Here is a 57,671-nt window from a genome sequence, read left to right on the forward strand (position 1 = left end):
CCTGAACAAATTCTACATGGAAGACAGAAAAGGTGATACCTTATTATATGCACAAAAACTGGCAGTAGATATCAATCTGTTCAAAATAATGAACAATAAAGTAGAGATTAATAACATTGCTTTAGAAAAAATCCGTGCCAATGTCACCAGGATCAACCCAGACACTACTTTCAACTTTTCTTTTGTAGTGGATGCCTTTATGTCTGATCAAAAGAAACCGGAGGATCAGGTAAAAAAAGATACCACTTCTACCCTTAAATTTTCTGTGAGCAAAATCAGTTTAGAGGACATTGGGATTGTGTATCGTGATGATGTGGCAGGAAACGAAGTGAAATTACATCTTGGTGAATTTAAGACCGATATTAAAGACTTTGATATGGATCAGCAAAAATACCTGATCAAATCGCTTTCCTTAAAAAATACCGACTTAAAATATGCGCAGCGTAAACCACTTACTCAATTAAAAGCACAGCTCGAACAAAGTATTGACACCTCAAAAACCGCATCTGGTAAATTGCCTTTGGTGGAGATACAGGACTTTGCTTTTAACCATGTAAAAATCAATTTTGAAGACCAGATTTCACAAATGAATGCGGATCTGAATCTGAATGAAGTGGTTCTGACACAATTGATGGCCGACCTGACCAATAACAAATACAAGGTTGCGGAAGGAAAAATCAATAATTCTACGCTGAATTACCTGGCCGCTGCATCACAGATGAAGGCAAATCTGAACCTCAAGGAATTCTCGATGAGTAAATTGATGGCTGACCTTAGTAAAAGCAGTTACCAGTTAGAACAGGCCAGCTTAAATAATTCTGATGTGCTTTTTGCCTTTAAACCGGCAAATGAAAAAACAGCTACACCAGGTTCATCGGGAAAAACAACAAGCAGTGTAAAATCAGGAGCGGCTAAAGATGGCAGCAACAGCACTGATCCTGCTGCTTCTCCGGCAATTTCTTTACTGCTCAACAAATTAAACCTTTCAAAAAACAACATACAGTTTGATAACCTGAGCGAAAAGCCAGTCAAGGGCATGGATTTTAATCACCTGAAAATCTCTGATCTGGATTTGATTGCAGAAGGTATTGGTTATGGCCCTGATGGCATCAAAGTAGTGGTAAAAAAAGGCTTCATGAAAGAAAAAAGCGGCTTCCAATTGTCGAGATTACAGGGAGATGTTTTGTATAGCGACAAAGCCATTTATGTTAAAAACTTCATTTTAAAAACACCTCATACGTCGATTGAGAACGCGACTGCCCTGACCTATACTTCCATGGATGACCTGACGAAACATCCGGAAAGGGTAAAAATCAATATGGTGGTCAGAAATTCAACGATAGGTTTGAAGGATGCCGGTTATTTTTCTGATGCTGTTCCTGCCGCTTATAGAAATGAAAAACTGAAGATCAACGGAAATGTAAATGGCTACCTCAATAACCTGAATATCCCTCGTTTTCAGGCTACTGGCTTAAAAAGTACGGTAATAGACATCAATGGTAAAATCAAAGGATTGCCAGACATGAACAAGCTCTATGCTGACCTGAACATCAGGCAATTTTCCATGACCAAACAGGATTTATTGGTAGTGATTCCTAAAAACACCTTACCTACAAACATAGAATTGCCAAACAGGATACAGGCCAATGGTAAGTTTACCGGCTCCCTAACTAATTTCAACACCGGCTTCAACATCAATACCGACATGGGATCGGCCAAATTACTGGCCAATATGAAAGGTCCGAAAGGAAAAGAGCAATATACCGCCAATATCAGCCTGAATAATTTCAATGTTGGCAAACTCTTGAAACAACAGGCACAGCTAGGTAGGGTTACTGCCAAAGCCACTGTAAATGGAACAGGTCTGGATCCAAAAACTGCCAACCTAAAGATCAACGGACAAATCCTGGCAGCGGCTTATAATAAGTATACTTACAAAAACCTGAATATCAATGGAACATATGCACAGCAAAAGCTGAATTTGAAAAGCAATATGGCGGACAGCAATTTGAATTTCAATCTCAGTGCCGCAGTAAACATTGCAGGTAAATATCCAGCAGTAAAAGCAAAAATGGACCTGACACAGGTTGACCTTAAAGCCTTGAATTTTAGTCCGACAGAATTTAAAGTTGCCGGTACCATTGATGCTGATTTAAGTACCGCAGATCTGGATTATCTGAATGGTGATGTCTTTGTAAAAGGTTTGCAAGTAGTTAAAGAAGGCAAGAGAATTAACGTAGACACAATTCAGGTCCATGCGGAAACTTCTGCAGAGAAAAGCTTGCTGACCTTAAAATCGGAACTCATGTCTGCCCGCATCGATGGAAAATATCAATTGTCGAATTTGGCTGCTGCAGTAACCAATCAGCTCAACAAATACTATCAGTTTGGGGAGGTTAAACAGATTCCTGATCAGCGGATTCGTTTCTTTGCCAAAGTTTACAATCCTAAATTCCTACAGGACTTTGTACCTTCATTAACTACTTTCTCTCCTTCTTATATCTACGGATTATTAGACACGAAGAAAGACAGTCTAACGATGAAAGCCTGGATTCCTAAAGTGGTTTATGGGGATTATAATGTAGACAGCACCAAATTAAGCATCGACAATACAGATCAGAAAATCAATTATAAGCTGACAGTAAAAAGTCTGCAAAGTCCTTCGATTAATCTCTACAATACGGAAGTTAGTGGTGATGCTGTGGGCAATAACTTAGGTGTAAATATATTCCTGAGAGATCGTAAACTCAAAGACAAATACCTGCTTGGAGGAACCTTCCAATCGATCAACAAAGATTTCCGATTTAGTTTGGATCCTCAAAAACTTTTGTTGAATTACCAAAAATGGCTAGTGGCTCCTGATAATTACATCCAGTTTGGTCAATCGGGAATTATGGCGCGGAATTTCGACATCAGCAGGGATAACCAATTATTAAGTATAAACAGTGTGAGCAATGAGTCTAATGCACCATTAAAAGTAGCGTTTAAAGATTTCAAAATCGAGACCTTAACCAAGTTTGCCGAACAGGACAGCTCGCTTCTTGGTGGTGTGATCAACGGAACTGTGGATGCAAAAGACCTGATGGGAAGCCCGAAATTTGAAGCCAACCTGACTATTGATCAATTGCGTTACCAGAAAGACCAGTTGGGTACCTTGCGTGTAGCAGTAAACAACAATACAGCAAATGCCTTTGAAACGAACATTTCCTTGTCTGGCGTACACGAGCTTAGGGCCAATGGATTCTATTACACTTCACCAGAAAGCGCATTAGACTTAACCCTGAATATTGATAAGATAGACTTAAAACAACTGGAAAGCCTTTCTATGGGGCAAATAAAAAATGGCTCGGGAACTATCGGCGGACAGTTCTCCGTAAAAGGTGCTTTAACCGCACCAAAAATACTTGGAGAGTTGAAATTTAACCAGGCGGCATTTACGGCAACTTATGTCAACTCTTATTTCAGAATACCGGACGAGACCATCAGTTTCAATGAAGAAGGGATCAAATTCGACAGTTTCACGGTACTGGATTCTCTGAATCAGCCATTAACTGTAAATGGAAATATTTACACCACCAATTATACAGATTTCCGTTTTGGCCTGGACATTTCTGCCAGGAATTTCAGGTTGATGAACTCTACGGAGGCTGATAATGACATGATTTATGGTAAAGTGTTTGTCAGCACCAATTTCTTTAGAATCCGTGGAGATATGTATCAACCGCAGATCAATATGAACATTACCGTGAATAAAGGCACCAAATTTTTCTTTGCCATGCCAAGTTCTGATCCTTCCATTATAGATCAGGAAGGTGTGGTCCAGTTTATAGATGCGGATGCTCCGCCATTTAATGGTAAGGTAGCCTTGTCAACGGATAGTGTGACCAAGGCTCCGATCATGGGTATCAATCTCAGCGCAGACCTCAATATGGATAAAGACGCAGAATTTACGGTGGTGGTAGACCCTTCAAATGGAGATCAGCTGAAAGTAAAGGGAGAAGGTACATTAAATGCCACAATGGACCCGAGTGGTAAGATGAGTCTTACCGGCAGATATGAACTTAGCGATGGTTCTTACAAACTTTCCGTTGGGGGTATCGTATCCAGAGAATTTAAAATACAGCAAGGTAGCAGTATTGTATGGACTGGTGAGCCGACCTCTGCAAATGTAGACATCACGGCATTGTATGAAGCCAATGCTCCTGCCATCGATTTGATTGCCAACCAGGTAAGCGACGAACTGAGCAGAGCCCAATCGAAACAAAAGTTTCCATTCCAGGTATACCTGATGATTACAGGGGAGATTATGAAACCAATTATTAATTTCAAACTGGATCTACCGGAAAATGAACGTGGAATTATTGGTGGATTGGTGTATGCGCAATTACAGACCATAAATGCAAATGAGAGTGAATTGAACAAACAGGTCTTTGCATTATTGGCATTAGAACGATTTATAGCAGAAAATCCTTTCCAAAGTCTGGCAGGAAGCGGAAATGGTCTGGTGGCCAATTATGCCCGTCAGAGTGTAAGTAAATTATTAACCGAACAGCTGAACAATATGGCTTCAGACCTGGTTAAGGGAGTCGACATTAATTTTGGATTGAATACTTCAGAAGATTATTCTACTGGAAAACTGGAAAACCGCACGGAACTGGAGATTGGTTTGTCTAAGAAATTGCTGGACGACAGGCTCACAGTAACTGTAGGTAGTTCTTTCGGATTAGAAGGAAATTCAGGTCAGAACAACAACAATTCCAGCAATATTGCAGGAAACGTAAATATCGAATACCTGTTATCTAAAGATGGCCGCTACCGTCTGCGTGCTTATAGAAGAAATCAGACGGAAGGAATTATTGAAGGTCAGATTATAGAAACCGGTATTGGTTTCGCCCTGGTAGTGGATTACAATAAATTCCGTGAGATTTTCAAACAATTTAGAGATAGACGTACGATTAAAAAAGAACAGAAGCCCAAAAATGAGAAAACGAATTAGACCTTTATTTTTTATGAGTCTTTGCCTGGTATTTTCTGCCTGCAGCAATATTAAATATTTGCCGGCAGGACAGAATTTATATACTGGTGCAAGCGTAAAAATTAATCCGGATTCAACAGGGAAGATTGAAGAGGAGAGCGATATAAAGGGAATTTTAGAAGATAAAACCAGGCCACGCCCCAATGCTTCATTCTTAGGGCTAAGGATCAAATTATACATTTATAACCTTGCCGGAGAGCCTAAGAAAGCAAAAGGCATCCGCCATTGGTTGCGCAATAAAGTTGGGGAACCACCGGTATTGCAAAGCCAGGTGAAAATTCCTTATAACAATGCAGTATTGGCCAGTTATTTAATCTCTCAGGGTTATTTGCAGGCAAAGGTAACCGGGGATACAGTGGTTAAAAATAGAAAAGCCAAAGCAATTTATACCGCTGAAACCGGAGATCGCTATACCATCAATCAGGTCAACTTTCCAAAAGACAGCGCAGGCATCACTGCTGTAATCAGTCGTAATTCTGGGAATTCTCTCCTTAAAGTTGGTGATTTTTATGATTTTGACACCTTCAAAGCGGAACGGGAAAGAATTGATAACGACCTGAAGCAAACTGGTTACTTCTATTTCAATCCGGATTACCTGATTCTGCAGGTAGACAGCACTATCGGGCACAATAAGGTCAACATTTTTGTAAAAATAAAGGAGATCACCCCAAATGCAGCACTGAAACCCTACACCATAAATGACATTACCATTTATCCGAATTTCTCGCTAAGGAACGACTCCTCTATTCGCGCGAGTAAACCGATACTTTACAAAGATTTCATCATTAAAGACCCTAAAAACACCTTTAAACTGGGTGTGTTTGACAGGTTGGTATTCTTTAATAAAGGAGAGCTTTACAACAGAAAAGACCACAACCAATCTTTAAACAGAATGGTGAACATTGGAACATTTAAAGTGGTAAAAGCAGATTTTTTACCGGTAGACAGCTTTAAAAACAACCAACTGAATGTCAACTTCTACCTCACACCATTAAAGAAAAACTCTTTATCCTTCCAGATTTTAGGCACCAGTAAATCAAATAATTTTGTGGGTTCTGAAGTGAAATTAACCCAGACCACAAGAAATGTGTTCCGCGGTGCGGAAAAACTGGAAATCAGTGCCAGTGGTGGTTTTGAGAAACAGATCAGGGGATCGAATCAGGCTCAGGGGAATTCATATTCCTTAACGGGACAGGCAAAATTAATATTCCCTCGTTTTCTACTCCCCTGGTTTAAATTTAATAGTACCAATGCCTTTATTCCTAAAACAAACATACTTGCCTCCTATCAGATTCTGGATCGTGTAGATTATACCTTAAAAGCCGTTAAAGCGGAATTTGGTTACGACTGGAAGGAGAACATTTACAAGGAACATATTTTTAATCCAATTTCCATCAATTATGTGAAATCGAATGTTGTAGATTCTGCAACGCTTTTTAGGGAGAACCCCTCTTTAAGAACCAGTTTGGAAAATCAGTTTATCGTAGGCTTAAACTATAATTTCACCTATAATGACCAGGTGAATCAGAATAAAAGAAATAATATCTATTTCTCTGGTGACCTGGAGACTTCAGGTACAGTGCTGGGTTTATTGGCACCAAAAGATGCTGCAGGAAAGAGATCCATATTTGGCACTGCGCTTTCACAGTTTATAAGACTGGAAGGCGATATCAGAAACTATTATAAGGTCAATAAGAAAGTTACCTGGGCAAACCGTTTTAACGTTGGTCTTGGATATGCTTATGGCAATAGTAAGGCCCTTCCTTTTGTGCGCCAGTTTTTTGCAGGAGGAAGCAGTGACATCAGGGCTTTTGGCTCCAGGATATTGGGACCGGGCACATATGTGATTCCTGACTCTTTAACTTTCAAAGATCAGGGTGGTGATGTTAAAATCATGCTGAATACGGAATTGCGCTTCAAAATTGTAAGCATGCTTTACGGTGCGGCCTTTATTGATGCAGGAAACATTTGGCTGAGAAAAAATGATCCCTTAAAACCGGGAGGACAATTTAAATTTAACCGGTTCCTAAGTGAAATGGCTATTGGTACCGGTGCAGGATTAAGGGTTGACGCCTCTTTCTTTGTGATTCGTCTGGACGCTGCCTTTCCGATCAGGCGCCCTGATTTGCCAGGCGGACCAGCCTGGGTGATGAAAGACATCGATTTTGGCAGCAGTGCCTGGAGAAAACAAAATTTAACATTCAATCTGGGTATTGGTTATCCTTTCTAAACAAAATATGAAGTTTATCAAAAAGATCATCCACTTTCTTAAAGCAACCGGCCATTTGTTTATTGCTGCCGGAAAAGGTTTTATGGAAGACCGTGTGATGAAACTAAGTGCAGCATTAGCCTATTATACGATATTTTCCCTGACACCACTCATCATCATTGTGCTCTCCGCAGCCAGCTTATTTTTAGGAGATAGCACAGATTTGAGCAACATCAATCCAAGGGAAAAATTCTTTGCAGAAATCGGGGACATGGTAGGTAAAGAGGCCGCAAATCAATTGAGAAGTTTTGTGAACAATGCCAATTACAGCGGGAAAAGCACCTTAGGTTTAATCATTGGGATCAGTACTTTAATTATCGGTGCTACTGCGGTATTTATCGAAATACAAGATAGCATCAACTTGATCTGGAAAGTGAAAGCCGTTCCTAAGAAGGGATGGAAAAAACTCATCGTAAACCGGCTGCTTTCTTTTTCATTGATTGCTTCTTTAGGATTTTTAATGCTGGTCTCCCTGGTGGTCAATAGTGTGGTTGTAGGCCTCGGACATAAGATTGCCGCCTACATCAGTATAGAAGAGGTTTCGGAATTGATGATGTTAGTCATTACCAATGCGGTAACATTGGCTGTAGTGACCAGCATTTTTACCATTATATTTAAGGTATTACCTGATGTAGAGCTTAAATGGAAGCCTGCTATTATTGGCGCCTTGTTTACCGCATTGCTATTTGGTATTGGTAAATATGCAATTGGCATTTATATCGAAATAGGTAATCCAGCCTCAGCATTTGGTGCTGCAGGATCCATCATTGTGATTCTGTTATGGATTTACTATACGGCAATTATCCTTTATTTTGGCGCGGAATTTACACAGGCTTATGCGGAAAAATATAGTGAAGGGATTAAACCCAGTAAATACGCCGTTCATACTAAAGTGGTAGTCGTAGAAAAAGAGGTGAAAGCCTTACCTCCACAACATCCTGAGGATACGGTTCATTTAAAACAGCCCTAATCAGGAATATAAAAAACGGGAATAGATGGTTATCTACTCCCGTTTTTTGATCATAACTCTTGCGTTTTATGACTCAGCTTTAAGCTGTAATTATTTAAGCGGATTCGGCGATCATTTCTTCATCTGATACGATATCATGGCTTACCGCTGCTGTCGCTGCATCCTGATTTGGAGAAACCAATTCATCTAGCGTATCTTTTTCAATTCGCAGATTTTTAATGATATGTTTTTGTCTGTCCGGCGTATTTTTTCCCATATAGTACTCCAACAAGCTTTTGATCGTCTGGTCTTTCAGAATCACAGGATCTAACCTGATGTCTTTTCCAATAAACAAACCAAACTCATCTGGAGAGATTTCTCCTAAACCTTTAAACCTTGTAATTTCTGGTTTATTGCCCAGTTTTGCAATAGCTGCTTTACGCTCCTCATCGCTATAGCAATAAATGGTTTCTTTTTTATTACGAACACGGAATAATGGTGTTTGCAGGATATAGACGTGTCCGGAGCGAACCAGATCAGGGAAAAACTGCAGGAAGAAAGTCATCATCAGTAGTCTGATGTGCATTCCATCTACGTCTGCATCTGTGGCGATGACAATATTATTGTAATGTAAGCCATCAAGACCATCTTCAATGTTCAGAGCATGTTGCAGCAGGTTAAACTCTTCGTTTTCATACACTACTTTCTTGGTCAGCTCATAGCAGTTTAAAGGTTTTCCTTTTAAACTGAATACCGCCTGGCAATCCACATCTCTGGATTTGGTGATGGATCCTGAAGCCGAATCCCCCTCTGTAATGAAAAGAGTGGTTTCGTATCTTTTTTCATGGCTGCTATTAAAATGCACCTTACAATCTCTTAACTTCTTATTGTGCAGGGATGCTTTTTTTGCCCTATCGTTGGCCAGCTTTTTAATTCCGGCAATGTCTTTACGTTCTCTTTCCGACTGTAAAATTCTTTTCAATAAAGCATCTGCCACATCGGTATGTTTGTGCAGATAATCGTCCAATTCTTTCTTTACGAAATCATTGATAAAAGTCCTCACCGAAGGTCCGTCTGGCCCCATATTTTGGGAACCCAGCTTTGTTTTGGTCTGCGATTCAAATACAGGTTCCTGTACCCTGACCGAGATGGCTGCAATAATGGAAGCCCGGATATCTGCAGCATCGTATTCTTTTTTATAAAACTCTCTTACGGTTTTCACTACTGCCTCACGGAAAGCGGCCTGGTGCGTTCCACCCTGAGTAGTATGCTGACCGTTTACAAAAGAATGGTAATCTTCTCCATATTGTTGTCCGTGAGTCATGGCGATCTCAATATCATTTCCTTTCAGGTGAATGATCGGATAACGGATGGTCTCTGCTCCGGCGTGTTTATGTAATAGGTCGTAAAGACCGCGTTCAGATAAATATTTTTGTCCGTTGAAATTGATGGTTAATCCGGCATTCAGGAACACGTAATTCCAGATCATACTTTCCACAAAATCCGGGATGTAATGATAGTTTCTGAAAATCGTTTCATCAGGATAGAAGGTGATGGCTGTACCATTGCGTTGTGTCGTATCAATGATTGGATTATCAATCAGAACCTCTCCTTTTGAAAACTCTACTTTTTTAGTCTTACCATCACGATACGATTGTACAGAAAAAGCATTAGACAACGCATTTACAGCCTTGGTACCTACTCCATTCAATCCTACGGATTTTTGGAAGGCATTGCTGTCGTATTTACCCCCGGTATTAATTTTAGATACACAGTCGATTACTTTACCTAATGGAATTCCACGACCATAATCACGGACGTTTACTTTCTGATCAGAAACGGTAATTTCTATGGTGCGTCCGGCTCCCATCACAAACTCATCAATTGAGTTATCGACAATCTCCTTCAGCAATACATAAATCCCATCGTCCTGCGCAGAACCATCTCCAAGTTTACCGATATACATACCGGGACGCAATCTGATGTGCTCCTTCCAATCGAGGGAGCGTATACTATCTTCGTTATAATTCGGTTCAGCCATGATGTAATTGAGTAGAATTACAAATTTAAGCTAATATGCCGGGGAATCAACCACAAAGTTTCAACAAATACACATTTTCCTGTATATTCAAATTATAAAACAGAGACCTTATGCCTGAGAAGAAACAGCTCTCCCTCTTCGACTTATCTATGATTGTGGTCAGTTTGGTGATCGGAATGGGCATCTTTCGGACGCCGGTAAATGTGGCAGCAGGAGCGCAGATTCCAGAGTTGTTTTTCTCTGCATGGATTATTGGCGGACTGGTTGCACTGTGTGGCGCGCTGACTTATGCAGAGATCGGCTCCAGGTTTCCGGTTACTGGTGGTTATTATAAGATTTTTTCTGCTTTTTACCACCCTTCCATTGCTTTTGCCATCAACTGTATCATTGTGGTTTCCAATGCGGCATCCGTTGCAGGAGTCTCTTTAATTGGTGCAGAATACCTGAGTAAAATCCTCCTTCCTATCGAACTTCAGACTGAATTCTACAGAATTGTGATCGCGGGAATTACGATTTTCCTTTTTTACCTGCTCAATTTATTTGGCTTAAAAGTAAGTGCGAAAACGCAAAATGTATTGTCAATGGTAAAGATAGGCATGGTATTGATTTTAATCTGCGCTATTTTTACCGGACCTGGGGCATCAAACATCAGCTCCAGCTTACCGGAGTTTAGCACAACTACCGGTGTTGCACCAGATTGGATGGATTATGGAAAGGCACTCGGCATTTGCCTGATTGCCATCTCCTTTACTTTCGGCGGTTACCAGCAAGCCATCAACTTTGGCGGTGAGACGAAGGAACCCAATAAAGTAATTCCGAGGGCAATCATGACTGGTCTTACCATCATCATCATTTTATACCTATCCATCAATTATGCCTATGTAAAAGTGATTGGATTTGAGCAATTGAAAACTGCAGAAAGCATCGCGGCTATTCTCGCCGGTAAGTTATTTGGTCCGATGGGTTTTACCATTCTATCCTGTCTGGTGTATTTCTCCGTGCTCGGTTATGTGAATGTGAATTTATTGAGTAATCCAAGGGTGATGTATGCCATGGGAGAAGAGGGCGCATTACCTGCCCTGTTTAGCAAAAAAAGCAAGAAAAACGAAGTGATGTTCGTGAGCCTTACTGTTTTCTCTATCATTTCTATTTTTACCTTGCTTTATGCACAAACTTTCGATAAGATCTTAAACTACACCATTTTTCTGGACTGCATCGGCATGGCCACTTCTGCTGCAACGATATTCTTTCTGAGAAAAAAAACGGCTCATCTGGATAAGCGCAAAATTTACAGCATGAAACTTTATCCACTTTTGCCTTTGATTTTCATTGCGGCCTATTCTTTTGTGGGCATCAGCATTTATGTAAACGACTCAGAAGCGGGAAGAAATGGACTGCTGATTTTCGCAGGATTTATTCTGATTTATTTCCTGAATGTATTTTTACGGAAAGGGAAACCTAAGACATAGACAGCATTAGAATCCACAAGATCACCTCAAACAAAACCACCAGTCGCCAGCGATAAAAATGAGCCCAAGCGAAAACATACCTCCAGAATCCGAATTATAATCATGCCGATAAAACCATTGCCTTTAAAAAAAGAAATCGCTTACGCTGCCGGAATGATGGGTTGGAGCATTATGACCAATTTGATTATTGTCATGCTGCCCTACTTTTACCTTCCACCAAACCACTCCGGGCTGTATCCATTGGTTCCACAACTTTTAGTATTTGGTGCTTTCAATATTTTATCACTTATCGCAGCTTCCGGTAGGTTATTTGATGCAATCTATGACCCTTTCATCGCCTCTATTAGTGACGCCAGCAGTAATCCTAAAGGCAGACGAATCCCCATCATGAAATATGCGATTATTCCTGCAGTGGTCTTTTGTTCCCTGGTATTCTACCCATTGGTGAACGGAGAAAGTATCAGCAATGCCTGGTGGCTAACCATTGTTCTGGCCGGTTTTTTCATTTCTGTGACTACTTATATCATTCCATACAATGCGCTACTGGCAGAATTAACTCATAGTGCAGATCAGAAAGTACGCCTTTCCACTTACCAACAAGTCGGTTTTGTATTGGGGATGATCCTAGCCGCTTTGTGCAATAATTATGCGGATCTGATCCAGGACGTATTTCCGGCAATGAAGCGTTCGGAAGCTTTACAGCATACCATATGTGGTCTCAGTATCTTATCCGGACTGGTCATGACATTGCCCATTATTTTTATCAATGAGAAGGAATTTACAAATGCCAAACCAACGCATATCCCCTTAGTTCATGCCATAAAAAACACCTTCAGGAATTCCAATTTTAAGTATTACCTGATCTCAGATTTCAGTTATTACATTGCCTTAAGCATCATCTCCAGCGGTTTATTGTTCTTTGTGACCGTGCTATTGGGCTTACCCGATTCGGACGGCGGAAAATTTATGGGCATCATGGTATTACTGTCACTGGTATTTTATCCCTTTATCAATTATGGCGCTAAAAGGTTTGGAAAAAAACCATTGGTGCTCATTGCCTTTACCGTACTCAGCCTGATATTTGTTACCATATTTTTCCTTGGAAAACTGCCCTTTTCTCCAACGTTGCAGATGTATATTATGGTTTGTTGTGCTTCCTTCCCCCTCGCAGCATTGGGTATCCTTCCAAATGCAATTCTGGCCGATATTGCACAGAAAGACACCGAAGAGACCGGTGAGAATCATGAAGGCATGTTTTTCGCGGTAAAATATCTTTTTGTGAAACTTGGACAGACTATGGGCATAGCTATTTTTGCCATGCTTACTGTCTATGGAAAAGACCCTGGACAAGATTATGGCCTTCGTTTAAATGGTGTAGTTGGCTTTGTGCTTTGCGTATTGGCCTTATTATTTTTTAGCCGCTTCAAAGAAAACAAACCAACTAATTAACAGTCAGTTAAACCGCAAAATCCGAATTACCCAAAAGCCAAAAGTTATGCGTATATTTGCAATGAACGATATTCTTTCGTTTCATTATTATACATTAAAAGACAAATACATTGTTATTCGAAGAATTAAACCTGATTGAGCCTATTTTAAAAGCGCTCCAAACAGAAGGTTATACACAACCTACCCCAATACAAGAACAATCCATCCCAACTATACTTCAAGGCAGAGATCTATTAGGCTGCGCGCAAACCGGTACAGGTAAAACTGCTGCTTTTGCCATTCCTATGCTTCAATTGCTAAGCAAGCCTCATGCAAATACTAAAGTTCATAAGAACATCAAAGCATTGGTTCTGACACCTACACGCGAATTAGCCATCCAAATTGAGGAAAGCTTTAAGGCCTACGGTAAAAACCTTCCGCTTCGTCATTTAGTGATTTTCGGTGGTGTTGGCCAGAAAGCACAAACAGATGCCCTACACCGTGGTGTTGATATTCTTATTGCTACTCCAGGTAGATTATTAGATTTAATGAACCAGGGTTTTATTAACCTGAAAGACATTGAAATCTTTGTACTGGATGAGGCAGACAGAATGTTGGACATGGGATTCATTCATGATGTTAAAAAAGTAATTGCTAAGCTGCCCGTAAAAAGACAGACTTTATTTTTCTCGGCAACCATGCCTAAGGAGATCCAGAAACTTGCAGATACGATTCTGACAAATCCTTTAAAAGTAGAGGTTACTCCGGTTTCTTCTACCGCTGAAAAGATTCAACAGCAAATGTTTTTTGTAAGTAAAAACGATAAGAAAAACTTATTGATCCACATCTTACAAGACAAAACAATTGAAACCGCTTTAGTTTTTACCAGAACTAAACATGGTGCAGACCGTATTGTTAAAGACCTGATCAAAGTAGGCATTAAGGCGGAAGCAATTCACGGGAATAAATCGCAGAATGCAAGACAGAGGGCATTAACCAATTTCAAAGCAAAAACAACAAGAATTCTTGTTGCCACAGATATCGCAGCGCGTGGTATTGACGTGGATGAACTAGCACATGTGATCAATTACGAATTGCCAAACATTCCGGAAACTTATGTTCACAGAATCGGTCGTACTGGTCGTGCGGGATTAAGTGGAACTGCACTTTCTTTCTGCGATGCGGAAGAAAGAGAGTTCCTGAAAGATATTGAAAAGTTAATCGCTTTAAGTATTCCGGTAACGGAGGATCATCCTTATGCGATGAGCTGGCAAAGCCTGATGACTGCAGCAAATGAGAAACCTAAAGGTGGCGGTGGTTCAAGAGGTGGTTCTCGTGGTGGCGGTAACAGAGGTGGCAATGGTGGCGGTAAACCATCTGGCAGAGGTCAGGGTGGCGGTCAACGTGAGCCTAATTTGAGTGGAGCTAAAAGAACACCAAGCAGCGGTAGCCGCAGATGGAGTTCAAAATAAAATAATAGAAGGGTACTTAGGTTCCTCTAAAAAAGCAAGCACAACTATTCGAATACTGAAATCTTTTACCCTGAAAAAGGGTAAAATTTTCTAGGTATTCTCTTAGTATGCTTGCTTTTTTTGTGCATACTACAAAGTAATTGGTGGAGAACTTAACAGGAGATTGTACTTAGTACAGGCAAATAATTAAGGTAAAAATGTACAATACGCCTATCGTCAAGGTGTAGCTATATTCATTGCGCAAATATTTAGAGTGATGATATGCAATACGTCTATCGACAAGCTGGCTATATTCATTGCGCAAATATTTAGAGTGATGATGTGCAATACGTCTATCGACAAGCTGGCTATATTCATTGCGCAAATATTTAGAGTAATGATGTGCAATACGCCTATTGACAAGCTGGCTATACTCAATACGGTATACTGGATGTAGAAGTGCCAGGCTCAAACAACTCTCCCGATTATTTAAGTTCTTTCAATACCTCAAAAACAGCATTAATTTTAGACCGCCTAAAAAAGTGAAATGTCAGCCGCTTAAAAAGACAGTTTTGTTAAACATTTTTTAACGTCAGACGTTAAGTAAATTGGCTATCTTGTAGATACACCCTCAACTGAACTGGGTGAGCAACAATAGTTTAAACAAAATCTATCTGAAAATGAAAAAACTAATGAGCAAAATGATGGCTCTGGTTATGGTGACTGCCTTTATGGTGGCCACAATTGCCGGATGTAAAAGCACGCCGAAAGATGCTGATCTGAAAACTGCAGTAGAAAATGCCATCCAATCTAGTCCTAATCTATCTGCTTCCGGAGTTGCTGTTGACAAAGGAGTTGTTACAATTACCGGTCAGGTGACAGATGAAGCTAGTAAAGATGCTTTAGGAAAAGCAGCCGCAGCAGTTCCAGGCGTGAAGTCGGTGGTTAATAACCTAACTGTAGAAGTTACCAAAGTGGAAGTAAGTGCGGATACCCCATTAGGCCTTGCAGTAAAAGACGCTACAAAAGATTTCCCTACAGTTGCGGCAACAGTGAATGATGGTGTGGTTACTTTAAAAGGTGAACTCAACAAAGGAGAGCTTCAAAAGTTAATGATGGCATTGAACGCCTTAAAACCTAAAAAGATAGACAATCAATTGGTGATTAAATAATCCAGGAGGACAGACCATGGCTTTACAAGAAAAATATAGAGAACTTATTGATACTGCAACCGCTTCAGGTGTAAACGACTTAAATGTTCGTGAACAAGATGGCGTGTTGTATATTGATGGTGCTACCAGTGGCACTGTGAAACAACAACTATGGGATACTTACGAACGTCTTGATCCGAATTATGCTTCAGGAGATCTTGTCATGAATATCAATAGTGTTGTTGGTGTTCCTGAAGGAGCTAAACTAAAGGTTACTACAAACAGCTCTAACCTGAACATCCGTAAAGGACCAAGTACCAACGATGATATCGTTGGAAAAGCTGCGCGACATGAGATTGTCACACTAGTTGGAAAAGAAAATGACCAATGGTGGATGATAAAAACCGATGGCGGAGCACAAGGTTATTCCTATACGCAATACCTCACTCCTGTAGAATAAAGGCAAATAGCAATTAGCTTTTATCCCTAAAAAATCTATATCGTTATTTTTAGATTTGGAACATGTTGACCATCGAGGGCAAAAGTTTACAGTTTAAAAATAACGATAATAGATTTTGAAAAACACCTGAATATTTTTAAACTTTCCTGATTCGGATGATATGCAACCAATGCATCACCTTCATCACCGGATAAGTAGGATCAAATTCAAACCATCGCGAGGCGAAGTTTGGATTATTTGGTTTTTTATGGTGGTTATTTTGGAACAATTCACCTAACATTAGGAAATCCAAAGGCAAAGAGTTTTTACTATGATCGTCATTATCATGGTTAGAATAACCATATTTATGTCCGCACCAGTTTACAATAGCACCATGAATTGGTCCCATTAAAAAGTGGATTGGCAATAAAAGAAACATCCACCATGCCGTAGCGAATGTCACATAAAACCAGACATAGAAACCTATAAATACAATTCTCGTTATCCAGGAATCACCAATTTTATCAATGATAGGCCATGAAGGATATTTATCCCTAAACTGCTCCTCTGGCTCAATGTTATATTTTGAGTAGTTCAGGTAGATATTTTTGGTTTTAATCATCATTCCCCATACGTCTTTTACGAAATGTGGAGAGTGAGGATCTTTTTCGGTATCACTAAAAGCATGGTGCATCCTATGTAAAATAGCGTATGCTCTAGGGTTTAAAAAAGAGGATCCTTGAGATAAAAAAGTAATGGCATAAAAAAATTTCTCCCAGAAGCGATTCATCTTAAACATCTTATGCGAGGCATAACGGTGTAAAAAGAAAGTTTGTGAAAATAGAGAAAGGAACCAATGTAAAAGAAAGAAAACTAAAATAATCATATTTGTGTGTATACGTACTAAAGAGACCCTTGTCAGGTCTGGATGTTTGGGGTACAAAATAGCAAAAAAAATCCCGTATATGTTTTACCAATACGGGATTAAATCGTGTCTGTCGGCTCTTACCTGCCAAAATCGTCTTGTACTCTTACAATATCGCTTTCATCGGATGGGTTTGTTGGATCAGTATGTTGCCAGATTTCGGAAACAATACCCCAATCGTCCAGGCCAATTAAACGATGTCTTTCTCCTTGTTTCAACCTGATGGTTTGACCAGGTGTCAATTGTTGTACCGGACCCTGCTCATCTGTATCACTTGTAGAAACTCCTACAGTACCATTCACCACTCTCCATATTTCAGCACGGCGATGGTGGTATTGCCAGGATAAACGTGTGCCAGGTGCAACGATTAATATTTTAGGACTCAGTTTACCTGATATTTTTAGTTCATCAACATTTAATCCATCGAAATAAACATTGGCAAATTGTTGTGCCTGGTCTTCATCAATTACGAAAAAACCTCCCCAAGGACGGCTTTCATCACGATTAACTACATTAAATCCTTCAATCTTTAAGCGCTGAGCTACGCCATCAAATATTTCTTTTTTCTGATCTGACATTTTATTCTCGTATTTAGGCCAAATATAATATATATCGATGTAAAATAAGTGCTGTCGAAAAGGATAAAGATAAAACACTGAATTTCAACAGTAAGAGATTTAAAACCACTATATAAGTGTATACAGATCTTGGTCTAAATTGGCACTTGGATATTTTAGGATAGGGACATGCTAATTGGGAAAACCAGGACCTATTGTCATAGAAATGTTTAATTTCAAATACTTGAAACTTTCACATAATTAAATCCGTTATAGTCGTAGTTTGTTTGGTTTAGGTTGGTCTGTGGTGGGCCAACCATCAATTAACAGGGATACCTCTCCAAGGCTCATCCCTGTTTCTCTTTTATAGCCTTTAGGATTTTAAATCCTGTAGGCTATAAAAAAACCGCTTGTGATAAGTATCACAAGCGGTTTTTTTATTTATGGTTCCGTTATTATTTCACCAATAACTTTTTAATTCTTTTCACTATATAATCAATATCAAAAGGTTTACTCACATAATCATCCGCTCCCGCAGCGATACTTAATTCCCTGTTCTGGTCGTTTGCAGACATCACAATAATAGGAATGTGTTTAGTGAACATATCCGTTTTTAGATCTTTACAAATTTCAGCTCCATCTCCATCTGGTAGCATAACATCCAAAATGAATAAATCAGGTACTGAATCTTTCAGTTTCCCTTTTAGCTCTGAGAAAGTAGACGATAGTTGCAATTCATATCCTTCATCTTTAAGTAAAACGCCAATGATATACCTGATATCTTCATCATCTTCAAGCACATGTATTCTTTTGATCATATTAAATTGTTTTTAAATTGAACTTCTGCCAATTACTAGCAACAATTTTGCCACAGATTTAAAAAACGCAAATAAGATCATATTAAATACACCAAAACCTTGTTAAGGTCTACTAATGATCTTCATAAATTACATAACGAAGAAGCTATATCATTCACACCTCGGTCGTATCAGTGCTAAAAACATAAAAAAACAGCCGATGAATCATTTTCTACAAAATTGCTATATAGAAAATTAACTTTCTGATTTAAGGGCTAAACCCTCACAGATCTCTCCAAGCATATCACAAGGATTTACATTTATCGCCAATGCTATAAGGTACAACTCCTCTGCTCTTAGTTTAGAAGTTTCTGTTAAAGTCAGCTCGTTCATTCTAGCTTTTGTTAATCCTGTTCTTTTAGCTACCTGCGACTTATTCACAGATCTTTTCGCCAGATACAATCCTAATTTAGTCATAACAAAATATGGTTTTTCTAATGGTAAGTACAGATAAATATATAAATGAGAAAGATAATCTATATCTCAACTGGTTAATTTGTTATATTATACATACGTTTGTAATGATATTCTATACATATAATCTAATTTAAAGTCCTTTTGTATGAAAAATAACCACAATTTACCAGCACCAGTGATTTCTAAAGCGAGCCTTTCTTCAGTAAATGTGAGCATGCTATACAGCTTTATGATTAAAAGAATAGCGAAAGGATATAGCACGGCAGAGCTTTCTTTTCTGATGGGCTATACCAATGATTATATGAAACAAAAAGAGGAACTGATCAGCATAGGTTTTACATTTGAAGACATGCATTGTTTTCGCCATGCGGTAGAAGAAAAATCATTGGCTGGTTTAATTTCCAATTTTGAAAACCTGAAAACCATGGGAGAATATCAGCTCATAAAGACCTGGGGACAAAGGAAAACAGACCTTAAAATGAGTAAACTGGAAAAAGATGGTACTGAGCAACAGATTTTCCATCTCATAGAGCACCATACTAATGAGGAGCTCCTTCCCATCAAAGAAAATAAAATCAAAGCAGAAGTAGCGGCCTTATTGAATGTGCTTTTTGAGGGCTCGATGTTTTACACGCCGCAATCTCCTCTTCAAATTTATCAGACCTGCCGCAATAGCCTGACAGATACCATCGCACCTAGGCATCTACAGGCTGCATTACAAACCTTAGCGAGAAAAAAAGATTTTCCAAAGTTGAAAAGAATCAAGTCCAAAGATTATGGTTGTATGTATGAAAAGGTATTTGAATGAAAGATTTCCAAAATGAAACATGAATCATTGAAAATTCGATGAACTAGAACAATTCAAATCATGAAAATGAAAACAACAAGCCCGCTCCCTATCCCACTGGACTTTAAAATCGCCTGTGCAACCTACCAGTTATCTATTCCAGAAGTCTTGCAATTTTTCATAGATCACGTCTCATTTTATGACTCCCTGAGTCAGAAATCTGACGACCTCTTTCGGGCTGCAACAAACACACTTTTACACTACTCTGTTTCTATACACAGGGAAAGCAGTACGTCGCTTCATAAATACAGGTTGGTGATTTTGAAGTACATTCAGGAAATGATCAAAATTGCCACAATTTCGAAACAAACTCAATCAAAAAAGAGAAAACGCGCTGCGCTATTAGTAAAAAGAGTCTATGAAATCATTGATCGGACTAAAGCCCAAAATACAAAGCTAATACTAGAGGAAGGCATCGTTTTGCAGCTTAGTATGGATTTTTGTCTCTTATGTGAAATTCACAATTGTGCTGCAGAAGAATATCTGGAATACTTTATGTCGAAGATCTCATTACCTGTAACTCATGCACAAGTTGGATTGAACTGCATAGTTGAAAATCAGGCTATGGGCTTTTTTTACAAATCACTGGATAGCTTTAAGGTGTCGGATGCCAACAGTGCTCATCGAAATCTTCAAGTGTTGTTTATCGATAAGATTCAGGAATTACACCTCCAGTTATTTATCATTCGAAACTTTGAAAAACGAGTAGAAAAATATCAGGAACTCTATCAAGATTACTACCAAAAGTTACTTGAAAGCAAATAAACCCTAAACGAATGAAAATAAATATAACCATTCATCCCACTGAAGACTTTAATATCCTCTGCGAATTATTTAATGTTGATCCCCAGACCTTAATACAAAAATTCGTTGAAAGAACTTCATTCCCTTTTTATTATAGTCAGCCAGACGGTGATGAGCGTTGGGCCACATTATTCTTCCTCTCTTATATTGAAAAAGAGAAAAGAACTAAGATAGAGATGGCGGAACATGAACCTTTTATGAATGAATTAGCTGAAGTTGTGTTTAAGCATCTGGAATCGGGTCATCAGAACTCAGCAAAAGCAGAAATTGCAGGCCGTAAGGTCATGAAGCAATGGCACAAAGAAATTGTGGCAAAAAGGGGGAAATAATCCCCCATATCTGATGTCATTATTTTGCTTTTATCCAGGTTGCCAGGTCATCAACCAGGGTTTCGGAGACACTGCCAGGCTTGGCATATTGGCTCAAATCACCTTTTTCAGTTTGAGGAATAAACAAATGGTTCAAATCAGGGTACAACTTCAGAGTAACATTGCTCTTCTTACCCAAAGCGGCTTTCCAAAGATCAAAATCTTGTTGAGAAACTTGGAAATCAAAAGCTCCCTGAGCTACAAAAATCTTTTGTTTAGCCAGCTTTTTAGCGGTAGCCACCTGATCATATTGATTTAAATCGGCCCAGTAAATCGCAGGTAAGCCTAATATTATGGAATCAGGTTTCATTTTTCCCAAAGTGGTAAACCTTGTTTTTGCAGTCTGCTTCAACACCTCTTCCAATTGTTTTTCCAGGGCACCTGTGGTATCCTTAGCCTGAGCTACAGAATATTTATTTTGTTCTTCAATCAGGTCTGTCAGCTTTCTTGCTGGCGCTGCAGCTAGTACAATCCCTTTGATATCCGGCAACTGCAGGGCTAATTTTGGTGCCATCATTCCTCCCATGCTATGGCCAAATACAAACACCTTACTTTTATCTACACCAGGAATGTTTTTAGCCAATGCAATAGCAGCAGCTGCGTCATCCATTACTTCTTCTTTTACCGTAAATGCTTTATTAAATTCACCTCCATAAGCCAATGTTCTTTTTACGTAACGGATGCTGGCAATTCCTTTACTGGCTAAACCTCCGGCCAGATCTTTAAAGGGTTTATTTGGACCAATGGTTTCGTCCATATCACCAGGTCCTGAACCATGTAAAAACACCACAATTGGAAAATTTGTCCCTTTTTTCGGGGTGGTTAATACACCAACCAGGCTATGACCTGGAGTAACTACATAAACTTCTTTCTCTTTATAAGCAGCAGTATCTACATAGGCTGGTCTGATATAGTCTGGAACTTTATTTAATTGTCTTGGGAAGAGCCCTATTAGTTTTTCATTTTTATTGAAAACCAATAAAAAACCCTGAGTATTCTTTTCAAATTCTGCATCTACAGATACCGTAAAGTAATCGCCTTCGGACTTACTTTGCACAACATCCATACCTACAAACTTCCCATAATTGGTAGTGAGTGTACTCCAGATGGTTTGCAGATTCTCAGGAGAAATCTTAGCATGTACACTTTCATCAAAGAAAGCCTGTGCTTCCTGAAATTTTTCCTGCTCCATTGTTTTCAGGAAATCCTGAGAACGTGAAAACAGCGATAATACACCTTGTGAAAATCCGGCAACAGAGATCAACAGGGTAAAAAATAATAAAAAAATTTTCTTCATGTAATTATAGTGGTTGTGTTTAGGTTAAGGACGCACTAAACCAAAGTTAGCATTATTTGATTCCTTTTTTTGGAATTCTAATTCAAAAAAAAAACCGGCTGTCCCTACATCAGGTACAGCCGGTTTCAAGATTGAATTTATTCTTATTGATATCCTAAATTTTGCTTCAGAATACCCTTACTACGGTCAATCTGCGTTTGTGGAATTGGAAAATATTCATCACGGTCTTCCATCACAATGCCTTGCAGGTAATTAAAATACCCCCCTTCAAATGCAAAATAATCAGTCATCCTTTGTTTTGCAATTCCCCATCTCACTAAATCATAAAAGCGATGACCTTCCAGAGATAGTTCCAAACGACGTTCGAAACGTACTGCGTTCCGGGCATAGATCTGATCAGGAAAGCTTGGATAAGGACTCACTTTATAGGCGGCAGCATCAACACCACCTATTTGTTTTTTAGGTAACTTTGAAGCTCTGTCCCTCACCTTGTTTACTAGAGCCAGGGCATTGGGGATACTACCTGCTTCTACCTCACATTCTGCAGCCATGAGGTATACATCTCCAAGGCGAATGATATTCACATTTAGCCCGGTTACATTGGTATTTCCTGGACCAGTGTTACCAGTGATCTCCGATGCCTTAATTACATTTTTAATGGCAAGGAAAGGACCACCATTGGAAGCATCCCTGATCCATGAATCACCAGCCATGTTACCCCAATCTAAAAATGGAACTCCTCTTCTACCCATGGTATAATCGATTCGGGGATCAAAAGGAATGGTTTTATCAACCTGATAAGCGGCTTTATCAGCAGGGTTCAGACCACGATCAGAAACATAAGGGTTAATAACATAAGAACCGTCTAAATAAGGCAGTCCGGCAGCAGTCACTTTAAAGGAGTTGGCCAGATCTATAGAGGGCTGGAAGAAACCGCAGCAAGTAATGGGAAGGCTACTATTATAAGGGAAATTAAGCATATCTCCCACATTACCATTATCGCCACCAGATCCATCTGTACCTACAGAATGTTGCACTGCAAATACAGCTTCCGGTCCATTTTCCTTGGTCACATCAAAGCCGTCTGTATAAGGAATTGTTTCAATGCTCGGTCTCGAAGCAATGACGTCATTTAATAAAGGAAGTGCACCAAGATAATTCTTTTGATACAAATACACTTTTCCTAAATAAGCTTTGGCAGCAATCTGATTGACACGACCTTTCTGTCCTTTAGGAAAAGCAGGAGTAAGATTGGCTACTGCAAATTTCAGGTCATCTACAATTGCAGGATAAATATCCTTCATATTGTCGACTGCAGGTTCGGTGGTACTTTCTGTAATTAAAGGCACATTTTTAAAAGCCCTCACTAAAAAGAAATTATAGTGTGCACGTAGCATTCTTGCCTCAGCCATAATTTCATTCGCCCTCGAATCCGGAAATTTTTTCTCAGTCGCCTGTACCAATGCCAGAATCCTTATGGTATTGTTGCAACGTTGAATCCCTTCAAAACAGCGGGTCCACAGGTTCTCCAAATTATCATTGGTACTGGTTGGAGAGTGTCTTTCCAATAAATTCATATTGGGTTGGTCTCCATTTTCACTTCCTTTATGTGCATTGTCTGAGGTCACCTCACCCAATAACCATTGACTTGGCGCAGCACCGTAGTTCCCCCAGGTACCGTTTGTATTTCCATTTAAAAGTCCATAAGCACCTGTCAATGTGGCCTCCACACCTTCTTGTGTGGTCAGCTGAGGGACAATCAGTTCCCCCTGGGGATTCTTCTCTAAAAATGACTTACTACAACTTGTTGCGGTAAGAATGCATATTGCGAATATGATATAATTAATCTTTTTCATACGTTTCTCATTTAATCATTAAAAGCCTACACTTAAACCTAACAGAAACTGACGTGGACTAGGATAAATCCCCCTATCTACACCTATTGCAGAATAGGTTTCTGTCTCCTGACTCACTTCCGGGTCAAGTCCTTTGTATTTGGTAATGGTAAACAAGTTCGTTGCGCTTGCATAAATCCTGACTTTACTTACACCCCATTTAGGCCCAAATACTTTTTCAACAGGTAGAGAATAGCCAATCTGAAGATTTTTCATACGTAAAAAACTACCATCCTGTACATAATAACTAGAGGATGCATATTCAAAATCACTAGCACTAATATTTGGTGATGGAATCATACTACCAGTATTGGTAGGACTCCATGCATCCAGCATTCTCACACTTTTGGCACCGGTAAAAGTAGAGAAGTCGGTAAAGTACCTTGTGGCCTCGTAAAGATCAATTCCTTGCACTCCATTAAAGAACATAGAGATATCGAAATTTTTATACGAAGCGTTGAAACTCAAAGCATATAGAAAATCTGGGTTTGGATTTCCAATAATGGTTCTGTCATCTGGAGTGATTTTATTATCACCATTCACATCTCTGAATTTTAGTCCTCCTACTCTGGCATTGGTATAAGATGGACTTCCGGTTACATCTGCGGTACTTTGATAAATTCCAACTACATCATAACCATAAAATGAGCCAAATGGCTGACCTTCTTTAAGGATACTGGTGGTGATACTTCTAAAAGTCCCATACAATTGTTCATTAATTCCTGGCGCCAGTTTCACGATTTTATTGGTGTTTTTAGAAAAGTTCACACCTACATCAAATTTAAATGGCTTATTGTCTACTTTTCCATAGTGATAAGCCAGATTAAGCTCAATACCTTTGTTACTCATATCTCCGGCATTCACAAATGGCGAGGCGCCCATTCCAACAGCCGTTGCAGGCAAAGGCACTGTGAAAAGCATATCGCTGGTTTTCTTGTTGTACCAGTCTACAGACCCATCAATAGCTGATTTAAACAAACTGAAGTCTAAACCAACATTCAAAGAGCTCAAAGACTCCCATTTGATACTTGGGTTAGCATAAGCATTTTGCCATACACCAGTCACTACTGCATTTCCACCGTCAAGGCCGTAAGCAGAACTTGTCAATGAAGACTGGAATCTGTTCAGGTATTGATTCGCGGCAATACGTTGATTTCCGGTTTCACCATAACCCACTCTCAATTTCAGATCTTCAATCCATTTCACCTTACCTTTGATAAAGCTTTCTTCGGAAACCCTCCAGGCTACACTTCCAGCAGGGAAATAACCGTATTTATTTTCAGGTCCGAAGTTAGAGGATCCATCTCTACGGAGGGTAACACTCGCTAAGTAACGGTCGTTAAAGGAGTAATCAGCTCGTCCAAACAGAGAGAATAAACTACCTACCGAACCTGTACTTGCATTGTTTATGTTAGAGGTACCCACATTCAGGTAATAATAATCCAAATCTCCCAAAAGGAAGAAATCATTACGTCCGCCATTTAACTGCCTGTTTCTGCTGCTAATTGCCTCTGTTCCCAAGAGTAAATTCAAGCGGTGTTTCTCTGCAAATGTTTTGTTATAAACCAAAGTATTTGTCCAGGTCCACTCAGAATTATAGCCTTGAAACTCATTCAAGTTATTAGAATTATTTCCTTCCGAAAATTCCAGATTGGGATAACGCATGGAAATTCCTCCATAATTCTCATAACGAAGTCCAAAGCTGGTTTTAGCGGTCAATCCTTCTGCCAGGTCTAACTCGGCGAAAAGATTTCCGAAGAAGAAGTTACTTTTATTGACATTATCCTTTCCCCGATACAAGGTAGCTAATGGGTTTTCTGAGTTACCCAGCTGGCTGCCCTTAGTCCCGGCAAAATTTCCTTTGATGTCGTACACAGGAACGATGGTATTCATTCGGTAAGCCCAGCCTATCGGACTACCTTCATCCTGATATTCTCCGGAAACATTTGGATTTACCCCAACACCATAACCTTCAGAATAGGAATACTGTAAGTTTTCCCCAAAGCGTAGTTTTTTATCCAGCGCGGAAAAACTAGTATTTGAGCGTACATTATAACGTTTAAAGCCGGTATGCTTAATTGTTCCTTGTTGGTTAAGATAACCTGCTGCGAAGCTATAAGTTGCATTTTCACCACCTCCAGCTGCACTCAACTGATAGTTTTGTACTGGTGCACTTCTAGTGATTTCATCAAACCAATTGGTACCCTCCTTGTTGGCTCTGGTGATTTGATAAAAAGTTGCCGGATCTCTGCTATAATTATATTTAGCAGGATCAGCATCTGCAGGAGTAATCAGCTGTCCATATACTGTACCAGCTACTAAGTAATCCGGAAGTGTTGGTGTTGTTCCATTCCCATAATTGGCACCAGCTTCAATGGGTTTCCCCGCATTCCGATACGCGTCAAACATATAATTCGCATATTGAATTGGGTTCAACATTTTTGGGAATGTACCTTTTCTAGGCACCTGAGTACCATAATAAGTATCAAAAGTAATTCGTGGTGGACCTAATACTCCTTTTCTAGTAGTAATAATGACTACTCCATTATTCGCTCTAGAACCATAAATCGAGGCAGAAGAAGCGTCTTTCAGTACCTGCATCGACTCAATATCATTCTGATTTAACCAGCTGAGTTTGCCTTCATAAGGTACTCCATCAATGACATATAAAGGATCATTATTACCGATAGTAGTTGTACCACGGATACGAATTTGTGGCGTAGAACCTGGCGCCCCGTCATTTACAATCTGTACACCAGGCGCTTTACCTTGTAAAGCTTCCACAGCACTTGCAGCGGGTTGCTCTTTTAATTGTGCAATATTAACTACGGAGACTGCACCGGTCAGGTCTTTTTTACGCTGACTGGTGTAACCTGTTACGACGATCTCGTTCAAATTACTGGCATCTGGGTTCAATACAACATTTAAACTGGTTTGATTACCTACGAGAACTTCCTTGGTAATGTATCCTACAAAAGAGACTGTGAGGATATCTGTGGGCTTGACATTGATTGCAAAGGCCCCATTGGGATCTGTCAGTGTTCCTTGGGCCGTGTTCTTGACTTTTACTGTAGCACCGATAATAGGTAGTTTGTCGTCACTGCTGGTAACCTTACCGGTGACTTTGACTTGCGCAGCTGCCCCAAAAGTTAGGAACAAGCAAGCCAGCAAAAAGAGAGACCTCTTTTTGAGATTTGGTGTGATTTTAAGCATAAGATATTTGGTTAGGATAGTTAATAGTCAGGTTAGTTAATATTACATTACATAGGCCTTTGGTTTTAGCGTTTAATAAATAATTTTGGCATTATCTTCCGGTATTTTGGCACGTTAAAAAAAATACCATTAATCCAATATAATCATAGTGTAACTAATACACAAGTACTTACCCGTATTTATTTTACAGAATTTTTACTTTAAGATGAAAAAGCCCCTCAAACGGGAAGCTGAGAAGAAAATATATTTTTTGGAGTCGTATTGGCGCCCTCGGTTCTCTTAGAAAATTACATTTATTTTCTTTCTCAAACAATTAATGGGTCCAATCTGGAGAAGCAGGCTGAATTTAAACTTCGATACTTTATTTCTATTTATTTGAAATATTCAATACCTCAAGAATTTGAAAGGTAGCACTTGTACCCGCAAAACTAAAAAGTACACAAATCGATCTTCATACGAACTATTTATTGAAATCAATTTCATAGATATGTGCCCATAATTTTCCAGTCACATAGACCTTATCTGCAATCGAATCATAGGCGATTCCATTCAAATCTAAGGCAGCAGGGTTCATGTTTTTTTCGGTCACACACACCTTGCTTAAGTCTAATTTACCGACTACATTCCCATTTGAAGGATCAATTTTAACAATAAAAGTGGTTCCATAAACATTTGCATAGATATATCCTTTAATAAACTCCAGTTCATTGAGTTGTGTTGATGGCTGTCCATTTTCGCTCACCGAAATCGTCTTTAATGGCGACAAAGTATTTGGACTAATGTAGGTTAAATTAGCTGTTCCATCACTCATGATTAAGCTTTTATCATCGGTGGTTAACCCCCAGCCTTCCAGATTCGCATAGTTAAACTCTCCAATCTTTTTAAAAGTGCTGGCATCATAAATAAAACCCAATTGGTTTTTATAGGTTAACTGATATAATTTACCATTGAGGATCGCTATTCCCTCTCCAAAATATTTTGATTTATCGAGTTCAACCCTGATGTCTATATTTCCTGTTTTCAAATTTTGTATTCCAATTACTGAACGGGTGTTTTTTAATTCAAGCGGAGCTCCTGTACTTTCCATTAAACGCCCCGAATGAAATAAAAAGCCTTCAGTAAACAAATTAGTATCATGTGGAAAGTTATTGGTCACATAATGACTGATTATAGGAACAGTCGCCTGTTTGGGAATGTTAACCTGCTGATTATTCCTGCAACCAGTAATGAAAAACAATAAAAGGCTATAGATAATCGCTTTTTTCATACTGGGAAGATATAGATAATTTATAACCTAAATTCTTTTTGTGTAATTTCAAAACAAATATAACGCCACATGATTTTAAAACGGTCCACCGAAACCCTATTATTTAAACCAACTAACTTTAAAGAGATCTACGATGATCTTCATGAATTACATGAACTTTATGCCTCCCACACCTCAATTTCGGCAGGTGATATGAACGATACGGACATACTTTTACCATCCGGAAAAGCGATTTCACCTACCGGGGCAGCACATTGTTTACTTGAGCTACAAAGAACCGCAGTCTTCATTCGGGGTATTTATAAAGCGATTCTCCAACTCCAGGAGTCCTTTCCAGATCAACAGTTACATATTCTTTATGCGGGTTGTGGACCTTATGCAACTTTAATCACACCATTTACAACTTTATTCAGTCCTCAGGAAATTAACTTTCACTTGTTGGACATCAACGAACGTTCCCTAGCAGCATCAAAAAAACTATATAAAGCGCTGGATATTGAAGCCTATGTCGCAGAATGGATTTGTGCAGATGCCACTACCTATCAATTTCCAACCGATCAGGCCATTCACCTGGTCATCTCTGAAACTATGTTAAATGCTTTAAGAAAAGAACCTCAGGTAGAAATCATGCTAAACCTTATTCCACAAATGCAGGAAAAGACAATTTTCATTCCTGAAAATATTACAGTATCCGCCCAATTACTCAATAGACAAGAGGAAAGAAAAAGGTATACAGAATCGGATTGGATCTCGGAAAGGATCAACCTGGGAAACATTTATTCTATTGGAAGAACTGAGTGTATGCCTCATCGACAGGTTTCCATTCAGGTACCTCAGGATGTACTGAAGGAACATTCCCTGCAGCTTCTTACTGAAATCACCACATTTAAAGAGGAACGTCTTGGGATTTATGACTGTAGTTTAAATATGCCAGTGGCGATCTGCGATGCCCTGGAATTTGCAGGTCGTAAAATTAAGTTTGACTACTATATGGGAGAAGTCCCAGGTTTTAAATATACCTGGTGCCCTGAATAGGAAATCAAGGCAACTTGCTTTAGCCTTATTTTTTTTAAGGAAAGAAAAATGGAGTACTATATATAGTACTCCATTTTTGATTTTAAGTTTTGAACGAATTACATATTATCAGGATAAACAGCCATCCGTGTTACCCTATGAAATGCTGAAACACTTGGTGCCGTAATTTCCTGATCAAAAATCACTTCATTTGTTTTTGGATCAAGTTCTACTATCCGCCCTCCTAGACCTTTACTAGTTCTCACGCCCATTCCAGGACAGAACATCACATGACCTGTTTTAGATAAGTATTGTACACCTGACAGGGCTGCAGAAAAACCATTAGCCCCCCTCCTTTCTCCATAAGACCATACTTGTTGTACCGTTCTATTGACTTCATCTACTTTATAGGATACAATCCTACTATAAGCATCAGAACTACCCAGTGTCAGATTTTTAAAATGACGATTATACCCATTATCAAAAACCAGGATATTCCCATCAGGCATCAACACTGGTGTATGCATTCCCCAGGACCAATCAAAATCAGGATGGGCAATCTCTCCTGAGATTACCTTAGGATCAGTAATTAAATGGCCCTGAGCATCAAGAGGAGACAATAAATAAGATTGATATGAGCTAGCCCAATTTTTATGAGGAGAAATCACCCATTTCAAGGCTCCCCCTCTGGTAAAGGCCATAATTCCCTGAAAACGTACCGTGGCTAAAAAATCATTGCCAAATTCTGCAATAGAATTATTATGTGCCCAATTTCCTGCCGTTTGGGAATAATCTATTCCTGTACCCTGGTGATCGTAACGGGAACTGTCCAACATATTGACTAAATCCCATTCTTTCAATACCGTACCGGATAATGGATTTAATTCTATGATATGGTCATTGATCCTTGGTTTTCCGTTAACCAGGCGTGCTGCAGATTTGGAAACTGTGATCAGAAAATTACCATTCGAAGCTTCCGTTACCTCATGATGAAAAGTATAACCTAATTTCTTTAAATCCCATTCATTGATCAGGTTACCGAACATATCTATTTCCACAATACGGCTGTCCTGCCCATCTCCACTTAGGAAGTTTCCATTTTTCATACGTTTTAAGCCAATTGAAGCAGCAAGTCTTTGCAATTTCGGCGATTGCTTTAACAGCAATATCCAACGGACTTCAGCATCGGCATCAAGCATATATGGACAAGAAACATCCAGTTCACTTTCTCCCGGATAGCTCACCAGGTTTAAGCCGGGCTCCATTTTGTCCTTTTTCGCAACAAGCGTCTGAAAAGTAGGAAAAGCCTTCACATCAAGCGCTTCCGTTTTCAATTGAATACGGGTTCGGCCGCGCTCCTTCCCTTCCATATCTGTATAAACAAGATCCACCTGGTTGTTATAATTCGCATAAAGTCCGAAAATAGGGATAACTTGTCTGGGATTTGAGGCACTCAATAAATGCGTGATTGTACCTTTTGTACCAGGTTTTCCTTCTACAATTACCCGAACCCTTCCTCTACCAGGAAGCAGGACTTCTACTGTAGCAGACAAAGGATTATATCCAGAAGGATTTAAGGCCCGATCTTTAACGATAAAGTCTAATGCATTCCCTTTTGAAAGCAGGGAAAGACTGATCTTATCTTTAAAATTGACCACTGTTTTCCATAGATCCGGCTGCTCCTGAATGCTGGACACCAAATCTTCAGGAACACTGACATCTTTTGTTTCAAAATGAAAAATATAACTTCCTTTTTCTTTAGTATAACCCTGTAACAGAATACCATTATTGACCATACTTTCGAGTGAATTCTGGAACTCAATACCTCCAGACAATACAACTTTATCTTTTTTGCAAGCGATTAAAAACAGGAATACTAAACAGAGCATCCCAGTTTTTAAATTCAGAAAAAATCTTTTCCCCTTCATAATTTTTAAATTAAGAAGGTGGGGATACCTAAATCTCCCCACCTCTTATTTGGATTACATATTATTAAAATTGCTCATCTGGCATATTTCTAAGCCATTACCTCCAAAGTGGATGTTGCTGGATCGCGGTATTGGTATTCAGCTCATTTTGTGGGATTGGCAGGTAGAAATGTTTAGGCTGGAAGTTACTTGCACCTTGTTTTTTATTGTTCACCAGCACTTGTTTCATCTGCGCAAAATTGTAAAAGCGTTTTAGGTCGAAGAAGCGGTGCCCCTCAAAAAAGAATTCCAATTCATTCTGATGAATCACTTCATTCCATAAATCATCCGGACCAGCCCAGGTTTTATTAGCCAATCCGGCACGGTCTCGGATACGCTTCAAATCGTTGGCCGCATCTGCGGTTTTACCCGTTTTGATTGCAGCTTCTGCATGTAGTAAGAGTACTTCTGAAAAGCGCATCACACGTAGGTTATTGTTTTGATTTTTTTGGTTATACATACTATTTGCATCCGCCTCATTTTTATAAAAATTGGTGAATTTCTTGATCAGGAATCGACCTTTTTTTCCATTGATGGTTGGATAATCAGGTTCACCTCTTAAACGTTTAGTAGCCGAAGCCTCCCAGATCTGATCAAAAGTCATATTACCGAACCAGGCACCATCAGGTATAGTGCTTTCAAAATCTGAATGTTTCCAAAAGAAACTGGTATACATTCGTTTATCAAATTTGGTATCGGAGCCGGCTGGCCTTTCTTCTTTGATGAAATCTTCTACTATAGCTGCCGTTGGCATCCATTTGAACCAACCTCCGGTACCTTGCGCACCTGCAAAGTTTGGAATGACAAAGCCTTGGGTACTTGTTGGGCTTTCTGAACCCCATGAGCCACTTCCAAAGCTGCCATCGTAAATGAGCTCAAAAACAGATTCTTTGTTTAGCTCTGTCGTTTCGGTGAAATTATCTTCAAATTTAGTGGTCAGATCATAGGTATAAGGCGCTTTCATAATAATGCTTAATTCTGCTTCCGCCTCAGTATACATCTTTCTATAATTGTAAGATTTTCCAAGGTAGGCAATTGCTGCACCTTTTGTTACTCTCCCTGCTTCAGCCGCAGGACGTGTAATTGGTAAAAATTCTTTTGCCATTTTGAAATCTGATTCTACTTGTTTCCAAACCATTTCTTCCGGAGCGGAAGCTTTCATGGTTTCATTTGGATCTTCAGTAGCAGAAATCAGACGCAATGGAACATCACCGAAATTTGTTGCCAAAAGAAAGTAAGAAAAACCCCTTAAGAAACTGGCTTCCGCAGAAAGTTCATCTCTTTTGGCCTGGCTCATTGGGACCTTTTTCACATTACTTAGGAACACATTGGCACGGTTAATCGTCTTATACAACCTACCAAAATCACTTTCTGCAGTGTTGGGTGTATTTGCATAAGTGGCCGGCTCCCAATTCAGGATCTCTTCACCTAAAATAAACCAAACATCATCAGCACGATTCATGGTATGCCAACCTGTGTACCCGCCATAATAGCCGTACATTTGTCCGCGGATAGGAGAATAAACAGTGGCCATTGCCGACTGTGCGCTTGCTTCCGAAACCCAGAAAGTTTCTTCAACGGCCTGATTTGGATTTACTCGTTCCAGAAAGGACTTTTTACACCCTCCTAAAGATATCGTCATTACTGCAACCAGAGACAGTTGCTTCCATATATTCGTTTTCATACTACGTTTTTTTTAAATGGTTAGAAACTTAATTGAAGGCCAAAGATGAAGCTCCTTGAAGAAGGGAAACGACCGTGGTCAGTTCCTCTCGACATGGTGCCAGAACCACCACCATTCTGGTCATTGTTTTGACCAAGATCTGGCGAATAACCGCTGTATTTAGTGGCAATAAATACATTATCTACCGAAGCAAACAGCCTTAAATCTCTAATATTGATTTTATTAACTAGTTTATTGTTGAAAGTATAACCTAGTTCCAAGGTTTTTAGGCGGAAGAATGAACCATCTTCTAACCAACGGTCACTCACACGACGTCTATTCTCATTCTCATCTTGTTGAGTAAAGCGTGGCATATCAGTATTGGTATTTCCTGGAGTCCAGGCATTCAATACAGTAGCGCCGAAATTGGTAAATTCATTCATAGATTCCATACGGGCACGAGTATAATTATAGATCTTATTTCCTTGTAAACCATCAAAGAAAATACCTAAGTCGAAACCTTTATAAGCCACATTACCACGGATTCCATAGCTAAAATCCGGGAAGGGACTGCCTGAATATTGGCGGTCATCATCAGAAATTTTCCCATCGCCATTAAAATCAATAAAACGGATATCACCAGCCTTCGCTTTTGGTTGAATTACTTGTCCACCAGGAGTTTTATAAGCCTGAGCTTCTGCATCAGACTGGAACAACCCATCTGTTTTGATTACGTAGAATGATCCGATTGGATCACCCACTTTTGCCCAGGTAACGGTACCTTCTCCTTGTGGATTGTAACCGCCAAACTCTTGTTTATTACCTACAGTAATCTTTTTAACCTTATTTTTAACACTAGATAAATTTACACCTACATTGTAAGTAACCTCTCCAACTGTATTTCTATGGTTGATTAAAAACTCAAAACCTTTATTTGAGATAACTCCGGCATTCATCGTTCTAGAACCATCTACTCCAGTAGAACCAGGCATCTCGATGTTTAACAAAATATCATCTGTTTCTCTAACATAGTATTCTGCTGTAAATGATAATTTTCCATTGAACAAGCTACCATCTAAACCAAAGTTGGTAGTTTTAGACTCTTCCCAGGTTAAATTCCTAGGCGCAACCCAGCTATTTCCGGTAATATTCCCCATCCACCATTGTCCGCCCTGAACATAATTTATGCCACTGCTTACGATGTTCTGAGTACTATAATTTCCAATCTCCTGATTACCCAACTTTCCATAACTCGCACGAATTTTTAATTCATTGATCGTATTTTTCAGATCACCGAAAAAGCGCTCATTCATGATATTCCATCCCAGGGAAACGGAAGGAAACACACCATATTGATATCCAGATTTAAAGCGAGAAGAACCGTCTCTACGAACTGATGCCATGAATAAGTATCTAGAATCATAATTATACATCACACGGGAGAAAAGAGAAACCAAAGCATTCTCTCCTACTGATCCTGAAGTCGATTGTTGTGTAGTAGAACCTGCCCCGATTGTAGTTGTTCCGAAAGGAATATCCAAACGGCCGGCACCGAAACCACGGCTTGTATTTTCCTGAGAAGAATAACCTGCCAATGCCGATACGCTATGTTTTCCAAAGCTACGGTCAAAGTTTAAGGTATGCTCAATTAACCATTGGTTATTAAAAGCAGCTGACTCGTCCAATCTGGATTGATTTGCACCAGATCCAAAATTGTAGGCTGCATTGAAATCATAGTTACGTCCATTATTTCTGTTTAAGCCATAGTTAAGTTTATAATTCAATCCTTCAATTCCTAAATCCAATTCAGCATAAGCATTTAACAAGATATCTGTTCTAAAACGCTTTTTATCAAATAGATTCGAATATCCAACTGGATTGTCCATATTTTTCATCCATGGACGGATACCAGCGTAGCCACCCAATTGATTGGCATCATACACAGGAACCATAGGATTCTGGCGTAGAAGATCTGTGATAGTTACTTGATTTTCTTGTTTCTCTGAAGTCGTTAACAAGAAAGTATTCCCCATACGAAGGTGATTTTTAAAGAAAGAGAAGGTGTTCTTTGAACGAACGTTATAGGCCTCATATCCAGAACGGATCAAAATACCTTTCTGATTGATGTAGCCGGCAGACACATTATAAGTACTGGTTTCTGAACCACCAACCACACCCACGTTTGTCTTGGTAATTGGAGCAGTCCGATAAGCTTCTTCTTGCCAGTTGGTTCCCGGACCTTGAAAATCAATGGCGTCGGCTGGTAAATAACCACTCTGTTTCATGATGCCTTTCCATTGTTGAGCATCCAATACGTCCAGTGTTTTCGCAATTTTTTGAACACCAGTATAGGCACTAACGCTGACTGTAGCCGCTGTATTCTTTTTACCGCCTTTTGTGGTGATTAAAACTACTCCATTAGCCGCACGGGAACCGTAAATAGCCGCAGCAGCAGCATCCTTTAATATTTCTAAGGAAGCCACATCCGAAGGATCCACCATATTGATGTCTCCATAAACCCCATCAATTACGTATAAAGGCGTATTAGAGCCTAATGAACTCAAACCACGGATATTAACACTCAGTCCGGTACCTGGTTGTCCACTTGTAGTACCAACAGTTACACCAGCAACACGGCCTTGCAAAGCACCACTGGTACTTTTTGCCACATCCACCTGCATTTCTTTTCCGGTAATTGAAGCGATGGCACTAGTCAGGTCTTTTCTTTTAGCCTTACCATAACCGATGACAACGACCTCATTTAAATCCCGATCATCACCTAAAACTACATTGATGGTATTGGAATTACCTACAGTAACTTCTGTTTTTTGCATACCTACATAAGAGAACACAAGTACCTTTCCCTTAGCAACTTCAATACTGAAATTTCCGTCCGGATTGGTCATAGTTCCACCCGGAGATCCTTTAATTGCTACGGAAACACCCCCCAATGGGTTGTTTTCCGCATCTTTCACTGTGCCCTTCACAGTCATTGCTTGCTGAGCCCATGAACACAGGCTTAATGTTGCAAGAAACAGCATTAGTACAATTCTTTTCATATTTGGTTTTTATTTGGTTTATTAAGGAACAAAGCCTGAACATCACTCCATTACCTTTCGGAAAGGAAGTCATCAGCTTCGTTAGCTCATACAGTTTATATTGATTTGGTTTATAGGATAAAGTTAGCCGAAAACGAAATTGAGAAATTGCATAATTTGCTCATTTGAATTGGACTTTTCGTTCTTTATTTGGGCTGGAATTGTTCGAAAGCATATAAAAAAGTGTAAATATTAGCTAAATAGCTGGAAACCTATCGCTTATCAATTGGTATCATGGGAATTTAGGCTGGAGGCTACCAGAATCATAATCAACTGAAAAACAGTAAATTAATTAAAGCACAATACAATAAACTTGTACAATTGGCTCATTAGACTTGAACTATGCGCTCTTTTGGATCAACCAGCTCCGGCTAACTCTTTAAAAAAGGCCCTGATTCATAATCACAAGAAGCGTTTAAGCTTTAAAGCATCTCCTAATTCACAATATAGTCTAACATCCGAATCGCTCAATTTCATCAGATGATGAGTTGTTGTTGTTGCTTATGGCTATCCCGAAACTCTGCAGGCGTGATTCCTTTTGCCTTTTTAAACACCCGGTAGAAATAGGAAATACTGTTAAAGCCACAATGGGCAACTACCTCTGCTATAGGAATAGATTTCTTTAACTTTTGCATGGCCATATTTATTCTGAAATCGAATAAGTAGTCGGTAAAATTCATTTGTGTATTGTACTTTATAAATCTGGCAAAAGTAGATCTGCTCATATTTAAAGCCCCAGCTGCATCGGATACGCAAATCATTTTAGAGATATTGCCCGAAATATAGCCATGCAATTTGTTGAGCATAATTTCATTAGTGGTCATTTCCGGGGAAGAGGCACTGGAAAGCTCTCTGATATCTTCTGCTTTTGACAATTCATACAAAAGGATAAATAATTTCATCACTGCATAAAACCCGTCTTTTTCCATTGTAATAATTCTCAAAAGGGGTAGAATCTTTTCAATGGTTGATTCACCAAAAATAACCCCTTTAGCTGCTCGGCTAAACAGTTGATGAATGCTTTGAAATTGTTTTTTATCTAAACATCTCTCAATTAAAGAAGGATGAAACTGAAGCGTTATCTCATGAATATCATTATTCATACCTTCCCCATCTTTCCAGGCATGTTTTAATTCTGGATTCGCTATAAAAACTAAATCTTTGGCTTTTATAGTTTCAATGGAATCCCCAACTATACGTTGTGCACCTTCCGCCCCTTCCACGAAATTCAATTCATATTCAGGATGCACATGAACGGGGAAAGTAAATGATGACTTGGTGCGGTCGAAAACTACAAAACAATCTTTCTCTGACAGTGGAGATTTTTCCCTGTATATCTCTGAAATCATCATTCTTTATGCTCAATTTGGTTAGCTGATTCTAAGCTAGTTATTTTCGGACATTTTCACGGTCAATCTAACAAAAAACAGCGGTTTAATCCCATTTTATTATGGGCAGAATGAACAGCTCCTATCTTTATGCCACAAGTTTCTAATAATGAGGATGGCCTGGTTTCTGTATTATAGTAATACCTGATTATTTGTCTTATTTGTCAAGTTTGGACACATCCTGTAGGATTTGTTCTCTAATTTGTAACACTGCATGGGTAAAATCTGTGTTTGTCTGTTTATGGAAATTAACCAATTTCTGGTGTTGATACAATGAAGCCCTATCTATTGAAGAAGAGTGTCCAGTGTAAGTTCCAACAAGTATTCCATCTTTTGAATACAATTTCATGTTGAGCTCAATATTAGCCTCCATTTTTTTTATACTAATTCCTGAAAAGGGAGTTAAAAATATTCCGACTATACTGTACATGCTAACATACAAGGCTGTCGTAGGTCTTATAGTGCTGTTGAAATTGGTTATTTCTCCAACAAGCACATAGTCTGCTGAGTCCAATTGTTTAGTTATGCTTTTAAAAACTAAATTATTTGAAAAATCAGCCCTAATAGCATTAGTAACCTCAGAAGATAATTCCTTACTGAAACTTGGCGCATCAGTTAAAGAATATACATTTTCACGTTTACGCTTTTTAATCCGAAGATCTTTGAACTCCTGGATATACACTTTCTTATTAATCATAAGAGAGGATTTTTCTAAATTTAACTCCGGCTGGTATGGGTAAAATGGCTTAACACAGGAAGAAAGTAAAGTAACGATGGATAGTATTAATCCACATGATAAATGGTATCTGAGCGATTTGATTTTTTGGAGCATTAAATTTAGTATGGAATTATATAAAATGTTATTATTTACAGAGAGTATTTTCAACTTAGAGATCAAAAATCCCAAGTGGATAAATATAGCACCTAGGATTGGATTTTTTATAAACCTATGCGATATTCCCAACAAAAATGCGAACAGAAGAACTATTCTTAGAAATCAATCCACAGTCATAACATTTGAAATTATTTGTGGAATCTATCGCCCGGTGATTTTTTTCTCCTAATTATTTCGCATGATGGTACATAAGGACCATTATTAATGGCTTAAATCAGCCATATTACCCCTAAGTTGTTGTATTCAACTACAGCCTTTAAAAATAATGGACTGTTTTTTAGCTCATTATATGTTTTAATTTGCTTTACACAAACTAATTGCTACTTTTGCGAGCATAAGCCACGAGGGGGATTAGCTCAGCTGGCTAGAGCGCTTGCCTGGCAGGCAAGAGGTCAGCGGTTCGACTCCGCTATTCTCCACTCTAAAAGGACTTCAAGGATTTGAAGTTTTAGTAATACTAAGTCGATTCTGTTGATAAGCGATTTCGTTTATTTGATAGAAAGACAAAATGGGGGGATACCAGAGTGGCCAAATGGGACAGACTGTAACTCTGTTGTCGCAAGACTTCGAAGGTTCGAATCCTTCTCCCCCCACTCCAATAAGATTAAAACCTTTCAGTTTTCACTGAAAGGTTTTTTGTTTCTACACCTATCCAGATTTTCTTCCCGATTAAACTCAAATGCAACCAATTATATCCAATTCCAAAGTTCTACATACTCTACACTTGATATGGGATGAAGAAGATGATTTAGGCCTTCTCTAAAGAAAAAACAGCGACTCAGTTCGATACATAAAAGGCCAAAATAGATCGCAACAACAAATAATCACCTCACTTCATTTTAATAAAAAGGATATAATTATCAAATCCATCGAGCTAAAAATCAATACTATTATATTATTAACCAAATAAAACATAAAAACAATTTAATTAAAATAATAAATTAACTGATTTCTATTTATATATTTATCAAATAAATATATAACCACATGCGTTAACTGAAAGCACACAAACGGAAATCAATTCTTCTTAACTATCAAAAATAGAAATGAAGTGTTTTTATAACAAGAACGAGTTTAACCTTTCAATTAAGTCCTACGCTACTCAAACCTAAACCCAATCGAATAGGGACATTCGATAAAAACATTAAAACAACAAATGAAAAAAGTATTTCTAATGCTCTCTGCAATCGGTATCCTTACTATTTCCTCCTGCTCAAAAGATAAAAATGAACCAGGACCTGAGGAAATAACAGTAAAAGAATGTATCCTTAAAAGCTCAGAAGATATAAACTCTTATAATAACGTGAAAAGGTTTTATACTTACGACCAAAATTCTAACATTTCCAGAATAGATTATGACACTGAAAAATCAACACATTTTCAAACCTTCATCTATGAGAAAGATAAAATCACATCCAATGAGGAAGAAATTTTTAATTTTGGAAAAGAAAATGAGATTAACACTTATAAACTTGATGCAAAAGGAAGAATTATAACTGTAATTGAAGATCCTGACAGACCTGGAGTGACTTGCAGCTACAATGCCGAAGGATATTTAGTTCAAACAAAAGAAACGGATCACGAAGACAATAGTTCTATTACTACTGTAACCTATTCTTATGCCAACGGAAATCTGATAAAAGTTGTCAATGAAAGAGTGGATAATTCAGGCTTAGAATTCAACGTTACCACCAATATCACTTACACTGATGAATTATTGAATAACCAAGCTGTTTTTGCCAAACTATATAATTCATTTTTACCTGACGAAACAGATGAACTCACCGCTTTCCTAGGCAAAAGATCTAAAAATCTGCCTGCAAAATATGTGATCGTAGAGACCTATAAAACCGCTGAATACAACAGAACCGCTACACTACAGTTTACATACCTAAAAGATGTTAAAAAGAATGTGACCAGTGTAAAAGCTATTCAGACAACACTTCCAGTTAGTGATCCTTTTTCAGAAGAATTTAAATTCACTTATATCTGTGATTAATTTTTAGTACTCACAAAAAACAGTTCATCCCAGGTTTAGGAAAGCATTCTACAACCTGAGATGAATTTATAAATCAATTCCTTATATACTCAAAAAATTGGAAGGACATTGATTCATAATGATAATCCTGACCAAATACATCAGATGATTTGAACCTCTTCAAAAGAATATGAAAAGAGGTGGATCAATTCAATAGATAATAGGCAAATTTGCCAACCATGTGTCCAAATTTATAGATGGCCAAACTGGACAACAATAATAAAACAATCACCAATAGCTTATTTTTCAATGCATAATTTTTAAGTCCCTTAATTTCCATGATACAAGTAGTAAGTGGTTAATTCTATTCATTCTGAAATATTATAATCTTTAATCAAATGCTAAGTTGGTCCATACTCACAAAATCATGTGCGCATTATTCTATCAAAATTCAATCATTGAAAATTCCATAATCATTAATTCAACATCGCTCAGAGAGGAATATTCTCCAACAAAAAAGATACTTCCCCAAATTCCTAAAGCATATTACAATTATTTATATCTTTAAAATGCCTGATCTTATTCATTGGCCCTTTAAATGCTATTACCAACTGTAGGCATTGAACAAATATTCAACCTTCCCTATACAAAGGAAGATTTTAAGCTTGTCCACCACCAACCAATCAATCAGACCATTATTCCACATGCTCATAAGCATGATTTTTACATGATTTTATTGGTTGAAAAAGGAAGTGGAACCCATACCATAGATTTTAAAGAACATCAGGTAGAGGATCAAATGGTCTTCTTCCTAGCACCAGGGCAAGCCCATCAATGGGATCTTTCCCCGGATACGTCGGGATATCAAATCCTGTTTTCTATGAAATTTTTATTATCAGGTAAACATCGTTTACCATATTTCAATTTATCTGCAGCACCTTACCTCCTCCTACACAATGAACAATACCTGGCTTTAATTCTGGAATTGCAACAAATAGAAAAAGAGGAAAAGCTTGCAGACGACTTACATATTGACCTGATTCAAACCCGCCTGCAAGTCGTACTTTTGCTTTTAAAAAGATGGTATTCTGAAAATTTTGATGTACACGAATACGCTCCGGATCACCGAATTATCAATCATTTTCTGGCCCTACTCGAAAATCATTATACCGATCATAGTGAAGTTGGATTTTACGCCAATGAAATGAGTGTAACTGCAAATTACCTCAATCAGGTATGTCGAAAAAAAGCAGGTGTAACTGCAGGTGATTTGATCAGAGAACGGATTTTACTGGAGGCAAAAAGGTTGCTCAGCCTCACACCGCTAGACATTAAAGAGATCGCCTACACCCTCGGATTTAATGATGCTTCCTATTTTTCGAGGTTTTTCAAAAAATATACAGACCTATCTCCACAGGAATTTCGCAAAATGAATAATTAGTACCCGTGATGTGCTAATCTGTCCTACTCCGTTTATTTTTGGAAAGATAAATTTGCGTATGAAATATCGCGCGACTTTACTATTGTGTTCGCTGTTATTCAGCTTAAACACCTTAACGGCCTGTTCCCAGGAAAAAACTATGACCAAAACTACAGAAGACATCTTCCAAATCATTGTCAGACAAGACATACCAAGATTAAGACTATGGCTAGCCGGGAAACCAAATCTGGAACTGAAAAACAAAAAAGGAGAAACGCCGCTAATGGCGGCAACATACCTTAATCAGATTCCTATGACCAGGTTATTAATTGCAGCCGGAGCCAATGTAAATACTCAGGACAATATGTTGAACAGTCCATTTTTATATGCTGGTGCGTCCGGACATCTGGAAATCGTTAAATTATGTTTAAGCGGCGGAGCGGATTACCGGGTTTTTAACAGGTATAATGGGACAGCCTTAATCCCTGCCTGCGAAAAAGGACATGTTGCTGTTGTAGAAGAACTGTTAAAAGATAAAACCTTTCCGATCGACCATATCAATCGGTTGGGCTGGACTGCCTTACTGGAAGCTGTAATTTTAGGAGATGGATCTGCAAAGCAAGTGAAAATTATACAGCTATTAATTGATGCCGGAGCCAACTTGGCAATTAAAGACAAAGAAGGAGTCAGCGCTCTGGATCATGCAAAACAAAGAAACTTCAAAGAGATCATAAGCCTACTTGAAAAAGCAGCATTAAAAAAGTAATATATGAAAAATTTACAAATGATAATTCTGGCTTTATTTTTTGCCCAGGTTACCTTTGCACAAAGAAAAACAGCTGATTTATTAATCAAGTCAGCTACCATTATCGATATAAAAACAGGAAAGCTGATCCCCAAACAAAGTATCGCCATAAAGGATGGTGTCATTACCGCAGTATTCAAGGATCAGCAATTGTCGGGATACACAGCTTCACAAACATTGGATGCCACAGGGAAATTTCTAATGCCCGGACTTTGGGATAACCATATGCATTTTGGTGGAGGTACTCAGCTGATTGAAGAAAACAAAAATCTTTTGCCTTTATATCTTGCCTATGGCATTACCACTATTAGGGATGCGGCGGCAGATATTAGTCCGAGTGTATTGCAATGGAGGGATGAAATTGCAAATGGAAAACTTCAGGGACCCACCATCTTTACCTCTGGTCCAAAATTAGAGGGCTATAATTCTAGCTGGATTGGTGATATAGAAGTGGGCAATACCAAAGAAATCCTGGACGCGTTAGATTCTTTGAAGAAGATGAAAGTGGATTTTGTGAAAATCACTGACAATACGCTGAGTCCTCCACTATTCTTAGAAAGTATCCGTCTGGCCCGTGCAGCAGGGTTTAAAGTATCAGCACATATTCCAAATGCCCTCAGTATGGAGCAAATTGCAGGAGCAGGCTTAACCTCGGTAGAACACCTTGGCTACGCACTCAAAGCAGCATCTGGTCAGGAAAAAGAAATCTCTAAAGCAGTTGCGGAAGGCCGGCTAAAGGGAAAAGCGTTTAATCAAAAAGTAATGGATACTTTTGATGAGACCGCAGCATTGGCTACCTATAAAAATATGGCAAAACATGGCATGTACCTCACACCAACCTTATCCCTCAGCTATATTCTCGCCTATTTTGAAAAAGACAATCATAAAAATGACGATTACCTTAAATATATTGGTAAAGGACTCCAGCAGACCTATGTGGGTCGTGTGAAAAGAATAGAGCAAGACAATTCGGAAGCTATTGAATTCAGACACCTGTTATTTGAAAAGACTGTTAAAACACTGCCGCTGTTGCAAAAGGCTGGCGTAAAAATAATGGCAGGAACGGATGCGGGCTACTTAAACTCTTACACATATCCAGGTATTGGTTTACATAAAGAATTGGAATTAATGGTGAAATATGGTTTAACTCCTTTACAGGCATTGCAAGCTTCAGTCATCAACTCACCTTCCTACTTCAACAAAAAAGAATATGGAAGCCTTCAAAAAGGAAAAAAAGCGGATATCCTTCTATTGGATGAAAATCCTCTGCAAAATATTTCTGCCACTCAAAAAATCTATGCGGTAGTTGCAAAAGGAACTGTGCTTGACCGTACCATCTTGGACCATATGTTGGAATCTGTCAAGAGTAAAAATGAAGAATAAATCCCTTCTAAAAAACAGCAATAAAAAAACAGGCTGCCCATAAATGGGCAGCCTGTTTTTTTGTGTTTTCAATTGATTAATAACCTGGATTCTGAGGTCTCAAGTTAGGATTGTTCTTATAATCCACCGTTGGTATTGGAAACAATAAGTGTTTCTCTCTCAGAATTACATTCGGAGTTTCCGGGAATGGATGTCCTACGAAGTTATCAAAGCCATTAGTGCTTTCGTTGTATACTTTTCTTAAGCGCAGCATATCGAACCAGGTAATTCCTTCATAGCACAGCTCATGCCAACGTTCGCGCCATACAGCTTCTTCAAACTGTGTCTGACCCAAGCCTGATAATGGTGTTAACACCGCACGTCTTCTGATTCTATTTATCGCATCATATGCGGCGACATTTGGTGCTCCGTCAGCACGGTTTTGTGCTTCCGCGTAAGTAAGTAAAACTTCTGCATACCGAATTTGTGGCCAGTTTAAACTACTCTGAGCCGTACCTTTCACACCTAAAGTTCCATTGGCTACGACATCAAAATGTTTAAAGATATATGGGGCATTCAATTGTTTTAGGGCACCATCACCACCTGTATAATAAGAAGTGTAAAAGAATCCTTCTCTATCCTTAGCTCTTAAATCTCCTGCCTCATAAGAATTATAAAAAGTAGTTGTTGGTACAGTACTGCCTACCTCATCACTATAAGCAGACACATCCTTGAAATTCGGCAATAACAATTGTTGCATTGGATTTGTTGCTACTGAGGCCAGGTATTGAATTTCGAACATGTGTTCTTTTCTATTCTCTGTGGTCAGGCTATGAAGTTCTCCATAGGTATCAAACAAGCCGAAACCACCATCAGTAATCACTTCCAAAGATTTATCTGCTGCCAGTTTGTAATAAGCGGCACCTTTATTTAAAGGAAATCCAGCCATGGTTAAATAGACTTTAGCCAATAAAGCTTTCGCAGCCCCCTTACTTGCCGTACCACTAGCCTGTTGCCAGGGTAATCCCGCAGTTTCAGCAACTTTTAAATCTTCTACAATTTGTGCATAAACGGCTTCAGTTGCAGTTCTTGTAGGATAAAAATCTGGAGAATTAGTGGACTGAGGTAAAAGAATCAATGGTACATCACCATATAGTCTTACCAGATAAAAGTAAGCCCATGCACGTAAAAATCTTGCTTCACCAAGCACCTGTGCTTTTCTGGTTGCATCCATCGGATTAATTCCAGGTACTTTATCTAAAGTAAGGTTGGTTTGGGCAATGACATTGTATAAACCGGCCCACCAGTTTCGAACCAATAAGTTCTCTCCGGTAAAAGATAAACCAGCAAGGTTATTTATATCCGAGTTTTGTCCGGTTTCAGACTTTGCGGTACCTGTTACCAATTCCAACATAGAGAAATTCGCCGCGAATATACCTGCACCATTACCGATAAAACGTGTTTGTGCATAACCAGCTGCAATAGAGGCTTCGGCATGCTCAGGAATGGTATAATAGGTTTCCGGAGTTAAATTTGAGGGATCTTGTTGATCCAGGAATTTTTTACATCCGGTTCCAAGCACCACCATTGCAATCAGGAGGATTTTACTTGAAGATTTTATATTTAATTTCATGATCTTTTAATTAGTATTGACAATTTTTACAACTATAAACTCACATTTAGGCCCAGCATAAATGTAGTTGGCTTAGGATAATCGAAGAACGTTTGTCCCTGTGCAAAAGCATTGGAATAAGTGGTTACTTCAGGATCATTTCCAGAGAATTTAGTCGCAAGGAAGAAGTTCTGCACACTACCATAAATTCTCATTCTGCTTATTTTCAATTTTTTGGTGATACTTTCCGCAAAAGTATAACCCAGTAAAAGGTTTCTACCACGGATAAATGAACCGTCTTCTACCCAATGACTGTCTACATTGGTCACATAACCGGCTCTGGTGTCACGAATTGCAGCGATTGGCGTGTTTTGGTTTTGTGGAGTCCATGCGTTTAACACCGTAGCATAACTATTCGCAATACCTACACGATCTTCAGCAGAGTGTAAAGTCATATTCAACACATCATTCCCTGCAGAATATTGAAGTTCAATAGTCAGGTCTAAGTTTTTATACTTAAATGTATTAGAGAATGCACCCCATGCTTTAGGGCTACCGTTACCAATGATTCCACGATCATCATCATTGATCTGGTAGTCTCCATTTTTATCCAGGTATTTAATATCTCCAGGAAGCACTGGCTTACCTGCTCTATAGTTGTATTTAGCAGCTTCAGCACGTTCGCTTTCGCTCCAGGTACCCAGACGGGTTAATCCCCAGAATGAACCTACTGGTTGCCCTACCCTGATGATGCCTGTTTCATTGGTAAATCCAGGGTTTCCTACACCAAAAATATCAGAAGGTGTAGCCAGGGAAAGCACTTTATTTCTGTTCATAGAAATATTAAAACTGGTATTCCAGGTAAAGTCATCAGTACTTACGTTTACAGTATTGATGGCGAGTTCCAGACCTTTATTTTCCATACTACCAATATTTTTGGTGATAGAGCTATAACCGCTACTTAAGGGTACGGGAGCATCCAGTAGCATGTCTGTAGTTTTACGGTAATAAAGATCCACCTCCAGGTTAATTCTGTTATTGAATAATCCCAATTCGACGCCTATGTCTGACTGGCCTGTCTTTTCCCATTTCAAATCTGGATTAGCCAGGCGGTTGATCCCTACCCCACCTACTCTCGTATCATTAATAATGGCAGCATAGTTGGAACCTAAAACACCTAATGGCAGATAACTAGGAATTTCAGAGTTACCTGTTACCCCATAACTTGCACGTAATTTCAAATTAGAAATCACACTGCTTCCTTTGATAAAATCTTCCTCTGAGGCTTTCCATGCTACAGCAGCAGATGGGAAGAAGGAATATTTACTATTCGCACCAAATTTAGAGGAGGCATCTGCACGACCAGTAGCGGTGAACAGGTATTTATCTTTGAAACTATAATTTAAACGACCGAAGTAAGAGTTAAATGAAAAACGCTCTGCCCTTGAAGTTCCAGGAGTCACTTTACTTCCACCAATCAGATTATTAAATTGTGGATAATCACTAGAGAAATTCTCTGCACCCGTAGCAAAACCAAAGATATTTGTTTCCTGCCAGGACAAACCTAATAATCCAGTAATTGCATGGTCCTTGGAAAAACGCTTGTTATAGGTCAGGTAATTTTCAAATGACCAGTAAGTTTCTCTGTTATTGTCTAAAGTTGCAGTTCCTTTCTGATCAAAAGAGATTCCATAAAGACTACGTCCATTGTATTCAGAACGACCACGTGTGACCACATTTGCACCTAAAACAGAGCGGAATTCCAGGCCTTCTGCAAGATTAATATTGGCATAGGTATTCCCTAAAACACTTTGTGTTTGTAATAAATACTTGCGATCTGTTAAGATATGTACAGGATTGGATCCGCCTTCCGCGCCTGGGTAATTTTGGTTATCAGCCCAACTGCCATCAGGATATTTAACCGGTAGAAAAGGGAAACTTTCTGTAATCATCCTTACTGAATTCAATCCTCCTGTACCAATATCTACCAGGTTTTCCGTTTGATTGGTATAGTTTAGGCTTCCTCCTACTTTCAACCATTTTTTCATCTGACTGTCCATAACAAGCCTTCCTGAATAACGTTTCAAGTAAGAGTTTTTCAACAATCCATTGTCATCTCTGTAGTTCAGGAATAAACCATAGCTATTTTCTGCGTTACCACCAGTAAATCCGAGCTGATGATTTTGAGACAACTTATTCTGAGTCGCCTCTTTAAACCAATCTGTATCATATAAAGGATTTCCATTGCTATCGAAAAGCAGTGGTAAGTTTTTCCTTTTTATTCTTGGATCCGTATATTTATTATCTGCCCATCCTACAGGATCATAGATTTTAGCATTATCATAGGCCAAATTCTCGACATCAATGAATTCCTGGGCATTCAACATTTTCACACGTTTTGGTCCGATCGTAGGTACACTAAAATCGACATCATAAGAAATTCGATTTCCCGTATTCGTTCCTTTTTTAGTGGTGATCAGGATCACCCCATTTGCACCTCTGGCACCGTAAATTGCTACTGAAGATGCATCTTTCAACACTTCAACTGAAGCAATATCACCTGGATTCAGGAAGTCAATGGCATTGCTACTTTGCGTTTGTGAACCAACCGGAAGCACCACTCCATCCACTACATACAAGGGATTATTTGTGGTTTTAATGGAACTGAAACCACGGATACGGATATTGGTCTGACCACCCGGACGTCCCGAGTTAGAGTTCACCTGTACCCCTGGAATACGTCCGGCCAGCGCTTGATTTAAAGATGCCGCCGGACGTTCTTTCAATTGTTCCTCTTTCACGGAACCCACAGCACCTGTTAAATCAGATTTCTTCCTGGTTCCATAGCCTACCACCACTACATCATCCAAATTCACTCCTGCTGCCGGTTTTAGTTTAATCTGTAAAGGGCTGGTACCAGATCCTGCCTGACGGGTTTGGGTTTCATAACCAATATAACTGAACGACAACTGATCCGTCGCATTTTCTACTTCGATACTGAATCTACCTGCAGCATCAGTAACTGTAGATTTGTTATTTTTTATTGATTTCACACCTACTCCTGGGACAGGTTGAGAATTTTCATCCAGGACAGTTCCGGTGATTAATATTTTCTGTACTACATCATTCGGAAACAAAAAAGTAGAATGGGATTTTGCTGCTTTTAGCATCAGCTCTGCAGGAGTGGCCTGAGCCTGCATCCCCGTTAAACAGAGCAAAGGAAGCCCTGCAAAAACTAAGTTTTTAATGTTCATTGGTATTTATATTTAGGTTTTTATTTGGTTGTCTTGCATTCCCTACATGCAAACTCCTGTGTGTGAACACTTGGTGGATAAAGGGAACCAAATCATATTAAAGATTTAGCATTTTAGTCTAGTTAGCTTATGTATTCATACAGATGAGTTAAATGAAAATATCAGGTTAATTGGCACTAGTAATTCGTTTTATTAATTATCTAATAAAAAAGCATAGATTTCCCTTCCCGATGTCAAATCAGGTTCCTAGTATGCTGAGAATTACTGCCTCAGCTAATAAATGGTTGGGGTATTGCTAAAAACCTAAGCTAATACGTTTTAAAAAAAAGACAACGGTTTCTGTAATAAAAGTAGAATCATTCATATCTGGTCATATTTTGGTTAATGATCGTTTTATTAAAAGCACTAGTAATGTACTAATACGTTTTACTAAATCAATGATAAAGAATAATTCCTAAATATCAAACAATATGTAAAACTAAATGTAAATCAGGCTCTTGGAGCTTTTAATGGCCTTTTAGATACGAAATAATGAGTTTTGCAGTTCGTTCAGAAGCGCCTGCAGTTCCCATTTTCTTAGATAATTCTGCGTAATCTGCCAACATAGTGCTTCTGACTTCACCATGAAGCAAGTCTTTAACAGTAGCTGTGATTTGTTGAGTATTACAATCTTCCTGAATAAGCTCGGTCACAACTTTACGGTCCATAATGAGGTTGACCAGGGAAATAAAGCGGATTTTGACCAGCATACGTGCAATCGCAACAGAGATTTTCCCTCCACGATACACTACCACCTGTGGCACATGGAATAATGCGGTTTCCAGGGTGGCTGTTCCCGAAGCAACGATCGCTGCTTTGGCCACATGAAGCAATTGATAGGTTTGCCCGAAAACCAGGGTGACGTTTTCAGTATTTATAAATTGTTGATAATAAGCTTCGTCGAAACTAGGTGCGGCAGCTACCACAAACTGCTGATCAGGAAAAGCAGCAGTTACACTTAGCATATCTGGCAACAAGCGTTCAATTTCTTGCTTTCTACTTCCAGGCAACAAAGCAATAATTTCTTTGTTAAACTGATATTTAGATTTAAAATCAGGGTCTGGTATAAACTGTGTAATTTCATCCAATAAAGGATTTCCTACATAATCCACCTCCATCCCCCAGCCTTTGTAAAAATCAACTTCAAAAGGCAAGATACAAAACAGCCTGTCTACTATCTTTTTGATCTTTAACACCCTATTCTGATTCCATGCCCATACTTTTGGTGAGATGTAATAAGCGACTTTAATACCATTTGCTTTGGCAAATTCAGCAATTTTCAGATTAAAGCCCGGGAAGTCAATCAGGATCAGAACATCAGGTTGATAAGCCAAAACATCAGCTTTACAGGCTTTCATATTTCTGAAAATTGTTCTTAAATTCATCAAGACTTCAGTAAAGCCCATAAAGGCCATTTCCGAGTAATGTTTTTTCAATACTCCACCTTCTGTTTTCATTTTATCACCACCATAATAGCGAAACTCAGCAGCTGAATCTTCGACTTTCAACGCTTTCATTAAGTTCGCGCCATGCAAATCTCCGGAGGCTTCTCCAGCTACTAAATAGTATCTCATTATTGATTAATTTTATAGAAAAAGAAGAGGAAAGCCCATATAAAAGTGGCACTGATGATGCCTCTGCCTGTATTTTCCTTGTTGATTTTAAAAAAATATTGGAGTAATAAAGCGTTAACGGCAATAGAGGCGATCAGCAGTAAATCGGCTTTGGCCAAAAAAACAAACCTGTGCATAAGGTACCAGGAAATACTGCCAAGAATACCGGGAGCCAGTATACCTACTCCCAGTCCTATAAATACCGAATCTTTAACCCGATTAAACATCAAATGTCCAGGTGTTCAATACAGGAATGGCATGATGTGCCGTTAAATCAAATTGAACAGGAACTACAGAGACAAAACCATGTTCCAACGCCCACACATCTGTATCTTCTCCCTTATCATTATTCTGGAAAACCCCGGTTAACCAGTAATAAGGACGTTGGTAAGGATCTTTACGCTCGTCGAAATCCTCTGCCCATTTTGCATTTGCCTGACGGCAAATTTTTATTCCTTTTAATTCCGGTCCCTTTGGGAAATTCACATTGAGTAAGGTAGCCTGTGGCAATCCATTCTTCAATACTTCTTCAGAGATGACCTTAATAAATCGCTTAGTATGACTAAAATCGGCGGCTTCCGAAAAGTCATCCAATGAAAATCCGATCGAAGGAATGCCTTCTATAGCACCTTCTACTGCAGCAGACATTGTACCTGAATAAATAACGTTGATGGAGTTGTTCAAGCCATGGTTAATTCCGGACACACATAAATCTGGTTTCTGACCTTTAAAGATCTTATTTACAGCCAGCTTTACGCAGTCTACAGGAGTTCCTGAACATTTGTACATCTCTACGCCTTCATAAAGATCAACTCGATCGAAACGCAGTGGTTTTCCAATCGTAATGGCATGTCCCATTCCAGATTGCGGTCCATCCGGTGCAACTACCACTACGTTACCCAGCTCTCTCATCACTTCAATCAGGTTTTTAATTCCCGGTGCTGTGATGCCATCATCATTTACGACTAATATGTTAGGTTTAGCATTTTGCTTCTTCATCATACAAAAATACAAGAATTAGATAGAATGTTAAGGAATAATCTAATTCCAAGTATATTTGAAGTATAACTTATCATCAACATGAAGAAAAAACTACTGCTACTCGCCTGTTTTTTAATTGCAGGAACGAGTTTAATGGCTCAGTCCGGTTTTCAGTGGAAGACGGCGAGCTCGGGTGGATATACTTATAAGTATGTAACCAACGATCCCACAAAATCACGTTTTTATACCTTAAAAAACGGGCTGACAGTGATTTTGTCGCCAAACACAAAGGAACCAACTATCGAATTTCGCATGAGTGTGAGAGCGGGAAGCAATACAGATCCCCGTACTGCAACCGGATTGGCACATTATCTGGAGCATTTATTGTTTAAAGGAACTGATAAATTTGGCACGCTGGATTTCGCAAAAGAGAAACCTTTATTGGATAAAATTGATGCGCTTTATGAGCAGTACAATAAAACTACTGACCCGGCAAAACGTAAAGAAATTTACGCGCAGATTGATAAAATATCTGGCGAAGCTTCTAATTATTCTATTGCCAATGAGTACGATAAGATGATGAAAGCTATTGGCGGGCAATCTACCAATGCACATACCTGGTATGAAGAAACAGTTTACAATGAAGATTTCCCATCAAATGCTACAGATAAATTCCTGGCCTTGCAGGCAGAGCGCTTCCGCAACCCAATCTTCCGTATATTCCACACCGAACTCGAAGCCGTTTATGAGGAAAAAAACAGAGGGCTGGATGATGATTCCTGGAAAATCAATGAAAAAACTGCCGAATTATTATTCCCGACACATAATTATGGCCAGCAGACAACTATAGGCACTGTAGAGCATTTAAAGAACCCTTCATTGGTAGAAATCAGGAAGTATTATAACAAATACTATGTACCTAACAATATGGCTATCGCGATGGCGGGAGATTTTAACCCGGATGAAATGATCAAAAAAGTAGATCAGGCTTTTTCTTTCATGAAAGCCAAACCCGTAGAATTGTATCAGCCAGCAGCAGAAAAACCACTCACAAAAATCCAGAAATTGGATATTTATGGCCCTAGTGCGGAAAGCGTAAGGTTATCCTACAGAGGTTATGCTGAGAATACCGAGCAGAGTCTATTATTAGACCTGATTTCCAGCATTCTTTCAAATGGTAAAGCAGGCTTATTGGATATTAACCTAAATAAGCAACAAAAGGTACTTCGTGCATCTGCAGGTTATCAGCAAATGAAAGATTATGGTATTTTCTTCCTTACTGCACAACCTAAACAAGGGCAAACATTAGAACAGGCCAAACAATTGCTATTGGATCAGTTGAATATTCTTAAAAAAGGTGAGTTTGATGAGCGACTGATTAAAGCGACTGTTGCCAATCAAAAACTGAGTTTATTGCAATCCTTTGACGACAATAGTTTCCGGGTAGAAGCAGTTACAAATGAGTTTATACTGAATCGTGCGACCAAATGGGACAAGTCCTTAAATGGACAGGATGCGATGGCAAAAATCACTAAAAAACAGGTAATCGATTTTGCGAATCAGTTTTTCAAAGACAATTATGTGGTGACTTACAAACATAAAGGTGAAGATAAGAGCATTGCTAAAGTAGAAAAACCAACCATTACTCCAGTTCAAACCAATGCTTCAGAAACCTCTCCTTTTGCTAAAAACTTATTGGCAATACCCTCTGCTCCAATTGCACCTAAGTTCCTAGATTTCCAGAAAGACCTTAATTTTGGCAAAGCAGGTATTGCGGAAGTCATCACTGTAGAAAATAAGGAAAATAGTATTTTCCGCATGTCATATCGCTTCGATATGGGTGCATATAACAACCAGTTGATGCCATATGCTGCCCAATATCTTGCCTTCTTAGCTACTGATAAATATAGCGCAGAAGATATTAGTAAGGAATTTTATAACATTGCCTGTAACTATTCTTTTAATGTGAGCAATGAAGTGGCAACCATTAACATCAGTGGTTTACAAGAGAATTTTGAAAAAGCCGTAAGTTTAGTGGAGCATATTCTGAGCAATTGCAAAGCCAATGAGCAAGCATTAACTGAATTAAAAAGCAGAATTCTTAAATCCAGAGAAAACAACAAATTAAATAAAGCCGCGATTTTGGGTGGATTGATGAGCTATGCACAATATGGGGCAACAAATCCAAGCAACTTTACTTTAACCAACCAGGAGGTAAACAACATCAGCTCAAGTGATTTACTGTCGATCTTGCATAATCTGAAGAACTATCAACATACCATCACTTATTATGGTCCTCAAAGCCTAAATACTTTCAGTTCGGAAATCAGCAAACTGCATAAGTTACCAGCAACATTTGTAGCTACACCGGCGGCAAAAAAATTCGTTTATACCAATAATGAGAAAAGTCAGGTTTATTTCGCAGACTACGACATGGTACAATCTGAGGTACGCTGGGTAAGAAATGCCGGCAAATATGAGGCTGATCTTGCAGGAAAAGTAACCCTTTTCAACAGCTATTTTGGGGGCGGTATGGGCTCTATCGTATTCCAGACCATTAGAGAATCTAAAGCACTGGCCTATTCTACTTTTGCAGTTTTTGCTGCTCCGGATCGCGAGGACAAGCAATATGCAATGATCGCTTATGTAGGTAGCCAGGCAGACAAAATGAATGAGGCTGTAAAGGGAATGAATGAGTTGCTAAATGATCTTCCAAAATCTGAGAAGTCTTTCGAGGCCTCAAAATACAATGCCTTAAATGCAATTGAAACGAGTAGAATTACTAAAGACGCCATCATTGCAGCTTATTTTGCAAATCAAAAATTAGGCATCAACCATGATGGTAGAATCGATGAATACAAGGAGTTAAAACCTTTAACATTTACAGATATCAAGGCTTTCCATGAAACACGAGTGGCCAATAAGCCTTATAATTACTGTATCGTTGCTTCTGATAAAAAGGTAAAAACAGAAGATATGGAGAAGTTCGGAACGCTTAACAAGTTGAGTTTAGAACAGATTTTCGGCTATTAATTTGTAATTCTGATCATTCTCAAATGAGAAAACGGAAAACCGTTCTCTTTTAACTTTATAAAGAAGCTGAAAAGCCGGATCACGAGGTGATCCGGCTTTTCAGCTCTATGGTTTATGACTTATAGTGACTTTATCCAGGTCACCAACTCGTCACGGGTCTTTCCTGTTTTCTGCTGTAATTTACCATACATTTCATCTTCTTTACCTTCTTCGTACTTCAAATCGTCATCGGTCAAATCGGCATAAGCTTGTTTTACCTTTCCTTTAATCTCATTCCATTTTCCTTTTAATTCTAACTTATCCATAATTTCTTTTTTAAAATGATTTACAATAAATAGATACCTAAAGAACAGCTACTGAAAGTATTTGTTTCAGTAGCTGTAACCTTTTGGCTCTTTAAATCATCTTTAACATAGGGAATACATTAAAACCAGCATCCATAATCAACCACTATCAAATGAAAAAACTGCTCTACTTATTATTACTGACAACCAGCATTAGCCAGTCATCCTGCACCATGATGATCAAAGGCATTGCAAAAAAAATGGTCAATAAATACGATGACCACATCGATATGAATGTATCCAATTTCCAGCTCCTGGATAAAAATGGAAAAACGCATCTATTTGCAGATTTATTCGCAGGAAAAACGGTCTATTTATATACTTGGGCCGACACTAGTAATCGCCCGGCACAAAATCAAAACTACAAAGACCTGAAAACGCGATTCAGTCACTATCCTGATGTGGTTTTTGCAGATTTATATATCGGATCAGATGAAAAGACATGGCTTGATTTTGAAAAAAAATACTCCAGTTCAAATTCATATTATCTGCTGGAGAATGAAATTTGCAATTCCTTTCTTAACGCATTAGAGGGCTCAACCCTTGTTCCCTTCATTATTGGAAAAGATGGAAAAATCCTCTCCTTTAAAGGACCCAAACCCCAGGATAAAATCGTAGTAGATTATATTCTGTTTGAAGCAAGATCTGGGACTGATGGTGCTATCTCCGGAAAAAAACTAATTAAAAGTGTGAACAGTGCACAAAAGTTCAAAACAGAAGAACTAAATGATTGGTATAAAAAACATTTTAAAGTAAATGAGATTGATAAATTATCATTCGGTATTTCTTCTACTCAATAAAAACGTTTGCTCACATGTAAAAAAAAACCGCTTCAGAATTTCTGAAGCGGTCTTTTTTTGTGCAACTAAGATATAGGTTACTATTTCTTAGATTTTTCGATGATCTCCTCTACGACAGAAGGATCAAGCAGGGTGCTGATGTCACCAAGATTACTGATGTCACCTTCAGCAATTTTCCTCAAAATACGTCTCATGATTTTCCCTGAACGTGTTTTAGGTAATCCGCTTACAAAAAGAATTTTATCTGGTTTTGCAATTGCACCAATTACACGCGTAACTGTCTGTAAGATATCTTTACGGGTAAGATCAGCGTCACTATGTGGATTAGGGAAAATTACAAAAGCATAGATCCCTTGTCCTTTTACCTCATGTGGGAAACCGACTACCGCACTTTCTACTACACCTGCATGCATGTTGATGGCATTTTCAACTTCCGCAGTACCAATACGGTGGCCAGACACGTTAATTACGTCATCTACCCTTCCTGTGATCCTGTAATAACCATCTTCATCTCTCAAGCAACCATCACCAGTAAAGTAAAGATTTTCATAAGTAGAGAAATAGGTCAGCTTACACCGCTCATGATCGCCATAAGTAGTACGTAACATTCCTGGCCATGGGAATTTGATACAAAGATTTCCATTCACGCCATTACCTTCGATTTCATTTCCATTCTCATCCACCAAAATTGGTTGGATACCAGGTAATGGTAAAGTCGCAAAACTAGGTTTTGTTGGTGTGACAAAGGCAATCGGAGAGATCATTATTCCTCCAGTTTCTGTTTGCCACCAGGTATCAACAATTGGGCATTCCCCCTTACCAATATTTTCATCAAACCAATGCCATGCTTCCTCATTAATCGGTTCCCCTACAGAACCCAAGACACGAAGAGAACTCATATCAATACCGTTTAGAGGCTCTTGTCCAAAACTCATTAAAGAACGGATCGCAGTAGGTGCAGTATATAAGATATTTACTTTATGTTTTTCCACGACCTGCCACATTCTGGAAGCATCGGGATAAGTTGGAATACCTTCAAACATTAATGTTGTTGCTCCCTGAGAAAGAGGTCCGTACACAATATAAGAGTGTCCGGTAATCCAACCGATATCCGCAGTACAGAAAAACACTTCATTTTTTTGGTAATTAAATACGTTTGAGAAAGTATAGCCTGCATATACCATATACCCACCAATGGTATGCACCACTCCTTTTGGTTTACCGGTAGATCCGGAAGTATATAAGATAAATAATAAGTCTTCGGCATCCATTTCTTCTGCCGGACAATGCGTATCGACTAATTTTATTTCATCTTCCCACCAGATGTCGCGGCCTTTCAGCATGGACACAGGTGTTCGGGTATGAGTTAAAACGATCACTCGCTCCACTGTTGGGCAGCCGATTAAGGCATCATCAATTACTTCTTTCAATTGAATCTGCTTGTTCCCCCTAAATGCACCATCAGCAGTAATGACCACTTTACATTGCGCATCGTTGATTCTATCGGCAATAGATTTAGCAGAAAATCCACCGAAAACTACAGAATGTACCGCACCAATACGGGCACATGCCAATACTGCAACCGCTAGTTCAGGTACCATTGGCATGTAAATACATACACGATCACCTTTTTTAACGCCATTCTTCTTTAATACGTTTGCGAAACGGCAAACTTGCTCATGTAGTATTTTATAACTTAAGGTAATACTATCTTTGGTAGGATCAT

The 57,671-nt window shown here is 38.8% G+C and carries 40 protein-coding genes and 2 tRNA genes (2 of these 42 only partly in view); 21 read left to right on the forward strand and 21 right to left on the reverse strand.

Translation table 11 applies throughout. The features are described 5' to 3' along the window. The 3 genes in view from R2Q94_RS11655 to R2Q94_RS11665 are tightly spaced (at most 7 nt apart) and all read left to right on the forward strand, a layout consistent with a single transcriptional unit that may run on beyond the window. Nucleotides 1-4,996, forward strand: partial view of a translocation/assembly module TamB domain-containing protein gene (locus R2Q94_RS11655; protein ID WP_316821637.1) — the 3' portion only. The gene continues 206 nt to the left of window position 1, outside the view; the window shows 4,996 of its 5,202 coding nt (coding positions 207-5,202); its start codon lies beyond the left edge, outside the window; it ends in the stop codon at nucleotides 4,994-4,996. Further along, nucleotides 4,980-7,265 carry a BamA/TamA family outer membrane protein gene (locus tag R2Q94_RS11660; RefSeq protein ID WP_316821638.1) on the forward strand — a complete coding sequence of 762 codons (2,286 nt, stop codon included), beginning with the start codon at nucleotides 4,980-4,982 and terminating at the stop codon, nucleotides 7,263-7,265. Before R2Q94_RS11655 ends, R2Q94_RS11660 begins: the two co-directional genes overlap by 17 nt. 7 nt (nucleotides 7,266-7,272) lie before the next feature. Next, entirely contained in the window at nucleotides 7,273-8,274 is a 1,002-nt protein-coding gene (locus R2Q94_RS11665; protein WP_316821639.1) for a YihY/virulence factor BrkB family protein, read from the forward strand. Between the two features lie 94 nt (nucleotides 8,275-8,368). On the opposite strand, the gene R2Q94_RS11670 is transcribed toward R2Q94_RS11665, so the two are convergent. Beyond that, a complete protein-coding gene (locus tag R2Q94_RS11670; protein ID WP_316821640.1) occupies nucleotides 8,369-10,294 on the reverse strand; it encodes a DNA topoisomerase IV subunit B in 1,926 nt (641 codons plus the stop codon). Nucleotides 10,295-10,404: 110 nt separating this feature from the next. Here R2Q94_RS11670 and R2Q94_RS11675 point away from each other — a divergent pair, with 110 nt between their 5' ends. The 6 genes from R2Q94_RS11675 to R2Q94_RS11700 all read left to right on the forward strand — a co-directional run bounded on the left by R2Q94_RS11675 (nucleotide 10,405) and on the right by R2Q94_RS11700 (nucleotide 16,253). After that, nucleotides 10,405-11,763 carry an APC family permease gene (locus R2Q94_RS11675; protein ID WP_316821641.1) on the forward strand — a complete coding sequence of 453 codons (1,359 nt, stop codon included), beginning with the start codon at nucleotides 10,405-10,407 and terminating at the stop codon, nucleotides 11,761-11,763. A 102-nt stretch (nucleotides 11,764-11,865) separates the two neighbouring features. Beyond that, on the forward strand, nucleotides 11,866-13,212 hold the full coding sequence (locus R2Q94_RS11680) for an MFS transporter (protein ID WP_316821642.1): 1,347 nt from the start codon (nucleotides 11,866-11,868) through the stop codon (nucleotides 13,210-13,212). Between the two features lie 110 nt (nucleotides 13,213-13,322). Beyond that, a complete protein-coding gene (locus tag R2Q94_RS11685; RefSeq protein WP_316821643.1) occupies nucleotides 13,323-14,663 on the forward strand; it encodes a DEAD/DEAH box helicase in 1,341 nt (446 codons plus the stop codon). 256 nt (nucleotides 14,664-14,919) lie between these two features. After that, a complete protein-coding gene (locus R2Q94_RS11690; RefSeq protein ID WP_316821644.1) occupies nucleotides 14,920-15,099 on the forward strand; it encodes a hypothetical protein in 180 nt (59 codons plus the stop codon). A gap of 223 nt (nucleotides 15,100-15,322) precedes the next feature. After that, nucleotides 15,323-15,814 (forward strand): BON domain-containing protein, encoded by a 492-nt coding sequence (locus R2Q94_RS11695; RefSeq protein ID WP_316821645.1) that lies wholly within the window; start codon nucleotides 15,323-15,325, stop codon nucleotides 15,812-15,814. A 16-nt stretch (nucleotides 15,815-15,830) separates the two neighbouring features. Then, on the forward strand, nucleotides 15,831-16,253 hold the full coding sequence (locus R2Q94_RS11700) for an SH3 domain-containing protein (RefSeq protein WP_316821646.1): 423 nt from the start codon (nucleotides 15,831-15,833) through the stop codon (nucleotides 16,251-16,253). Nucleotides 16,254-16,389: 136 nt separating this feature from the next. On the opposite strand, the gene R2Q94_RS11705 is transcribed toward R2Q94_RS11700, so the two are convergent. The 4 genes from R2Q94_RS11705 to R2Q94_RS11720 form a co-directional block, all read right to left on the reverse strand. Further along, complete coding sequence (locus R2Q94_RS11705; protein ID WP_316821647.1) at nucleotides 16,390-17,118, reverse strand: acyl-CoA desaturase; 729 nt, start codon at nucleotides 17,116-17,118, stop codon at nucleotides 16,390-16,392. A gap of 119 nt (nucleotides 17,119-17,237) precedes the next feature. Next, the gene (locus R2Q94_RS11710; protein WP_316821648.1) at nucleotides 17,238-17,735 is read right to left on the reverse strand and encodes a phosphoheptose isomerase; all 498 of its coding nucleotides are present in this window, start codon (nucleotides 17,733-17,735) and stop codon (nucleotides 17,238-17,240) included. Between the two features lie 434 nt (nucleotides 17,736-18,169). Beyond that, a complete protein-coding gene (locus R2Q94_RS11715; protein ID WP_316821649.1) occupies nucleotides 18,170-18,532 on the reverse strand; it encodes a response regulator transcription factor in 363 nt (120 codons plus the stop codon). Nucleotides 18,533-18,766: 234 nt separating this feature from the next. Beyond that, nucleotides 18,767-18,988, reverse strand: coding sequence for a helix-turn-helix transcriptional regulator (locus R2Q94_RS11720; protein ID WP_316821650.1), 222 nt, complete (start codon nucleotides 18,986-18,988; stop codon nucleotides 18,767-18,769). Between the two features lie 145 nt (nucleotides 18,989-19,133). Between R2Q94_RS11720 and R2Q94_RS11725 the strand changes: the two genes are divergently transcribed. The 3 genes from R2Q94_RS11725 to R2Q94_RS11735 all read left to right on the forward strand — a co-directional run bounded on the left by R2Q94_RS11725 (nucleotide 19,134) and on the right by R2Q94_RS11735 (nucleotide 20,968). Continuing rightward, the gene (locus R2Q94_RS11725) at nucleotides 19,134-19,796 is read left to right on the forward strand and encodes a hypothetical protein (RefSeq protein WP_316821651.1); all 663 of its coding nucleotides are present in this window, start codon (nucleotides 19,134-19,136) and stop codon (nucleotides 19,794-19,796) included. A gap of 66 nt (nucleotides 19,797-19,862) precedes the next feature. Further along, nucleotides 19,863-20,600 carry a hypothetical protein gene (locus R2Q94_RS11730; protein WP_316821652.1) on the forward strand — a complete coding sequence of 246 codons (738 nt, stop codon included), beginning with the start codon at nucleotides 19,863-19,865 and terminating at the stop codon, nucleotides 20,598-20,600. 11 nt (nucleotides 20,601-20,611) lie between these two features. Next, nucleotides 20,612-20,968 (forward strand): hypothetical protein, encoded by a 357-nt coding sequence (locus R2Q94_RS11735; RefSeq protein ID WP_316821653.1) that lies wholly within the window; start codon nucleotides 20,612-20,614, stop codon nucleotides 20,966-20,968. Between the two features lie 19 nt (nucleotides 20,969-20,987). Here the strand turns inward: R2Q94_RS11735 and R2Q94_RS11740 are convergent, their stop codons facing one another. The 4 genes from R2Q94_RS11740 to R2Q94_RS11755 form a co-directional block, all read right to left on the reverse strand. After that, on the reverse strand, nucleotides 20,988-22,304 hold the full coding sequence (locus tag R2Q94_RS11740) for a DUF3887 domain-containing protein (RefSeq protein WP_316821654.1): 1,317 nt from the start codon (nucleotides 22,302-22,304) through the stop codon (nucleotides 20,988-20,990). A gap of 143 nt (nucleotides 22,305-22,447) precedes the next feature. Next, nucleotides 22,448-24,160, reverse strand: a complete 1,713-nt coding sequence (locus R2Q94_RS11745) for a RagB/SusD family nutrient uptake outer membrane protein (protein ID WP_316821655.1) — start codon at nucleotides 24,158-24,160, stop codon at nucleotides 22,448-22,450. Between the two features lie 18 nt (nucleotides 24,161-24,178). Beyond that, nucleotides 24,179-27,412 carry a TonB-dependent receptor gene (locus R2Q94_RS11750; protein ID WP_316821656.1) on the reverse strand — a complete coding sequence of 1,078 codons (3,234 nt, stop codon included), beginning with the start codon at nucleotides 27,410-27,412 and terminating at the stop codon, nucleotides 24,179-24,181. 460 nt (nucleotides 27,413-27,872) lie between these two features. Continuing rightward, the gene (locus R2Q94_RS11755) at nucleotides 27,873-28,679 is read right to left on the reverse strand and encodes a glutaminyl-peptide cyclotransferase (RefSeq protein WP_316821657.1); all 807 of its coding nucleotides are present in this window, start codon (nucleotides 28,677-28,679) and stop codon (nucleotides 27,873-27,875) included. 69 nt (nucleotides 28,680-28,748) lie between these two features. Between R2Q94_RS11755 and R2Q94_RS11760 the strand changes: the two genes are divergently transcribed. Next, entirely contained in the window at nucleotides 28,749-29,714 is a 966-nt protein-coding gene (locus R2Q94_RS11760; RefSeq protein ID WP_316821658.1) for a hypothetical protein, read from the forward strand. 98 nt (nucleotides 29,715-29,812) lie between these two features. Here R2Q94_RS11760 and R2Q94_RS11765 read toward each other — a convergent pair whose 3' ends face one another. From R2Q94_RS11765 to R2Q94_RS11785, 5 genes are all read right to left on the reverse strand, one after another. Beyond that, nucleotides 29,813-31,582, reverse strand: coding sequence for an aryl-sulfate sulfotransferase (locus R2Q94_RS11765; protein WP_316821659.1), 1,770 nt, complete (start codon nucleotides 31,580-31,582; stop codon nucleotides 29,813-29,815). Nucleotides 31,583-31,718: 136 nt separating this feature from the next. Further along, nucleotides 31,719-33,344: a RagB/SusD family nutrient uptake outer membrane protein gene (locus R2Q94_RS11770; protein ID WP_316821660.1), complete on the reverse strand. Its 1,626-nt coding sequence runs from the start codon at nucleotides 33,342-33,344 to the stop codon at nucleotides 31,719-31,721. Nucleotides 33,345-33,364: 20 nt separating this feature from the next. Beyond that, nucleotides 33,365-36,382, reverse strand: a complete 3,018-nt coding sequence (locus R2Q94_RS11775; RefSeq protein WP_316821661.1) for a TonB-dependent receptor — start codon at nucleotides 36,380-36,382, stop codon at nucleotides 33,365-33,367. Nucleotides 36,383-36,897: 515 nt separating this feature from the next. Continuing rightward, nucleotides 36,898-37,773, reverse strand: a complete 876-nt coding sequence (locus tag R2Q94_RS11780) for an AraC family transcriptional regulator (protein ID WP_316821662.1) — start codon at nucleotides 37,771-37,773, stop codon at nucleotides 36,898-36,900. Between the two features lie 193 nt (nucleotides 37,774-37,966). Then, nucleotides 37,967-38,506 carry a hypothetical protein gene (locus tag R2Q94_RS11785; RefSeq protein WP_316821663.1) on the reverse strand — a complete coding sequence of 180 codons (540 nt, stop codon included), beginning with the start codon at nucleotides 38,504-38,506 and terminating at the stop codon, nucleotides 37,967-37,969. 543 nt (nucleotides 38,507-39,049) lie between these two features. Between R2Q94_RS11785 and R2Q94_RS11790 the strand changes: the two genes are divergently transcribed. From R2Q94_RS11790 to R2Q94_RS11815, 6 genes are all read left to right on the forward strand, one after another. Then, nucleotides 39,050-39,123, forward strand: a tRNA-Ala gene (locus tag R2Q94_RS11790). Between the two features lie 91 nt (nucleotides 39,124-39,214). After that, nucleotides 39,215-39,297: transfer RNA gene (locus R2Q94_RS11795), tRNA-Tyr, on the forward strand. Nucleotides 39,298-39,860: 563 nt separating this feature from the next. Then, nucleotides 39,861-40,703: a hypothetical protein gene (locus R2Q94_RS11800; RefSeq protein WP_316821664.1), complete on the forward strand. Its 843-nt coding sequence runs from the start codon at nucleotides 39,861-39,863 to the stop codon at nucleotides 40,701-40,703. Between the two features lie 577 nt (nucleotides 40,704-41,280). Continuing rightward, entirely contained in the window at nucleotides 41,281-42,123 is an 843-nt protein-coding gene (locus R2Q94_RS11805; protein ID WP_316821665.1) for a helix-turn-helix domain-containing protein, read from the forward strand. 58 nt (nucleotides 42,124-42,181) lie between these two features. Beyond that, the gene (locus R2Q94_RS11810) at nucleotides 42,182-42,868 is read left to right on the forward strand and encodes an ankyrin repeat domain-containing protein (protein WP_316821666.1); all 687 of its coding nucleotides are present in this window, start codon (nucleotides 42,182-42,184) and stop codon (nucleotides 42,866-42,868) included. A 3-nt stretch (nucleotides 42,869-42,871) separates the two neighbouring features. Further along, a complete protein-coding gene (locus tag R2Q94_RS11815) occupies nucleotides 42,872-44,290 on the forward strand; it encodes an amidohydrolase family protein (protein ID WP_316821667.1) in 1,419 nt (472 codons plus the stop codon). Between the two features lie 76 nt (nucleotides 44,291-44,366). Here the strand turns inward: R2Q94_RS11815 and R2Q94_RS11820 are convergent, their stop codons facing one another. The 5 genes from R2Q94_RS11820 to surE form a co-directional block, all read right to left on the reverse strand. Then, nucleotides 44,367-45,902 carry a RagB/SusD family nutrient uptake outer membrane protein gene (locus R2Q94_RS11820; RefSeq protein WP_316821668.1) on the reverse strand — a complete coding sequence of 512 codons (1,536 nt, stop codon included), beginning with the start codon at nucleotides 45,900-45,902 and terminating at the stop codon, nucleotides 44,367-44,369. A gap of 32 nt (nucleotides 45,903-45,934) precedes the next feature. Beyond that, entirely contained in the window at nucleotides 45,935-49,135 is a 3,201-nt protein-coding gene (locus R2Q94_RS11825) for a TonB-dependent receptor (RefSeq protein ID WP_316821669.1), read from the reverse strand. Between the two features lie 506 nt (nucleotides 49,136-49,641). Then, on the reverse strand, nucleotides 49,642-50,748 hold the full coding sequence (lpxB, locus tag R2Q94_RS11830) for a lipid-A-disaccharide synthase (RefSeq protein WP_316821670.1): 1,107 nt from the start codon (nucleotides 50,746-50,748) through the stop codon (nucleotides 49,642-49,644). Beyond that, nucleotides 50,748-51,014, reverse strand: a complete 267-nt coding sequence (locus R2Q94_RS11835; protein WP_316821726.1) for a stationary phase survival protein SurE — start codon at nucleotides 51,012-51,014, stop codon at nucleotides 50,748-50,750. Before R2Q94_RS11835 ends, lpxB begins: the two co-directional genes overlap by 1 nt. Further along, nucleotides 51,007-51,786: a 5'/3'-nucleotidase SurE gene (surE, locus tag R2Q94_RS11840; protein ID WP_316821727.1), complete on the reverse strand. Its 780-nt coding sequence runs from the start codon at nucleotides 51,784-51,786 to the stop codon at nucleotides 51,007-51,009. The genes R2Q94_RS11835 and surE overlap by 8 nt, the downstream gene beginning before the upstream one ends. Nucleotides 51,787-51,867: 81 nt before the next feature. Here surE and R2Q94_RS11845 point away from each other — a divergent pair, with 81 nt between their 5' ends. Next, nucleotides 51,868-54,801, forward strand: coding sequence for a M16 family metallopeptidase (locus R2Q94_RS11845; protein WP_316821671.1), 2,934 nt, complete (start codon nucleotides 51,868-51,870; stop codon nucleotides 54,799-54,801). A 119-nt stretch (nucleotides 54,802-54,920) separates the two neighbouring features. On the opposite strand, the gene R2Q94_RS11850 is transcribed toward R2Q94_RS11845, so the two are convergent. Then, complete coding sequence (locus R2Q94_RS11850) at nucleotides 54,921-55,106, reverse strand: CsbD family protein (protein WP_182961655.1); 186 nt, start codon at nucleotides 55,104-55,106, stop codon at nucleotides 54,921-54,923. A 152-nt stretch (nucleotides 55,107-55,258) separates the two neighbouring features. On the opposite strand from R2Q94_RS11850, the gene R2Q94_RS11855 reads away from it, so the two are divergent. Beyond that, nucleotides 55,259-55,945, forward strand: coding sequence for a hypothetical protein (locus R2Q94_RS11855; RefSeq protein ID WP_316821672.1), 687 nt, complete (start codon nucleotides 55,259-55,261; stop codon nucleotides 55,943-55,945). 80 nt (nucleotides 55,946-56,025) lie between these two features. On the opposite strand, the gene acs is transcribed toward R2Q94_RS11855, so the two are convergent. Continuing rightward, nucleotides 56,026-57,671: the 3' portion of an acetate--CoA ligase gene (acs, locus tag R2Q94_RS11860; RefSeq protein ID WP_316821673.1), read on the reverse strand. The gene runs 247 nt beyond the window's last position; only the last 1,646 of its 1,893 coding nucleotides appear in the window; its start codon lies beyond the right edge, outside the window; the stop codon is at nucleotides 56,026-56,028.

This window comes from Pedobacter gandavensis (genome assembly GCF_032678465.1).
Lineage (GTDB): Bacteria > Bacteroidota > Bacteroidia > Sphingobacteriales > Sphingobacteriaceae > Pedobacter > Pedobacter gandavensis_B.

What these genes read in the sequence shown, in the direction of transcription:
- R2Q94_RS11660 (WP_316821638.1), top strand. Translation starts at nt 4,980, where the DNA reads ATGAGAAAACGAATTAGACCTTTATTTTTTATGAGTCTTTGCCTGGTA.
- R2Q94_RS11665 (WP_316821639.1), top strand. Translation starts at nt 7,273, where the DNA reads ATGAAGTTTATCAAAAAGATCATCCACTTTCTTAAAGCAACCGGCCAT.
- R2Q94_RS11670 (WP_316821640.1), bottom strand. Translation starts at nt 10,294, where the DNA reads ATGGCTGAACCGAATTATAACGAAGATAGTATACGCTCCCTCGATTGG.
- R2Q94_RS11675 (WP_316821641.1), top strand. Translation starts at nt 10,405, where the DNA reads ATGCCTGAGAAGAAACAGCTCTCCCTCTTCGACTTATCTATGATTGTG.
- R2Q94_RS11680 (WP_316821642.1), top strand. Translation starts at nt 11,866, where the DNA reads ATGCCGATAAAACCATTGCCTTTAAAAAAAGAAATCGCTTACGCTGCC.
- R2Q94_RS11690 (WP_316821644.1), top strand. Translation starts at nt 14,920, where the DNA reads ATGATATGCAATACGTCTATCGACAAGCTGGCTATATTCATTGCGCAA.
- R2Q94_RS11695 (WP_316821645.1), top strand. Translation starts at nt 15,323, where the DNA reads ATGAAAAAACTAATGAGCAAAATGATGGCTCTGGTTATGGTGACTGCC.
- R2Q94_RS11700 (WP_316821646.1), top strand. Translation starts at nt 15,831, where the DNA reads ATGGCTTTACAAGAAAAATATAGAGAACTTATTGATACTGCAACCGCT.
- R2Q94_RS11705 (WP_316821647.1), bottom strand. Translation starts at nt 17,118, where the DNA reads ATGATTATTTTAGTTTTCTTTCTTTTACATTGGTTCCTTTCTCTATTT.
- R2Q94_RS11710 (WP_316821648.1), bottom strand. Translation starts at nt 17,735, where the DNA reads ATGTCAGATCAGAAAAAAGAAATATTTGATGGCGTAGCTCAGCGCTTA.
- R2Q94_RS11715 (WP_316821649.1), bottom strand. Translation starts at nt 18,532, where the DNA reads ATGATCAAAAGAATACATGTGCTTGAAGATGATGAAGATATCAGGTAT.
- R2Q94_RS11720 (WP_316821650.1), bottom strand. Translation starts at nt 18,988, where the DNA reads ATGACTAAATTAGGATTGTATCTGGCGAAAAGATCTGTGAATAAGTCG.
- R2Q94_RS11725 (WP_316821651.1), top strand. Translation starts at nt 19,134, where the DNA reads ATGAAAAATAACCACAATTTACCAGCACCAGTGATTTCTAAAGCGAGC.
- R2Q94_RS11730 (WP_316821652.1), top strand. Translation starts at nt 19,863, where the DNA reads ATGAAAACAACAAGCCCGCTCCCTATCCCACTGGACTTTAAAATCGCC.
- R2Q94_RS11735 (WP_316821653.1), top strand. Translation starts at nt 20,612, where the DNA reads ATGAAAATAAATATAACCATTCATCCCACTGAAGACTTTAATATCCTC.
- R2Q94_RS11740 (WP_316821654.1), bottom strand. Translation starts at nt 22,304, where the DNA reads ATGAAGAAAATTTTTTTATTATTTTTTACCCTGTTGATCTCTGTTGCC.
- R2Q94_RS11745 (WP_316821655.1), bottom strand. Translation starts at nt 24,160, where the DNA reads ATGAAAAAGATTAATTATATCATATTCGCAATATGCATTCTTACCGCA.
- R2Q94_RS11750 (WP_316821656.1), bottom strand. Translation starts at nt 27,412, where the DNA reads ATGCTTAAAATCACACCAAATCTCAAAAAGAGGTCTCTCTTTTTGCTG.
- R2Q94_RS11755 (WP_316821657.1), bottom strand. Translation starts at nt 28,679, where the DNA reads ATGAAAAAAGCGATTATCTATAGCCTTTTATTGTTTTTCATTACTGGT.
- R2Q94_RS11760 (WP_316821658.1), top strand. Translation starts at nt 28,749, where the DNA reads ATGATTTTAAAACGGTCCACCGAAACCCTATTATTTAAACCAACTAAC.
- R2Q94_RS11765 (WP_316821659.1), bottom strand. Translation starts at nt 31,582, where the DNA reads ATGCTCTGTTTAGTATTCCTGTTTTTAATCGCTTGCAAAAAAGATAAA.
- R2Q94_RS11770 (WP_316821660.1), bottom strand. Translation starts at nt 33,344, where the DNA reads ATGAAAACGAATATATGGAAGCAACTGTCTCTGGTTGCAGTAATGACG.
- R2Q94_RS11775 (WP_316821661.1), bottom strand. Translation starts at nt 36,382, where the DNA reads ATGAAAAGAATTGTACTAATGCTGTTTCTTGCAACATTAAGCCTGTGT.
- R2Q94_RS11780 (WP_316821662.1), bottom strand. Translation starts at nt 37,773, where the DNA reads ATGATGATTTCAGAGATATACAGGGAAAAATCTCCACTGTCAGAGAAA.
- R2Q94_RS11785 (WP_316821663.1), bottom strand. Translation starts at nt 38,506, where the DNA reads ATGATTAATAAGAAAGTGTATATCCAGGAGTTCAAAGATCTTCGGATT.
- R2Q94_RS11800 (WP_316821664.1), top strand. Translation starts at nt 39,861, where the DNA reads ATGAAAAAAGTATTTCTAATGCTCTCTGCAATCGGTATCCTTACTATT.
- R2Q94_RS11805 (WP_316821665.1), top strand. Translation starts at nt 41,281, where the DNA reads ATGCTATTACCAACTGTAGGCATTGAACAAATATTCAACCTTCCCTAT.
- R2Q94_RS11810 (WP_316821666.1), top strand. Translation starts at nt 42,182, where the DNA reads ATGAAATATCGCGCGACTTTACTATTGTGTTCGCTGTTATTCAGCTTA.
- R2Q94_RS11815 (WP_316821667.1), top strand. Translation starts at nt 42,872, where the DNA reads ATGAAAAATTTACAAATGATAATTCTGGCTTTATTTTTTGCCCAGGTT.
- R2Q94_RS11820 (WP_316821668.1), bottom strand. Translation starts at nt 45,902, where the DNA reads ATGAAATTAAATATAAAATCTTCAAGTAAAATCCTCCTGATTGCAATG.
- R2Q94_RS11825 (WP_316821669.1), bottom strand. Translation starts at nt 49,135, where the DNA reads ATGAACATTAAAAACTTAGTTTTTGCAGGGCTTCCTTTGCTCTGTTTA.
- lpxB (WP_316821670.1), bottom strand. Translation starts at nt 50,748, where the DNA reads ATGAGATACTATTTAGTAGCTGGAGAAGCCTCCGGAGATTTGCATGGC.
- R2Q94_RS11835 (WP_316821726.1), bottom strand. Translation starts at nt 51,014, where the DNA reads ATGTTTAATCGGGTTAAAGATTCGGTATTTATAGGACTGGGAGTAGGT.
- surE (WP_316821727.1), bottom strand. Translation starts at nt 51,786, where the DNA reads ATGAAGAAGCAAAATGCTAAACCTAACATATTAGTCGTAAATGATGAT.
- R2Q94_RS11845 (WP_316821671.1), top strand. Translation starts at nt 51,868, where the DNA reads ATGAAGAAAAAACTACTGCTACTCGCCTGTTTTTTAATTGCAGGAACG.
- R2Q94_RS11850 (WP_182961655.1), bottom strand. Translation starts at nt 55,106, where the DNA reads ATGGATAAGTTAGAATTAAAAGGAAAATGGAATGAGATTAAAGGAAAG.
- R2Q94_RS11855 (WP_316821672.1), top strand. Translation starts at nt 55,259, where the DNA reads ATGAAAAAACTGCTCTACTTATTATTACTGACAACCAGCATTAGCCAG.